52 protein-coding genes (2 of these 52 cut by a window edge) are annotated in these 55,708 nt (G+C 68.4%); 37 read left to right on the forward strand and 15 right to left on the reverse strand.

Annotated features, from left to right (window positions below):
• The 15 genes from AC07V5_RS16485 to AC07V5_RS16555 all read left to right on the forward strand — a co-directional run.
• Nucleotides 1–587, forward strand: partial view of a cyanophycinase gene (locus AC07V5_RS16485; protein WP_495116755.1) — the 3' end only. The gene continues 883 nt to the left of window position 1, outside the view; only the last 587 of its 1,470 coding nucleotides appear in the window; the start codon falls outside the window, past its left edge; it ends in the stop codon at nt 585–587.
• Between the two features lie 141 nt (nt 588–728).
• Nucleotides 729–1,964, forward strand: coding sequence for a cyanophycinase (locus AC07V5_RS16490; RefSeq protein WP_495116756.1), 1,236 nt, complete (start codon nt 729–731; stop codon nt 1,962–1,964).
• A complete protein-coding gene (locus AC07V5_RS16495; protein ID WP_495116757.1) occupies nt 1,961–2,359 on the forward strand; it encodes a DUF3224 domain-containing protein in 399 nt (132 codons plus the stop codon). The genes AC07V5_RS16490 and AC07V5_RS16495 overlap by 4 nt, the downstream gene beginning before the upstream one ends.
• 16 nt (nt 2,360–2,375) lie before the next feature.
• Nucleotides 2,376–2,777 (forward strand): hypothetical protein, encoded by a 402-nt coding sequence (locus tag AC07V5_RS16500; RefSeq protein WP_495116758.1) that lies wholly within the window; start codon nt 2,376–2,378, stop codon nt 2,775–2,777.
• Nucleotides 2,778–2,814: 37 nt separating this feature from the next.
• Nucleotides 2,815–3,318 carry a YbaK/EbsC family protein gene (locus tag AC07V5_RS16505; protein ID WP_495116759.1) on the forward strand — a complete coding sequence of 168 codons (504 nt, stop codon included), beginning with the start codon at nt 2,815–2,817 and terminating at the stop codon, nt 3,316–3,318.
• Nucleotides 3,315–3,542 carry a DUF1289 domain-containing protein gene (locus tag AC07V5_RS16510; RefSeq protein WP_495116760.1) on the forward strand — a complete coding sequence of 76 codons (228 nt, stop codon included), beginning with the start codon at nt 3,315–3,317 and terminating at the stop codon, nt 3,540–3,542. Before AC07V5_RS16505 ends, AC07V5_RS16510 begins: the two co-directional genes overlap by 4 nt.
• Complete coding sequence (locus tag AC07V5_RS16515; protein WP_495116761.1) at nt 3,539–4,198, forward strand: 2-hydroxychromene-2-carboxylate isomerase; 660 nt, start codon at nt 3,539–3,541, stop codon at nt 4,196–4,198. Before AC07V5_RS16510 ends, AC07V5_RS16515 begins: the two co-directional genes overlap by 4 nt.
• A gap of 202 nt (nt 4,199–4,400) precedes the next feature.
• Nucleotides 4,401–6,080 (forward strand): MFS transporter, encoded by a 1,680-nt coding sequence (locus AC07V5_RS16520; RefSeq protein WP_495116762.1) that lies wholly within the window; start codon nt 4,401–4,403, stop codon nt 6,078–6,080.
• A 167-nt stretch (nt 6,081–6,247) separates the two neighbouring features.
• Entirely contained in the window at nt 6,248–7,315 is a 1,068-nt protein-coding gene (locus tag AC07V5_RS16525) for a LacI family DNA-binding transcriptional regulator (RefSeq protein WP_495116763.1), read from the forward strand.
• 245 nt (nt 7,316–7,560) lie between these two features.
• A complete protein-coding gene (locus tag AC07V5_RS16530; RefSeq protein WP_495116764.1) occupies nt 7,561–9,876 on the forward strand; it encodes a TonB-dependent receptor in 2,316 nt (771 codons plus the stop codon).
• A gap of 5 nt (nt 9,877–9,881) precedes the next feature.
• Complete coding sequence (locus AC07V5_RS16535; protein ID WP_495116765.1) at nt 9,882–10,775, forward strand: PfkB family carbohydrate kinase; 894 nt, start codon at nt 9,882–9,884, stop codon at nt 10,773–10,775.
• Nucleotides 10,772–12,079 (forward strand): MFS transporter, encoded by a 1,308-nt coding sequence (locus AC07V5_RS16540; RefSeq protein ID WP_495116766.1) that lies wholly within the window; start codon nt 10,772–10,774, stop codon nt 12,077–12,079. The genes AC07V5_RS16535 and AC07V5_RS16540 overlap by 4 nt, the downstream gene beginning before the upstream one ends.
• 68 nt (nt 12,080–12,147) lie before the next feature.
• Nucleotides 12,148–12,294 (forward strand): hypothetical protein, encoded by a 147-nt coding sequence (locus AC07V5_RS16545; RefSeq protein ID WP_495116767.1) that lies wholly within the window; start codon nt 12,148–12,150, stop codon nt 12,292–12,294.
• Between the two features lie 13 nt (nt 12,295–12,307).
• Entirely contained in the window at nt 12,308–13,804 is a 1,497-nt protein-coding gene (gene gtfA / locus AC07V5_RS16550) for a sucrose phosphorylase (protein ID WP_495116768.1), read from the forward strand.
• Between the two features lie 55 nt (nt 13,805–13,859).
• Nucleotides 13,860–14,066, forward strand: a complete 207-nt coding sequence (locus AC07V5_RS16555) for a hypothetical protein (RefSeq protein ID WP_495116769.1) — start codon at nt 13,860–13,862, stop codon at nt 14,064–14,066.
• Between the two features lie 133 nt (nt 14,067–14,199).
• On the opposite strand, the gene AC07V5_RS16560 is transcribed toward AC07V5_RS16555, so the two are convergent.
• Nucleotides 14,200–15,831 carry a sensor histidine kinase gene (locus AC07V5_RS16560; RefSeq protein WP_495116770.1) on the reverse strand — a complete coding sequence of 544 codons (1,632 nt, stop codon included), beginning with the start codon at nt 15,829–15,831 and terminating at the stop codon, nt 14,200–14,202.
• Nucleotides 15,832–16,064: 233 nt separating this feature from the next.
• On the opposite strand from AC07V5_RS16560, the gene AC07V5_RS16565 reads away from it, so the two are divergent.
• From AC07V5_RS16565 to AC07V5_RS16595, 7 genes are all read left to right on the forward strand, one after another.
• Nucleotides 16,065–17,177 carry an ABC transporter substrate-binding protein gene (locus tag AC07V5_RS16565; RefSeq protein WP_495116771.1) on the forward strand — a complete coding sequence of 371 codons (1,113 nt, stop codon included), beginning with the start codon at nt 16,065–16,067 and terminating at the stop codon, nt 17,175–17,177.
• Nucleotides 17,178–17,241: 64 nt separating this feature from the next.
• A complete protein-coding gene (locus AC07V5_RS16570; RefSeq protein ID WP_495116772.1) occupies nt 17,242–18,030 on the forward strand; it encodes an SDR family oxidoreductase in 789 nt (262 codons plus the stop codon).
• Nucleotides 18,030–20,399 (forward strand): penicillin acylase family protein, encoded by a 2,370-nt coding sequence (locus AC07V5_RS16575; protein WP_495116773.1) that lies wholly within the window; start codon nt 18,030–18,032, stop codon nt 20,397–20,399. Before AC07V5_RS16570 ends, AC07V5_RS16575 begins: the two co-directional genes overlap by 1 nt.
• A 97-nt stretch (nt 20,400–20,496) precedes the next feature.
• Entirely contained in the window at nt 20,497–21,441 is a 945-nt protein-coding gene (locus AC07V5_RS16580) for a CsgG/HfaB family protein (protein ID WP_495116774.1), read from the forward strand.
• A 7-nt stretch (nt 21,442–21,448) separates the two neighbouring features.
• The gene (locus tag AC07V5_RS16585; protein WP_495116775.1) at nt 21,449–22,180 is read left to right on the forward strand and encodes an SDR family oxidoreductase; all 732 of its coding nucleotides are present in this window, start codon (nt 21,449–21,451) and stop codon (nt 22,178–22,180) included.
• 10 nt (nt 22,181–22,190) lie between these two features.
• Nucleotides 22,191–22,883 (forward strand): alpha/beta fold hydrolase, encoded by a 693-nt coding sequence (locus AC07V5_RS16590; RefSeq protein WP_495116776.1) that lies wholly within the window; start codon nt 22,191–22,193, stop codon nt 22,881–22,883.
• Between the two features lie 61 nt (nt 22,884–22,944).
• Nucleotides 22,945–23,220 carry a hypothetical protein gene (locus AC07V5_RS16595; RefSeq protein ID WP_495116777.1) on the forward strand — a complete coding sequence of 92 codons (276 nt, stop codon included), beginning with the start codon at nt 22,945–22,947 and terminating at the stop codon, nt 23,218–23,220.
• 3 nt (nt 23,221–23,223) lie between these two features.
• On the opposite strand, the gene AC07V5_RS16600 is transcribed toward AC07V5_RS16595, so the two are convergent.
• From AC07V5_RS16600 to AC07V5_RS16615, 4 genes are read right to left on the reverse strand one after another with little or no spacing between them, the layout of a single operon-like run.
• A complete protein-coding gene (locus tag AC07V5_RS16600; protein ID WP_495116778.1) occupies nt 23,224–23,901 on the reverse strand; it encodes a DUF3047 domain-containing protein in 678 nt (225 codons plus the stop codon).
• The gene (gene rsgA, locus AC07V5_RS16605) at nt 23,901–24,803 is read right to left on the reverse strand and encodes a ribosome small subunit-dependent GTPase A (RefSeq protein WP_495116779.1); all 903 of its coding nucleotides are present in this window, start codon (nt 24,801–24,803) and stop codon (nt 23,901–23,903) included. Before rsgA ends, AC07V5_RS16600 begins: the two co-directional genes overlap by 1 nt.
• A complete protein-coding gene (locus AC07V5_RS16610; protein WP_495116780.1) occupies nt 24,800–25,135 on the reverse strand; it encodes a 4a-hydroxytetrahydrobiopterin dehydratase in 336 nt (111 codons plus the stop codon). The genes rsgA and AC07V5_RS16610 overlap by 4 nt, the downstream gene beginning before the upstream one ends.
• On the reverse strand, nt 25,132–26,391 hold the full coding sequence (locus AC07V5_RS16615) for a M48 family metallopeptidase (RefSeq protein ID WP_495116781.1): 1,260 nt from the start codon (nt 26,389–26,391) through the stop codon (nt 25,132–25,134). Before AC07V5_RS16615 ends, AC07V5_RS16610 begins: the two co-directional genes overlap by 4 nt.
• Before the next feature lie 61 nt (nt 26,392–26,452).
• On the opposite strand from AC07V5_RS16615, the gene orn reads away from it, so the two are divergent.
• Nucleotides 26,453–27,010, forward strand: coding sequence for an oligoribonuclease (orn, locus tag AC07V5_RS16620; RefSeq protein WP_495116782.1), 558 nt, complete (start codon nt 26,453–26,455; stop codon nt 27,008–27,010).
• A 129-nt stretch (nt 27,011–27,139) separates the two neighbouring features.
• Nucleotides 27,140–28,771 (forward strand): chorismate-binding protein, encoded by a 1,632-nt coding sequence (locus AC07V5_RS16625; RefSeq protein WP_495116783.1) that lies wholly within the window; start codon nt 27,140–27,142, stop codon nt 28,769–28,771.
• On the opposite strand, the gene AC07V5_RS16630 is transcribed toward AC07V5_RS16625, so the two are convergent.
• The gene (locus AC07V5_RS16630) at nt 28,756–29,643 is read right to left on the reverse strand and encodes an SDR family oxidoreductase (RefSeq protein ID WP_495116784.1); all 888 of its coding nucleotides are present in this window, start codon (nt 29,641–29,643) and stop codon (nt 28,756–28,758) included. The two genes, AC07V5_RS16625 and AC07V5_RS16630, sit on opposite strands and share 16 nt — an antisense overlap.
• A gap of 102 nt (nt 29,644–29,745) precedes the next feature.
• On the opposite strand from AC07V5_RS16630, the gene AC07V5_RS16635 reads away from it, so the two are divergent.
• A complete protein-coding gene (locus AC07V5_RS16635) occupies nt 29,746–30,570 on the forward strand; it encodes a helix-turn-helix transcriptional regulator (RefSeq protein ID WP_495116785.1) in 825 nt (274 codons plus the stop codon).
• Here AC07V5_RS16635 and AC07V5_RS16640 read toward each other — a convergent pair.
• Nucleotides 30,564–31,106: a DUF2087 domain-containing protein gene (locus tag AC07V5_RS16640; protein ID WP_495116786.1), complete on the reverse strand. Its 543-nt coding sequence runs from the start codon at nt 31,104–31,106 to the stop codon at nt 30,564–30,566. The genes AC07V5_RS16635 and AC07V5_RS16640 overlap by 7 nt on opposite strands.
• Nucleotides 31,107–31,628: 522 nt before the next feature.
• Between AC07V5_RS16640 and AC07V5_RS16645 the strand changes: the two genes are divergently transcribed.
• On the forward strand, nt 31,629–33,263 hold the full coding sequence (locus tag AC07V5_RS16645) for a DEAD/DEAH box helicase (RefSeq protein WP_495116787.1): 1,635 nt from the start codon (nt 31,629–31,631) through the stop codon (nt 33,261–33,263).
• Nucleotides 33,264–33,350: 87 nt separating this feature from the next.
• Here AC07V5_RS16645 and AC07V5_RS16650 read toward each other — a convergent pair whose 3' ends face one another.
• Entirely contained in the window at nt 33,351–33,992 is a 642-nt protein-coding gene (locus AC07V5_RS16650) for an NAD(P)-dependent oxidoreductase (protein WP_495116788.1), read from the reverse strand.
• A 99-nt stretch (nt 33,993–34,091) separates the two neighbouring features.
• Between AC07V5_RS16650 and AC07V5_RS16655 the strand changes: the two genes are divergently transcribed.
• Together AC07V5_RS16655 and AC07V5_RS16660 are read left to right on the forward strand one after the other, a co-directional pair.
• The gene (locus AC07V5_RS16655) at nt 34,092–34,970 is read left to right on the forward strand and encodes a LysR family transcriptional regulator (protein ID WP_495116789.1); all 879 of its coding nucleotides are present in this window, start codon (nt 34,092–34,094) and stop codon (nt 34,968–34,970) included.
• Complete coding sequence (locus tag AC07V5_RS16660; RefSeq protein WP_495116790.1) at nt 34,967–35,569, forward strand: DUF1294 domain-containing protein; 603 nt, start codon at nt 34,967–34,969, stop codon at nt 35,567–35,569. Before AC07V5_RS16655 ends, AC07V5_RS16660 begins: the two co-directional genes overlap by 4 nt.
• Here AC07V5_RS16660 and AC07V5_RS16665 read toward each other — a convergent pair.
• Entirely contained in the window at nt 35,566–36,228 is a 663-nt protein-coding gene (locus AC07V5_RS16665) for a 2-keto-4-pentenoate hydratase (RefSeq protein ID WP_495116791.1), read from the reverse strand. The genes AC07V5_RS16660 and AC07V5_RS16665 overlap by 4 nt on opposite strands.
• 570 nt (nt 36,229–36,798) lie before the next feature.
• Between AC07V5_RS16665 and AC07V5_RS16670 the strand changes: the two genes are divergently transcribed.
• From AC07V5_RS16670 to AC07V5_RS16680, 3 genes are all read left to right on the forward strand, one after another.
• Nucleotides 36,799–37,737 (forward strand): toll/interleukin-1 receptor domain-containing protein, encoded by a 939-nt coding sequence (locus AC07V5_RS16670; protein WP_495116792.1) that lies wholly within the window; start codon nt 36,799–36,801, stop codon nt 37,735–37,737.
• 265 nt (nt 37,738–38,002) lie between these two features.
• Nucleotides 38,003–40,075 (forward strand): M13 family metallopeptidase, encoded by a 2,073-nt coding sequence (locus AC07V5_RS16675; protein WP_495116793.1) that lies wholly within the window; start codon nt 38,003–38,005, stop codon nt 40,073–40,075.
• A gap of 133 nt (nt 40,076–40,208) precedes the next feature.
• On the forward strand, nt 40,209–40,424 hold the full coding sequence (locus tag AC07V5_RS16680) for a hypothetical protein (protein WP_495116794.1): 216 nt from the start codon (nt 40,209–40,211) through the stop codon (nt 40,422–40,424).
• A gap of 161 nt (nt 40,425–40,585) precedes the next feature.
• Here AC07V5_RS16680 and AC07V5_RS16685 read toward each other — a convergent pair whose 3' ends face one another.
• A complete protein-coding gene (locus tag AC07V5_RS16685) occupies nt 40,586–43,465 on the reverse strand; it encodes a tetratricopeptide repeat protein (protein ID WP_495116795.1) in 2,880 nt (959 codons plus the stop codon).
• A 136-nt stretch (nt 43,466–43,601) separates the two neighbouring features.
• Here AC07V5_RS16685 and AC07V5_RS16690 point away from each other — a divergent pair, with 136 nt between their 5' ends.
• On the forward strand, nt 43,602–43,844 hold the full coding sequence (locus AC07V5_RS16690) for a M13-type metalloendopeptidase (RefSeq protein WP_495116796.1): 243 nt from the start codon (nt 43,602–43,604) through the stop codon (nt 43,842–43,844).
• Between the two features lie 101 nt (nt 43,845–43,945).
• Here AC07V5_RS16690 and AC07V5_RS16695 read toward each other — a convergent pair whose 3' ends face one another.
• Genes AC07V5_RS16695 through AC07V5_RS16710 form a run of 4 tightly spaced genes read right to left on the reverse strand, consistent with a single transcriptional unit; the run spans nt 43,946 to nt 49,710 of the window.
• Nucleotides 43,946–44,716: an IclR family transcriptional regulator gene (locus AC07V5_RS16695; protein WP_495116797.1), complete on the reverse strand. Its 771-nt coding sequence runs from the start codon at nt 44,714–44,716 to the stop codon at nt 43,946–43,948.
• Nucleotides 44,697–45,455 (reverse strand): 2-dehydro-3-deoxy-D-gluconate 5-dehydrogenase KduD, encoded by a 759-nt coding sequence (gene kduD / locus AC07V5_RS16700; protein ID WP_495116798.1) that lies wholly within the window; start codon nt 45,453–45,455, stop codon nt 44,697–44,699. The genes AC07V5_RS16695 and kduD overlap by 20 nt, the downstream gene beginning before the upstream one ends.
• Nucleotides 45,456–45,457: 2 nt before the next feature.
• Complete coding sequence (locus AC07V5_RS16705) at nt 45,458–47,875, reverse strand: TonB-dependent receptor (protein WP_495116799.1); 2,418 nt, start codon at nt 47,873–47,875, stop codon at nt 45,458–45,460.
• Nucleotides 47,876–47,907: 32 nt separating this feature from the next.
• Nucleotides 47,908–49,710 (reverse strand): hypothetical protein, encoded by a 1,803-nt coding sequence (locus AC07V5_RS16710; RefSeq protein WP_495116800.1) that lies wholly within the window; start codon nt 49,708–49,710, stop codon nt 47,908–47,910.
• A 67-nt stretch (nt 49,711–49,777) separates the two neighbouring features.
• Between AC07V5_RS16710 and AC07V5_RS16715 the strand changes: the two genes are divergently transcribed.
• Complete coding sequence (locus AC07V5_RS16715) at nt 49,778–50,773, forward strand: LacI family DNA-binding transcriptional regulator (RefSeq protein ID WP_495116801.1); 996 nt, start codon at nt 49,778–49,780, stop codon at nt 50,771–50,773.
• Nucleotides 50,774–50,787: 14 nt separating this feature from the next.
• Here AC07V5_RS16715 and AC07V5_RS16720 read toward each other — a convergent pair whose 3' ends face one another.
• The gene (locus AC07V5_RS16720; protein WP_495116802.1) at nt 50,788–51,756 is read right to left on the reverse strand and encodes a LacI family DNA-binding transcriptional regulator; all 969 of its coding nucleotides are present in this window, start codon (nt 51,754–51,756) and stop codon (nt 50,788–50,790) included.
• Between the two features lie 164 nt (nt 51,757–51,920).
• Here AC07V5_RS16720 and AC07V5_RS16725 point away from each other — a divergent pair, with 164 nt between their 5' ends.
• The 4 genes in view from AC07V5_RS16725 to AC07V5_RS16740 are tightly spaced (at most 5 nt apart) and all read left to right on the forward strand, a layout consistent with a single transcriptional unit that may run on beyond the window.
• Nucleotides 51,921–53,216 carry an ABC transporter substrate-binding protein gene (locus tag AC07V5_RS16725; protein WP_495116803.1) on the forward strand — a complete coding sequence of 432 codons (1,296 nt, stop codon included), beginning with the start codon at nt 51,921–51,923 and terminating at the stop codon, nt 53,214–53,216.
• Nucleotides 53,213–54,082 carry a carbohydrate ABC transporter permease gene (locus AC07V5_RS16730; RefSeq protein ID WP_495116804.1) on the forward strand — a complete coding sequence of 290 codons (870 nt, stop codon included), beginning with the start codon at nt 53,213–53,215 and terminating at the stop codon, nt 54,080–54,082. The genes AC07V5_RS16725 and AC07V5_RS16730 overlap by 4 nt, the downstream gene beginning before the upstream one ends.
• Nucleotides 54,079–54,915, forward strand: coding sequence for a carbohydrate ABC transporter permease (locus tag AC07V5_RS16735; RefSeq protein ID WP_495116805.1), 837 nt, complete (start codon nt 54,079–54,081; stop codon nt 54,913–54,915). Before AC07V5_RS16730 ends, AC07V5_RS16735 begins: the two co-directional genes overlap by 4 nt.
• Before the next feature lie 5 nt (nt 54,916–54,920).
• A protein-coding gene (locus tag AC07V5_RS16740; RefSeq protein ID WP_495116806.1) for an ABC transporter ATP-binding protein crosses the window boundary here: on the forward strand, nt 54,921–55,708 show its 5' portion. It continues 241 nt past the right edge of the window; only the first 788 of its 1,029 coding nucleotides appear in the window; the start codon lies at nt 54,921–54,923; its stop codon lies beyond the right edge, outside the window.

A 55,708-nucleotide genomic window follows, 5' to 3' on the forward strand; every position in this document is an offset into this window, starting at 1 on the left:
GCGGCGACGAGATCGAGGTCATCGGCGACCGCGGCTGCATGGTCGTGGACCTGACCGAAGCCAAGACCGACGCCACGCTGGGCGCCTTCAACGTGCAGGGCGCGCGCCTGTCCTATCTGGAGCACGGCGACCGTTATCACATGCGCGCCCGCTCGACGACGCCCTCGGCGCCCAAGCTGCGCGGCGACTTGCACGACGCCGAGTCACCCAACTTCAAGCCCTACTACACCGACGACGTCTTCCACCTCGACATGCTGGGCGACTCGACCATCTCCAGCGCGATGAGCCGCCTCATCGACAGCGTGCGCAAGGAGGTCAAGGGCCTGGCCTTCGACGTGCTGCCGCGCACCAACGACCCGCTGGCCGAACTGGGCTTCCTGTTCCGCCTCTACAAGGGCTCGGACTCGCTGGGCTGGAGCACCGAAGAGTTTGGCGGCGAGCAATTCACGGTGACCAACCTCTACATGGACATCAGCCCGGTGCGGCTGCCAATGCCGCTGTATGGCGGCTGGGCCGGGCCGGCCAAGCCGGGGCCCGAGTTGCCCGCCACGGCGGCGCCGTCGGCGTCGGCGCCTTCGGGCCAGTAGCGAGAGTAGCGAGCGAGTCCGCGCAGCGCCTGGTCACAAGCGTTGCTCTTCTTCGACCTTCCTCGGGCCTGACCCGCTGTTGATTTGCTCGCGGGCCTGCCAAGATGGCGGGCACGTGACTTCTGCCACCCGGCACCCATCTTGCACAGTTCCTCCCAAGCCGGCACCGTCATCGTCATCGGCGGCGCACTGAAGGCCGACAGCGAGGCTGTCTGGCAGCGCATCGTCGACGAGGCCGGCGGCGCCGGCGCGCCCATCGTCGTCTTCCCGACAGCTGCCTACGAGCCGGAGCGCATTGCCGCCCAGATCGTTGCAGCACTGAACCGCTGCGGCGCGCGCGCCGAGACCATCCCGGTTGCGCCTCATCTCGACGGCGTCGACCTGCAGGCCGTGTTGAACGACACAGCCCTGATCGCCCGCGTTGCTTCGTCCAAGGCCGTGTTCTTCTCGGGCGGTGCCCAGGAGTACCTGGTCGACACCCTGCAGCCCGATGGTCAGCCCACGGCCATGCTGGGCGCCATCCGCGCCGTGTTCCAGGCTGGTGGGGTCATCGCCGGCACCAGCGCCGGCGCGGCCGTCATGAGCCGGCTGATGTTCCGCGACGCGATGGACAACCTGGCCGTGCTGCGGGGCCAGTGGCGGGCGGGCCACGAGTACGACCGCGGCTTCGGCTTCGTCGCCCCCGAGCTTCTTGTGGACCAGCATTTCCTCAAGCGCGGCCGCATCGGTCGCATGTTGCCGGCGCTGCAGGCCCTGGGCTACCGGGTCGGGCTCGGCGTCGACGAGAACGCGGCCGTCGTCATCAAGGGTACCCAGCTCGAAGTGATCGGCGGCAGCGGCGCCGTTCTTGTCGACCTCGGCGAGGCGACTCACGACGTCCGCTTGCCCGCCTTCAACCTGCGCGGCGCGCGGCTGGCCTATCTCGACCACGGCGACCGCCATGACCTCGCCAGCGGCGAGACGGTGCCTGCCGCACGCAAGCTGCTTGAGCCGCGCATCGATCCGGTCGCGCCCGGTTTCGAGCCCGGCCTGCAGTCCAACCGCTACTTTCTCGACATCCTCGGCGACGGCTGCATCCTCGACGCGCTGACCCAGCTCCTCGACGGCCCTGCACCCGAAGTGCGCGGCCTGGCCTATCGTGCCAACCCAAAGCCCGGCGACCCGATGCCGGACGTGGGCTTCGAGTTCCGCCTTTACCGCGGCCCGGGCCTGGTCGGCTGGTGCAGCGCCGCGTTGGGCAGCGAGGACTACACGGTGCTGGGCGCCCGGCTGGACGTGGTGCCGGTGCGGGTGGCCAACCCGTTGTTCACGCCGCTGGCCGCGGAGCCGCAGCGCGTGGTCGAATCGGAGCCGAGTCTTCAAGGAGAACGGTCATGACGGAACCGGTGATGATCAGCGGTGAGTTCAGCGTCGGCATGACAGCCCAGGACGCGCAGGCCGAGAGCCCGGCCATAGGCCGCATGCTGCTCGACAAGCAGTACCACGGTGCGCTGCAGGCCCGTGGTGCCGGCCAGATGTTGGCCACGCACGGCAGCGTTGCTGGATCGGCGGCCTATGTGGCGCTGGAGACGGTGACCGGCTCGTTGCAGGGCCGAGAAGGTAGCTTCTCCCTCGTGCACCACGGCGAGATGGACCGCGGCCAGCCCACGCTGGTCATCGGTGTCGTGCCCGATTCCGGCACCGGTGCGCTCGCCGGCCTGACCGGCAGCATGCGCATCCGCGTCGAGGGCCACAAGCATTTCTATGATTTCGAGTTCACACTGGCCGCCTGATGGCGAAGGAGTTGTCATGAAGAAGATCTTCATTGCCCTGACCACGCTGCTGCTCGGTGCAGCCGCCCAGGCCACCGACGTTGGCGTGTCCGTCCAGGTCGGCCAGCCCGGCTTCTACGGCCGCATCGACATCGGCAATGCGCCGCCCCCCGTCATGATGGCCGAGCCCGTCTGGGTGCAGCGCCGCCCCGTGCGTGTCGAGCCCGTCTACATGCGCATTCCGCCCGGCCACCAGAAGAACTGGGCCAAGCACTGCGCCCGCTACAACGCCTGCGGCACGCCGGTCTACTTCGTCAAGGAAGACTGGTACCAGCAGCGCTACGCCCGGCCGCAGAGCGACAACGACCAGGGTGACGACCGCGGCAAGGGCAAGCATGGCAAGGGCCATGGCCACGGCAAGGGCAAAGACCGCGACTGAACGCAAGCCGGGCCAGGGTCGCGACACAATCCTGACCATGGCAGATACCGACACCCGCCCCGAAGGTTTTCAACGCGTCAGCGCCGCGCTGACGGCGCTCGCCCATCCGCACCGCCCGCTGTGGCTGGACGTTGCTGCCCGCACGGCCCAGGAGGCAGCCGACGCCCTCGGCGTCACGCTTGGGCAGATCGCCAAGTCGGTCGTCTTTCGCCGCAAGGCCGATGACTCGGCCGTGCTGGTCATCACGTCGGGCGACAAGCGCGTCGATGAGGCCAAGCTCAAGCCACACACCGGCGCGCTGGGCCGCGCCGACGCCGACTTCGTCAAGGCCCGCACGGGCTTCTCCATTGGCGGCGTGTCGCCCGCAGGGTTTGCGCCCAGCGATGGCGCCGCACCACCCCAGCTCTTCATCGACCGCGAGCTGTTCCGCTTCGACATCATCTGGGCCGCAGCCGGGCACCCGAACGGCGTGTTCAAGCTGACACCGGGGGAGCTGGAGAAGCTGACGGGCGCGCCGGTCATCGACGTGGTGCAGGCATGAGGCCTGCCGTTGTGTCCCCCTGCGTGAATGTCTGCCAGATGGACGCGGCCAGCGGCTGGTGCCGGGGCTGCGCGCGCAGCATCAACGAGATCGCGGGCTGGGGCGGGGCGCCCGAGACCGTGCAGCGCCACATCCTCGACCAGTTGCCGGAGCGCCGTGTCGAACTGCACCACCACGGCCTATGGCTCGGCCCTTGGCCGCACAGCGAAGGACAGGATCGATGAAGCAGCTGACCTTCTACTTCGACCCGATCTCTCCCTACGCGGCGCTGGGCTTCGAGGCGTTGCCCGAGGCACTTGCGGGGCACAACGTCGAGGTCATCTACCGGCCCATCCTGTTTGCCGCGCTGCTGCAGGCGCTGGGGCAAAAAGGGCCGGCCGAGATCGAGGCCAAGCGGCGCTGGACTTTCCGCCAGGTGGCCTGGCTGGCCCACAGCCAAGGCGTCGTGCTGGACCCGCCGGCCCAGCACCCCTTCAACCCGCTCCCGTTGCTGCGCCTGGCCTGGGCCTGCGCGGCGGCGCCAGGGCAGCCAGGCGATACGCCCAGCCGCTGGGTTGCCGAGCAGCTGTTCCATCACGTGTGGCGCGGCGCCGGTGCCGATGCGAACGACGCGGCACGCCTGGCCGCGCTGACGCAGCGGCTGGCGCCCGCGCAAGACCCGGCGGGCGAAGCCGTCAAGCAGCGCTTGCGCAGCGAGACCGAGGCCGCGCTGGCGCTGGGTGTCTTCGGCGTGCCCACCGTCGAGCTGGACGGGCGCCTGTTCTGGGGCCAGGACGCGCTGCCCATGCTGCGCGCCGCACTGGACGGTGACCCCTGGTTTCTCACCGGCATCTGGGAAGAAGCCGGCCGCCCTCGGCCAGGCGTAACGCGCCGGCACTAGTCAACTTGCCCTCACATCCAGACTCGGGACTTACCCGCGACGACGCCTGAATCCCGCATTGAGAAAAGCTGACCGCGGGTTCCTGTGGAGTTTGTCAGCCTCGATTCAGACTGGCGTCAGAACACGGTCAGAGGCAGTGTGAATAGTCGCGACGCAAGGGATGTCTCAATGTGGGACGGCCCGACAACAGACGGAGACTTTCATGGCAACTGCGACTTCGACGGCCGCCACGCCGATGACCAAAGAGGAGAAGAAGGTCATCTTCGCCTCCTCGCTGGGCACGGTGTTCGAGTGGTACGACTTCTATCTCTACGGTTCGCTGGCGCCGATCATTGCCAAGCAGTTCTTCTCGGGCCTGGACCCACAAGCCGCGTTCATCGCGTCGCTGATGGCCTTCGCCGCCGGCTTCATCGTGCGCCCCTTCGGCGCACTGGTGTTCGGTCGCCTGGGCGACATGATCGGCCGCAAGTACACCTTCCTGGTCACCATCTTGATCATGGGCCTGTCGACGTTCATCGTCGGCGTGCTGCCCACCTACGCCACCATCGGTGCTGCGGCTCCGGTCATCCTGATCGGCCTGCGGCTGCTGCAGGGCCTGGCCCTCGGCGGTGAGTACGGCGGCGCGGCCACCTACGTGGCCGAGCATGCGCCGCACGGCAAGCGCGGCGCCTACACGTCGTGGATCCAGACGACCGCGACGCTGGGCCTGTTCCTGTCGCTGATGATCATTCTCGGCACCCGCACGGCGCTGGGCGAGAAGGACTTCGGCGACTGGGGCTGGCGCATTCCGTTCATCGTCTCCATCCTGCTGCTGGGCATCTCGGTCTGGATTCGTCTGTCCATGAACGAGTCGCCTGCCTTCCAGAAGATGAAGGCCGAGGGCAAGACCTCCAAGGCCCCGCTGTCCGAATCCTTCGGCCAGTGGAAGAACCTGAAGATCGTGCTGCTGGCCCTCTTCGGCCTGGTGGCCGGCCAGGGCGTGGTCTGGTATTCGGGCCAGTTCTATGCGCTGTTCTTCCTGACGTCGGTGCTCAAGGTCGAGGCCTCCAGCGCCAACATCTGGATCGCGATCTCGCTGATCCTGGGCACGCCCTTCTTCGTCATCTTCGGCACGCTGTCGGACAAGATCGGCCGCAAGCCGATCATCATGGCCGGCCTGCTGCTCGCGGCGCTGACGTACTTCCCGCTGTTCAAGGCGCTCACCGAGGCGGCCAACCCCGACCTCGCCAAGGCCCAGGCCACGTCCAAGGTCACGCTGACCACGAGCATGGCCAGCTGCTCCTTCCAGGGCAGCCCGCTGGCACGTGAGGTGGACTTCACGAGCGCCTGCGACATCGCCAAGCGTGCACTGGCTCAGTCTTCGGCCAGCTCCGAGACGATCGAGGCCGCCGCCGGTGCGCCGACCATCGTGCGCGTCGGCGAGAAGGAAATCGCCGTGCCCACGGCCACCAAGCTGACCGAGCACAAGTTCGACGAAGCCAGCGCCAAGGCAATCGCCGGCTTCAAGAAGGAACTGGGCGACGCGATGAAGGCTGCCGGCTACCCGGCCAAGGCTGACATGGCCAAGGCCAATGTGCCGCTGGTCATCGGCATCCTGTTCGTGCTGGTGCTGTACGTGACCATGGTCTATGGCCCGATCGCGGCCATGTTGGTGGAAATGTTCCCGACCCGCATCCGCTACACCTCGATGAGCCTGCCGTACCACATCGGCAACGGCTGGTTCGGCGGCATGCTGCCCTCCATCACGTTCGCGATGGTGGCGCAGAACGGCAACATCTATCACGGCCTGTGGTACCCCATCATCATTGCGGCGATCACGTTCGTCATCGGCGTGCTGTTCGTGCGCGAAACCAAGGACGTGGACATCTACGCGAAGGACTGAGTGAGGACCGAGGACAGGCCCAGCGGCCTGTCCGACGCCTCACGAAGGCCATGCGGCATACAGGCCGCATGGCATGAGATGAGACCAAAGGCCGGCTTTCGCCGGCCTTTTTTCGTCGTGGCTAGCCCTGCTTGTCTGCCGCCGCCAGCCCTGCGACGATGCGGCGGATGCCTAAGTCCAAAGACTCCCTTGAACAGGCTGTCGGCAGCGCCAGCGAGCAGCGGCGGCTGCAGATGGTCGACATCGCGCGCCTGGCCGGCGTGTCGGTGTCCACCGTGTCGCGCGCGTTGAACGGCAGCGAGCTCGTCAATGCCGAGACCCGTCAGCGCGTGGCCGACCTGGCCCGCTCCCTGAACTACTCGATCAATTTCGGTGCCCGCAACCTGCGCCTGCAGGAGAACAAGACGGTGGCCGTCGTCGTGCCCTACGACGCCAAATCGCGCCAGCACATCTCCGATCCCTTCTTCCTGTCCATCGTCGGCTCCATTGCCGACGCGCTGACCGACCGAGGCTACGACATGCTGCTGTCGCGTGTGGATGCCGAGCACCTGGACCTGGCATCGCACTGGTTCGACTCCGGCAAGGCCATCGGCGTCGTGCTCATCGGCCAGTGGCGCCACCACGACCAGCTCAACGAGATGGCGGCGCGCAAGCTGCCGCTGGTCGTCTGGGGCGGCGAGATGCCCCAGCAGCTCTACTGCAGCGTGGGCGGCGACAACGTGCTCGGCGGCACGCTGGCCACGCGCCACCTGCTGCAGCTCGGCCGCAAACGCATTGCTTTCGTTGGCGACGCGAACCTGCCCGAGGTCTGGCTGCGCCGCCAAGGCCATGCCCAGGCCCTGCGCGAGGCCGGCCTGGAGCCCGACCCGGCGCTGGAGCTGCCCGCGCCCTTCGAGCCCAGCGTGGCCACTGGCATCCTGCGCCAGTTCTGCGCGTCGCAGCGCGACTTTGACGCCGTCGTCTGCTGCAGCGATGTGCTGGCGTTGCTGACCATCCAGGCGCTGCGCGCCGTTGGCCGCAGCGTGCCGGGCGACGTGGCCGTCATCGGCTACGACGACATGCCGCTGGCCGCCTACTGCGACCCGCCGCTGACGACGGTGCACCAGCCGGTGGCCGAAGCGGGTGCCGAGCTCGTCGAGGCCTTGCTGGGCCAACTGCGCGGGGAGCGCGCCGGGCCGCGCACCATGCCCGTCTACCTGAAGCTGCGCGACAGCGCCTCCGAAGCCGCTCGCTGAGCGGAGGAGCCGCCACTCAGAGTGGCCCTTCACCAGGCCGGTGGTCAGCCTGCCTATCGTTATCAAAGACTTTGCGGCGTAGAGCTTGGATGTTCAGTTAATAGGCATTTCTACTGATTTGCAATCGATTGCAAAAAAACGCGAAGCGAGCACAGAATGACGGCACGGACGCGGGCCTGCCGCCTCGGCACTGCGCCCGCCCCGCCTCGAAGAAGGCGTCCGGATACCGACAACCAGGAGACACCATGCCCACGCCCCACCCGCACCTCGCGCACTCGCGCCGCCGCCATCCACTGGCTATCGCCGCAGCCCTCGCGCTGCTGAGCGCCGCTGCCCAATCCCAGCAAGCCCAGCCCGGCGCTGCCGAGCCAGCCGACGGCCTCAAGCTCGACGCCGTCGTCGTCACCGGCACCTCGTCGGCCAAGTCCAAGATGCGCTCCAGCGTCGCCATCTCCACCATCGAGAGCGAGGGCGTCGCCACCATCACGGCCGCCAGCGCGACCGACGTGCTGCGTGCCGTGCCCGGCATCCGCGCCGAGGCCAGCGGCGGTGAGTCCAATGCCAACGTCGCCGTGCGTGGCATCCCGGTCTCGGCCGGCGGTGCGCGCTACATCCAGTTCCAGGAAGACGGCCTGCCGGTGCTGCAGTTCGGCGACATCGCCTTCGCCACGCCCGACACCTGGCTGCGTGCCGACGCCGCCTTCGAGCGGCTGGAGGTCGTGCGCGGCGGCTCTGCCGCGGTGCTGGCCACCGGTGCGCCGGGCGGCATCATCAACTTCATCAGCAAGACCGGCCTGGAGCAGGGCGGCAGCATCCAGCTGACCAAGGGCCTGGACTTCGACCAGACCCGTGTGGACTACGGCTACGGCGGCCGCCTTGCGCCCAAGACACGCTTTTTCGTCGGGGGCTTCTACCGCATGGGCGACGGCGGCCGCAAGGGTGCTGACGGCGCCGAGAACGGCGGCCAGGTGCGCGGCAACGTGACCTTCGAGTTGGAAGGCAAGAGCTTCGTGCGCTTCAGCTTCAAGCACCTGGACGACCACACGCCCACCTTCATGCCCACGCCGGTCAAGTACGTCGGTAGCAGCATCCAGGAGATTCCCGGCCTCGATCCGCGTCGCACGGCCTTCTACGACGCCGGCTGGCCGATGGACAACACGCTCACCAACACCAACGGCCGCGCCACCAGCAACATCCGCGACGGCCTGAAGGCCAAGAGCAACGCCTTCGGCGCCGAGTTCGACCTCGATGCCGGCGGTGGCTTCCGGCTGCAGGACAAGTTCTCCTGGAGCCGCAACTCGGGCCGCTTCATCGGCATCTTCCCGGGCGACGACGTGGCCGCGGCGCCGGCCGGCACCACCATCGCCACCGGCCCCGACGCCGGCAAGACCTACACCGGCAGCAAATTCACCGCCGTGGTCTTCAACACCCAGGTCGACGACGCCGGCCTGGTGGCCAACGACCTGAAGTTCTCGCGCGATTTCAACCTCGGCGGTGGCAGCCGCGTCAGCGCCGTGGCCGGCCTCTACACCTCGGTGCAGAAGCTGGACCTGACGTGGAACTTCAACCAGTACTCGCTCTCTGCCGACGAGAGCGGCGCCCGCCTGCTCAACGTGCCGGGCGTCACCAACGGCGCACCCGGTTTCGGCGGCTGCTGCAGCAACACGCAGGACAGCAAGTACACGACCAGCTCGCCCTACCTCGTGCTGAACTTCGAGTCCGGCCCGCTGTCGGCCGACTTCGGCCTGCGCCACGATCGCCAGAAGGCCAGCGGCGCCTACTACCAGTCCAACGCCGGCCTGGCCTACGACCTGACCAAGCCCAACGTCATCGACTATGACTTCGGCCGCACGTCCTACTCGCTGGGTGGCAACTACGCGCTCAACAAGGACCTGTCGGTGTTTGCCCGCTACGCCGACGGCGCCGCCTACAACGCCGACCGCATCACCTTCTTCAACAACCCCAACCTCGTCAACGGCAAGAGCCCGACCATCCCGACGAACAAGGTCAAGCAGCTCGAAGCCGGCGTGAAGGTGCGCGGCAACGGCATGAGCCTGTTCGCTACGCTCTTCCATGCCAAGACCGACGAGGTCAACGTCGACGTGACGACCAATCCCATCGTCGCCAAGGCCAACAGCTACCGCAGCAACGGCCTGGAGCTGGAGGCGTCGGCCAGGTTCGGCGTCGTCGGGCTGCTCGGTGGGCTGACCTACACCGATGCCAAGCAGGCCGACGGCCGTGCGCCCAAGCGCCAGGCCAAGGTGGTCTATCAGCTCACGCCGACGGTCAATTTCAGCGACGAGCTGACCTTTGGCGTCGGCATCATCGGCACGACCAAGAGCCTGGACGACGGTCCGACCGGACCGCTGACCATCACGCTGCCGGCCTACACCGTCGTCAACGCTTTCGCGAGCTATGCGATCACCGACCGCGCGACGCTTTCGCTGGCGGCCAACAACCTCTTCAACGAGCTGGCCTACACCGAGAGCAACGATGGCCGCGGCGCTGCCCGCGCCTACACCGGCCGCACGGTGAAGGCCTCGCTGCGCTACACCTTCTGAGCACGATGCCCGCCACGCCCATCCTCGTGCTCGGAGAAGCCCTCGTGGACGAGTTCCACGACGGCCCAGTCGCCGGCGGCGCGCCCTTCAACGTGGCGCGCTCGCTCGCGGCGCTAGGTGCGCCGGTGCGCTTCGTCAGCCGTATCGGCGCCGACGACGCCGCCGGCCGCCTGGTGCTGGACAGCGCCGCGCGCTTCGGCCTGGCCGCGGCCGGCATCCAGCGCGATGCGGCGCATGCCACCGGGCGGGTCAGCGTGCACGAGGAGGGCGGCGGCCACCGCTTCGAGATCCATGCCGATGCGGCCTGGGACCACCTCGAGCACCCCGGTGACGTGGGCCCCGGCATCATCTACTTCGGCAGCCTCGCGCAGCGCCACGCGGTGTCTCGCGAGGCGATCCGGGCCGTTGTCAAACGTGCCGCGGGGCCGCGCCTGCTGGACCTCAACCTGCGGCCCGGCACCGACGCGCCGGCACTGGCAGCGGAGTCGCTGATGCTGGCCGATTGGGTCAAGATCAACGAGGACGAACTCGACCGTCTGCTCGGTTGGTTCGAGCCCGGGCTGCCGGACCTGATGGCTCGCTTCGCGCTGCAGGGCCTGCTGGTCACACGCGGTGCGGCGGGGTATGCCCTGTACGGCGAGCACGGCAGCCTGCTGGCCCGCGGGGAGGGCGTGGCGCAGCCCGACTTCGTCGACAGCGTCGGCGCGGGGGACGGCTTCACGGCCATGCTGCTGGCCGGGCTGTCGCTGGGCCGTGAGCTAGGCGCAACCCTGCATCTGGCGAATCGCTACGCCGCGATGATCTGTGGCGTGCGCGGACCGCTGCCGGATGACGCGGACCTGTTGGCCTCCTGGCGCGAGGCCTTGAACGCGCTGCCCGTAGAGGATGCGCAGCCATGAACAAACCCCACCTGTCGTTCTCGCAGATCGTGAACATGAATGTCGGCTTCCTCGGCATCCAGTTCAGCTTCGGCCTGCAGCAGGCCAACATGAGCCCGATCTACCAGATGCTGGGCGCCGAGGGCAAGGACCTGCCCTACCTCTGGCTGGCCGGCCCTATCACCGGCCTGCTGGTGCAGCCCGTCATCGGCGCCATGAGCGACCGCACGACGCACCGCCTCGGCCGGCGCACGCCTTACTTCCTGATCGGCGCGCTGCTCTGCTCGCTGGGCCTGCTGGCCATGCCGTTCAGCCCGGCGCTGTGGTTCGCGGCCGGCCTGCTGTGGATCCTGGATGCCGCCAACAACGTGACGATGGAGCCCTACCGCGCCTACGTCAGCGACCGGCTGCGCGAGGAGCAGCACGCCAGCGGCTTCCTCACGCAGGCCTCGTTCACGGGCCTGGCGCAGACGCTGGCCTACCTCACGCCCAGCCTGCTCGTCGCCTTCGGCATGAACAAGGACGCGCTGGGCGCCAACGGCATCCCGGTCGTCACGACGCTGGCCTTCATCGTCGGCGCGCTGCTGTCGTTCACGACGGTGTGGTGGTCGGTGCGCAAGGTGCCCGAGCTGCCGCTGCCGGCCGAAGAGATCGCCCGCCTGCGCGCGCTGCCGCGCGGCATGGCCCCGGCGCTGGCGGAGATCTGGTCTGCCCTGCGCGAGATGCCTTCGACGATGCGGCGGCTGTGGTGGATGGCGCTGTTTCAGTGGTACGGAATGATGTGCTACTGGATCTACGTCGTGCCCACGCTGGCCGCCACGGTCTTCGGCACCGATGACCCGCACAGCCCGGGCTTTCGCGACGCGGCGCTGCTGAACGGCCAGGTCGGCGGCTTCTACAACGCCGTCGCCTTCGTCGCCGCCTTCGCGATGGTGCCGTTCACGAAGCGCCTGGGCGCGAAATGGGTGCATGCGTTCGCGCTCGCTTGCGCGGCCGCCGGCATGTGGGCACTGCCCGGTATCCACGACAAGGCCTGGCTCTTCCTGCCCATGGTGGGCATCGGCCTGGCCTGGGGTTCGATCATGGGCAACCCCTACGTGCTGCTGGCCGGCAGCATCCCGCCCGAGCGGGCTGGGGTCTACATGGGCATCTTCAACATGTTCATCGTCATACCGATGCTGATCCAGGCGGTGACGCTGCCGCTGTTCTACGACAGCCTGCTCGGCAGCCGCCCCGAGAACGTCATCCGCCTCGCTGGCGTGCTGCTGGCCATCGCCGCGCTGTGTGTGCTGGCCGTCAAGACTGAGCCTAGATCCGGCAGTTGACCGCTCGCCATTCCTCGAAAGCTTCGATGCCTCAACACCTTGCCCATTTGGCCGTGCTCACCACTTCGATGAACAGCGCTGCACGCCCGCTGGTCTGGCGCTTCGACCCGCTGGCGGCGTTGCTTCTCCTCGTGGGCAGCGGCCCACTTCGTCGTCGCGCCTTGCCAACGGTCCGCCTCGCCAGCCCCTCGGGCGTGCCCAACTGCCGTATCTAGGCTAGTCCTCCTCATGAAAAACCAAGTCCAGCTCATCACCTACGTCGACCGCCTCGGGGGGCGGCTCGACGGCGCCGACCTGGTGCGGCTGAAGAACCTCCTCTCGCAGCCCGACTCGCCGCTACAGGGCGTGTTCGGCGGTGTGCATCTGCTGCCCTTTTTCCATGCCATCGACGGTGCCGATGCGGGCTTCGACCCCATCGACCACACGCAAGTCGACCCGCGCCTGGGTGCCTGGGGCGACGTGAAGTCGCTGACCGAGAGCCTGGACGTGATGGCCGATGTCATCGTCAACCACATGTCCGGCGAGTCGCCGCAGTTCCTCGACTACTCCGAGAAGGGCGAGGCTTCGGCCTACGCCGGCCTGTTCCTGACGCTGGACGCCGTCTTCCCCGAGGGTGCCCGCGAGCGGGACCTGCTGGCCGTCTATCGCCCCCGCCCCGGCCTGCCGCTGACGCCGGTGACGCTGAAGACCGGCGAGCGGCGCATGCTGTGGACGACCTTCACCGCCGCGCAGATCGACATCGCCGTGCGCCACCCGCAAGGCCGGGCCTATCTGACCAGCATCCTGCGCACCTTCGCCGACAACGGCATCCGCATGGTGCGTCTGGACGCGGTGGGCTACGCCATCAAGAAGGCCGGTGCGAGCTGCTTCATGATGCCGGAGACCTTCGAGTTCATCGGCGAGTTCGCGCAGGAGGCGAGGGCGCTGGGCATCGAGGTGCTGGTCGAGATCCACGCCTACCACCAGCGCCAGATCGAGATCGCGTCCAGGGTCGACTGGGTCTACGACTTCGCGTTGCCGCCGCTGGTGCTGCATGCCTTTGCCTTCGGCACGGCCACGGCTTTGAAGCGCTGGATCGCCATCCGCCCGACGAACGCGCTGACCGTGCTCGACACCCACGACGGCATCGGCATCATCGACATCGGTGCCGACGCGAGCGACCGCGCGGCTCATCCGGGCCTTGTGCCGCCCGAGGAGCTGGACGCCCTCGTCGAACGCATCCACGCCGCCAGCAACGGCGAGAGCCGGCGCGCCACCGGTGCTGCGGCCAGCAACCTCGACCTCTACCAGGTCAACTGCACCTTCTTCGATGCGATGGGCCGCGATGAAACCGCCTATCTGCTGGCGCGCGCCGTCCAGTTCTTCCTGCCCGGCGTGCCCCAGGTCTACTACGTCGGCCTGCTGGCCGGCCACAACGACATGGACCTGCTCGCACGCAGCCAGGTCGGCCGCGACATCAACCGGCACCACTACAGCGAGGCCGAGATCGCGAGCGACTGCGAGCGGCCCGTGGTGCGCCGCCTCATCGACCTGATCCGCCTGCGCAACAGCCACCCGGCCTTCGGTGGGAAGTTCGAGCTGCTGGGCAGTGGCGACGACACGCTGCACCTGCGCTGGCAGCACGCCGGCGCTTGGGCCGAGCTGCGCGTGGACTTCGCAAGCCGAGCCCACGCGCTGAACTACAGCACCGACGAGGGCGGCCGCGCGAGCATGGCCTTCAGTTGAGCGTCAGCCTCGGGCACCAGAATGCGCCGCAGTTCAAACCTGTGGAGATCCGAGCATGTGGAAGTTGATCGTGGGCTTTATCGCCTTTGCCGCACTGGCGCTGTACATCCTGACCAAGAGCGGCGGCAACATCGACCTGAGCGGCGAGAAGCACGACGTGGCGGCCGGCAGCCATGAGCCTGCGGCTTCCGAGGCGGCTTCGGCAGCCGTCACGGCGGCGGTGAACGCCGCCTCGGTGCCTGCTTCCGCAGCGTCTAACTGACTTTGCGGGCCAAGCGCTGGGCCGCTCCCGAGCAGGCCCGCACTAGCGATGTGATTGCGGCTCGATGCCGCAAGCATCGCCGTCCCCTAGGGGGACCGGCCAAGGTACTCCTTGGACGAGGGGCGCCGTGATTTCAATGAACGTCTGAGCCCTCGCCGCTGGCGCGCAAAGGTGCGATCAGCGGCAGGCGCATCAGCATCTGCGTGCCCTGGCCGGGCGTCGAGCGCACGTCGATCTGGCCACCCAGCACGTTGATCACGATGCTGTGCACGATGTGCATGCCCAGGCCCGAGCCGCCGGTGCCGAGCTTGGTGGTGAAGAAGGGGTCGAAGATGCGTCGCCGCACCGACTCGTCCATGCCGAGCCCGTCGTCGCTGACGCTGAGCTCCACCTCGTTCGCGTCGAGCCGCGCGCAATGCACCTTCACGTGGCCCTGCTCCAGGCCGTCGAAGCCGTGCAGCAGCGCATTCATCAGCAGATTGGTCAGCACCTGGCCCAGCGCGCCGGGGTAGCTGTTCATCGTCAGCCCGCGGCAGAGATCGGTGCCGATGACGAAGGGCGTGTGCTTGAAGCTGGGCTCGACCATGACGAGCACGTCCTCGACGACCTTGGCGAGATCGAAGTCGCGCCGCAGGTCGGCCGTCTGGTCGATGGCGACCTGCTTGAAGTCGCGCACCAGGTCGGCGGCCTTCTGCACATTGCGCTGCAGGATGTCCTGGCCGCGCCGCGTGTCGCGTGCCAGTTCTTCCAGCGTGCTGCGCCGCATCTGCACGCCGCCCGACAGCATGATTTCGAGTTGCTTGTAGCGGTCGTCCAGGGCCGAGACGACGGTCAGCGCGTTGCCCAACGGCGTGTTCAGCTCGTGCGCCACGCCCGCCACCAGCCGGCCCAGTGAGGCCAGCTTTTCCGATTCGACCAGCTCGCGCTGGGCCTTCTGCAGCGTGTCGAGCGCGTCGTGCAGCTCGGCGTTGCTGGTCGTTAGCTCGGCCGTGCGCTGGGCCACGGTCTCTTCCAGGTTGAGGTTGTGCTGGCGCAGCGCCTCGAAAGCCGACAGCAGGGCCTGGCGCATGCGCTCCATCGCAACGCCCACGCGTGCAATCTCGTCCGCACCGCCGACGTGCAGGGGCTGCTCCAGCCGGCCCGCGGCCAGCGCCTCGGCCGCACCGGTCAGCTCGGTCATCGGGCGCAGCACGAAGCGCTGCAGCACCCACAGCATCAGCACGAGGGACAGCGTCAGCGTGAGGCCGCTGCGCCAGACGGTGCGCCAGACCTCAGCCTGCTTGGCCTGCAGCAGCGGCGCCGCGCTCATGCGCACCGTCAGCTTGGCAATCTCGCGGCCATCGCGCTGGATGGGGCGGGTCTGGCTCAGCACCAGGTCGGCGTCGCCCTGATCACCGGGGCGCTGCTGCGACAGAAAGGGCGCCGATGAAGCCGGCTCCACGACCTGCACGGACACGAAGCGCGGGTCGTCCATCTGAGCCTTGACCATCGGGTCGGCCAGGTCGGGCGACACCTGCCAGACCGGCTCGGCCAGCGACAGGGCCATCACCTCGGTGGCGCGGGCCAGGTCGCGCTTGAGGTCCTCCATTGCTGTCGCGCGGGTCTTTTGCCCGTCGTACAGCAGCACACCCGTCGTGGGCATCAGCAGGCCCAGCAGCAGGGCCAGCACGACGGCGAAGGTCAGCGAATTGCGCTGCCAGCCGAACAGATGCGCGGGTGGCTGGGGCGGGCGGGCGGCAGGCGGTGGCAAAGGGCTTTCCGGCATGGATGGGCGCGGAGGTGGGTGCCAGGTGGGCGCCGAGGTGGCGCTGCGTTAGGCGCAGGGGGCGGTGCAAAGGCGGCCAGAGTGTAGGCCCGCCAAAAGCGGTCGAAATGCGCATTTGGACCCGGTGAAGCCCGGGTTTTTCCTGGGGCGTGGGGCCTGCTGGCAGCGGGGGGGCTGGCCTCACAATCCGCCGCCAGAACGCGCCCCTCTGGCGCTTGGCCTGGAGAAAAACAGTGAAGCGTTGGGTTGGCTTGGCGGTCTTGTTCGCCGCCTGTATCGGTACGGGTGCTGCGTTCGCGCAGAGCACGCTGCGCATCGGCATGGTGGCCGGTTTCTCCGGGCCGGTGGCCGGCATCGTGCAGGAGAGCGCCGAGGGCGCGCGCCTGTACTTCGACGCCATCAACGCCCAGGGCGGCATCAAGGGCCAGAACATCGAGCTCATCACCCAGGACGACAAATACGACCCGGCCACTGCCGTGGCCGCTGCGAAGTCCCTGGCCAGCCAGGGCGTGCTCGGCCTGATGCTGAGCCGCGGCACCGGCCCGACCGAGGCCATGCTGCCGGTCCTGAAGGAAAACAAGCTGCCGCTGATCGCGCCGGCCACCGGCGCCATCAGCCTGCGCGAGCCCGTGCAGCCCTGGGTCTACCACCTGCGCGCCAGCTACCAGAAGGAGGCCGAGCGTGCTGTGAAGCATCTGGCCGGCATCGGCGTCAAGCGCATCACCATCGTGCAGGTCAACGACCCCTTCGGCAACGACGCCGGCAAGGGCGCCATCAAGGGCCTGGACGACATGAAGCTGCGCGCGCTGTCGCATCTGCGCTTCGACCGCAACAAGCCCGACCTCGCGCCGACGATGGAGGCCATCACCAAGGCTGGCATCGAGGCCATCGTCTTCATCGGCCCGGCCTACGCCGTCGTCGAAGGCGTCAACGCACTGCGTGCGGCCGGCTCCACCGCCCACGTCGCAACGCTGTCCAACAACGCCTCGAGCGACTTCGTGAAGGCCCTGGGCGAGAACGCCCGCGGCATCGTCGTGACCCAGCTCTTCCCGTACGAGCGCTCCACGTCCAACCCGCTGGTGCGCGAGGCCCTGGGCCTGGCCAAGTCCGCCGGCCGCAGCGAGCTGACGCCGGCCCAGCTGGAAGGCTTTGCGGCCGCCAAGCTGGTGGTCGAGGCCCTGAAGAAGGCCGGCAAGGATGCCAGCCGCGAGAACTTCGTCAAGGCGCTCGACGGTGCGCGCATCGACCTTGGCGGCCTGCAGGTGCACTACACCGACAAGGATCACAACGGGCTGGAGTTCACCGACGTTTCCATCGTCGGGCCTGACGGCAAGTTCTGGCGGTGACGTCGGCGCCAGCCGGTCGCGGCCGGGCGATGATGCGCGCTGCATCAACACGCCGGGGGCTGACATGGATCTGGGATTGAAGGGCCGCTGGGCGCTGGTCTGCGCAGCGAGCAAGGGTCTCGGGCGCGGCTGCGCTGAAGCGCTGGTGGGCGAGGGCGTCAACGTCGTCATCACGGCGCGGGGCGAGGCCGATCTGCTGGCGACGGCCGCGGCGCTGCGAGTGCTGAACCCGGATGTCGAAGTGCGTGCCGTGGCGGGCGACATCGCAACGCCTGAAGGCCGCGCGGCGGCGCTGGCCGCCTGCCCGCAGGTCGACATCCTCGTCAACAACGCCGGCGGCCCGCCGCCCGGCGACTTTCGCGACTGGGGCCGGGAGCAGTGGATTGCGGCGCTGGACGCCAACATGCTGGCGCCCATCGAGCTCATCAAGGCCACCGTCGACGCGATGGCGGCCCGCGGCTTCGGCCGCATCGTCAACATCACCTCGGGTGCCGTGAAGGCACCCATCGACGTGCTGGGCCTGTCCAACGGCGCACGCTCGGGCCTGACGGGTTTCGTGGCCGGCGTGGCCCGCCAGCCGCGCCTGGCCGGCGCCAACGTGACGATCAACAACCTGCTGCCCGGCGCCTTCGACACCGACCGCCTGAAAAAGACCATGGCGGCCGGCGCGGCAAAGACCGGCGCCAGCGTCGACGAGGTTGCCGCCAAGCGCCGTTCTGCCATTCCTGCCCAGCGCTTTGGCACCGCGGCGGAATTCGGCGCCATTTGCGCCATGCTGTGCAGCGCCCATGCCGGCTACCTGACCGGACAGAACATCCTGCTGGACGGCGGCAGCTATCCAGGGGCATTCTGATGAGGTGGCTCAAGCGCATCCTGGGTGGCCTGCTGCTGGTCATCCTCTTGCTCGCCCTGGCGCTCTGGCTGGCCCTGCGCAGCAGCCTGGCCCAGCTGGATGGTGAGCGCACCGTGGCGGCCTTGGGCGCCCCGGCCGAGGCGCAGCGCGATGCGCGTGGCTACCTGACCCTCACCGCCGAGAGCCGCCTCGACGTGGCGCGCGGGCTGGGCTTCGTGCATGCCCAGGAGCGCTTCTTCCAGATGGACCTGATGCGCCGCAACGCGGCCGGCGAGCTGTCGGCCCTGGTTGGCGCCAAGGCCTTGCCGCTGGACAAGGCGCGCCGCATGCACCGCTTCCGCCACCGCGCCGAAGCCGGCATCGCGGCCCTGCCGGCCGACGAGCGTGCGCTGCTGGATGCCTACGTCACTGGCGTCAACGCCGGCCTCGCGGCCCTGGGCGGCCGCCCCCCCGAATACCTGTTGCTGCGCCAGCAGCCCAAGCCCTGGGTCGCCGCGGACACTGTTCTCGTCGCCTACGGCATGTACCTCGACCTGCAGGGCTCCCAGGGCCGCGACGACGTCGCCACGGGCCTGCTGCACGACGCCGTGCCGGCCGACTGGTACGCCTTCCTGACCCAGCACAGCGCCGACTGGCAGGCCGCGATGGATGACAGCCGCGTGGCCGCCGTGCCCCTGCCGGCCGGGCCTTTGCCCGATGTGCTGCGCGCGGCCAAGGTGGCCTGCAGCGACTGCAGCCTGCGCGACGCGCGCGACCTGGGCAGCAACAACTTTGCCGTTGCCGCCGCGCACGGCGCCGAGGGCCGGGCCATCGTCGCGGACGACATGCACCTCGGCCTGCGCACGCCGGGCACCTGGTTCAAGGCACGCATGAGATGGAAAGACACCGCCGGCAGCCACGACGTGGCCGGCGCGACCCTGCCCGGCGCGCCGCTGCTCGTCGTCGGCAGCAACGGCCGCGTGGCCTGGGGTTTCACGAACACGACCTCGGACTGGGCCGATGTCGTCACGCTCAAGCTCAACGCGGCGGGCACGCACTACCTGGCCGGCGGCGTGGAGAGGCCGCTGTTGCGCGCCGTCGAGCGAATCGAGGTGGCAGGCGAAGCCGCTGTCGACCATGTGGTGCTCGAAAGCGAGTGGGGTCCCGTCATGTCGCAGAAGGCGCCCAGCGGCCAGGCCTACGCGCTGCGTTGGGTGGCGCACGACCGCGAAGGCATGAACCTGGGCCTGATGCACATGGAGACCGCCGGCAATGTCGACGAGGCCGTGCAGCTCGCCGCGGGCGCCGGCCTGCCGGCGCAGAACCTCGTCGTGGCCGACGCCAGCGGGCGCATCGCCTGGACCGTCATCGGCGCCATGCCGCGGCGCACGGGCCTGAGCGATGCCAGCGACATGGACCGCCCGCAGGACTGGAGCGATGGCCGCTCGCGCTGGCAGGGTTATCTGCCGGCAGCCGAGCAGCCGCGCATCGTCGACCCGGCCGATGGCCGGCTGTGGACGGCCAACTCGCGCATGGTGGGCGGCGACGCACTGAAGACGCTGGGCAACGGCGGCTACGACCTCGGCGCCCGCGGCCAGCAAATCCGCGACGGCCTGCGCGCCCAGGACAAGCTGGACGAAGCCGGCCTGCACGCCATCCAGCTCGATCACCGCGCGCTCTTCCATCAACGCTGGCGCAAGCTGCTGCTGGAGCAGGTGCTGACGCCTGATTTCGTCGCCGCCAACGGCCTGGCCGACTACCGCGCCGAGGTTGAGAAGAGCGCCGACGCCGCCCGGCCCGATGCCGTCGGCTATCTGCTCGTGCGGTCCTTCCGCCTGCAGGCGCTCAAGAGCCTGTTCGCGCCGCTGGCCGGCATGCTCGAGGCCCAGGGGCTCAAGCTCAGTGACCTGAAGCTGGTGCCCGAGACCCCCGGCTGGGCGTTGATCCAGGCCGGCCGGCCGGACACGCTGCCGGCCGCGTTCAAGAGCTGGCCTGAACTGCTGCAGCGCGCCGTGCTGGACAGCCGCAAGGAGCTTGTCGACAAATACGGCAGCCTGGCCGCCGCAACCTGGGGCGCCGACAACACCACCAGCATGCGCCACCCGCTGAGCGCCGCCGTGCCGCCGCTGGCCGGCTGGCTGGACCAGGCCTCCCAGGGCATGGCCGGCGACAGCCACATGCCGCGCGTGCACAACCACGGCCATGGCCAGAGCGAGCGCATGGTCGTCTCGCCCGGCCACGAGGAACGCGGCATCCTCGTCATCCCCGGTGGCCAGAGCGGCCACCCAATGTCACCCTTCTACCGTGGCGACCATGCGGCCTGGCTGGCGGGCGAGGCGCTGCCCTTCCTGCCCGGCGAGACGGCGCACCGCCTGATTTTGAAACCTTGAGTTTTAAGGATGGCCGTCGTCTTTGGGCCGCTTTATCATCAATCCGCTGCAATGCCTCATTCCAGAGGTAACTTACATGCTCAAGGAGGGCCAGCACATGAAAAAATCTGCAATTTCGTCACATCTTTTGCCCCTGGCTTTTGCCACGCCGCTGCTGCTGAGCGGCTGCCTTGCAACGGCGCCCACGCTGGGCGAGAACAAGGGCACGGTGTCCGGAGCTGCTGGCGGCGAGACCGCACAAGGCGAGAACACCAAGCTCGAAACCTGTGCCGAGTCCCTTGGGACGCTCTCCATTCATGAAGACACCGCTGCGCCCTGGTACCTGCAGCTGAGCAGCCGCCAGCTGGGGTCCACGGTGCCGGTCATCCGCTTGATGGTCCAGCAGAGCAACTGCTTTGTGGTCGTCGAACGCGGCAAGGCGATGCAGGACATGATGCGCGAACGCGCGCTGATGCAGAGCGGCGAATCCCGTGCAGGCTCGAACATGGGCCAGGGCCAGATGGTGGCCGCGGACTACACGCTGAGCCCTGAAATCCAGTTCTCCGGCAAGACCGGCGGCGGTGGCGGTTTCGGCGGCGGCGGTGTCGTCGGCCTGGCCTTGCTGGCAGCCGGCAGCGTCAGCAAGAACGAGGCGTCCACGACGCTGTTGCTGATCGACAACCGTTCCGGCGTGCAGATTTCCGCGTCCGAAGGCACGGCCAAGAACTTCGATTTCGGCATCTTTGGCGCGGCCTTCGGCGGCGGCGGTGTCGGCGGTGGCGGTGCCTATGCCAAGACGCCCCAGGGCAAGATCATCGTGGCGGCGTTTGCCGACTCCTACAACCAGATGGTCAAGGCGCTGCGCAACTACAAGGCGCAGACCGTCAAGGGCGGCCTGGGTACGGGCGGTCGCCTCGGTGTGGACGGTGGCAGCACGCCAGCCTCCAAGGAGCTGAACCAGCCGGCCGCCGCGCCCGCGAATGTGGCGCCGAAGGCGACCCAGCAGAAACCTGCACCCAAGGCAGCACCCAAGCCGTCGGCGGCAGCGTCGTCGACCAAGTAAGGCGCGCGTGAGGAACGCTGTGGCGCTGGTTACCGGCGCGGGTGCCGGTATCGGCCGCGCGGTAGCTCGCGCCCTGGCGCGTGACGGCTGGACGCTCGCGCTGCTGGGGCGCCGCGAGGCGCTCCTGCGCGAGACGCTTCCCGACGCCTTGATCCTGCCGGCCGACGTGACCGACGAAGCCCAGGTGGACGCCGCCTTCGCGGCGCTCCGCCAACACTTCGGCCGGCTGGACCTGCTCTTCAACAACGCCGGCATCTCCGCGCCGCCGGTGCCCATCGACGAGCTGACGGTGGCGCAATGGCGCGCCGTCGTCGATACCAATCTGACCGGCAGTTTCCTGTGCGCCCGCGCGGCCTTCGCGCTGATGAAGGCGCAAGACCCGCGCGGTGGCCGGATCATCAACAACGGCTCCATTTCGGCTCACGCGCCGCGGCCGTTCTCGGTGCCTTACACGTCCACCAAGCACGCCATCACGGGCCTGACCAAGACCTTGAGCCTGGACGGCCGTGCCTTCGACATTGCGGCTGGCCAGATCGACATCGGCAACGCCGCGACCGAGATGACCGAGAAGATGACTCGCGGCGTGCCCCAGGCCAACGGCCAGATGGCCGTCGAGCCGCGCATGGATGTCGAGGACGTCGCCCGCGCCGTCGTCTACATGGCCTCGCTGCCGCTGTCGGCCAATGTGCAGACGATGACGGTCATGGCCACCAACATGCCTTTCGTCGGGCGGGGCTGATGCGTCAGCGATGACGACGCTGGTGCTGCTTCCTGGACTGGACGGCACCGGCAACCTGTTTCAGCCCTTCATCCGCGAGCTGCCTGCCGACTGGCGGATGGTTGTGGTGAGCTATCCGATGGATGCCCGGCAGGGTTATGCGGAGCTGGCGTCGATGGCGCTCGCCGCGGTACCGGCTGAGGGGCCATTGCTGCTGCTGGGGGAGTCGTTCTCGGGGCCGATTGCCATCCAGTTGGCGAGCGCGTTGGGTTCGCGGGTTCAGGCCTTGATCCTGTGCTGCACCTTTGCTCGCAACCCTCGTCCTGGGCTTTCCTGGCTCGGGGCTTTTGTTGGCGGCTTGCCCTCGCCTGCGGCCCTGCCGGCGGTGCTGTCTGTGCGTGCGTTGCTGGGCGTGCACGCGTCCGTCGAGTCGCGCACTTTGCTCGGGCAGGCGCTTGAGAGGCTGCCCGCCAGCGTGGTTCGCGCGCGGCTCAAGGCGATCATGGCGGTGAACGTCCTCCCGCTCCTCAGCCGGCTGCGGGTGCCCGTGCTCTATCTGCAGGCAAGCCAGGACCTGCTCGTTCCACCGCGAGCGGCGGCGGATCTGCTGCTGGCATTGCCCGGGCTCCAGGTGGTTGCCCTGGCGGGGCCACATGGGCTGCTGCAAGCCGCGCCGAAGGCGGCGGCTGACGCGGTGCTGTCCTTTCTGGCGCGGGAGCGATGAACCCGCGGGACGGTGACGATCGTCACGGTGCGGGTGGCGGCGCTGCGTTCAGAATGCAGGCATGTCGTTGTTCCGCCCCCTGCTTCGCATCCTGGTCCTGATCGCCGGTGCCTTCATCGGCCTGGGCCTCTTCCTGATCGCCGTGCTGGCCTTCGTGGCCTTCCTGCTCGTGCGCCTGCTGACGGGCCGCAAGCCCAACCTGAGCTTTCGCGTCAACAAGAACCCCTGGGCTGGCCGCCGGCCGCCGGGTGGTGATGTCGTGGATGTCGAGGCGCGCGAGGTCAAGGACGCGGCGCCGCTGTCGTTGCGCCAGCCCGAGCAGGGCTCGCCCCGCTAAGCCTCACTTCAGCTCGACCGGCCCGTACCAGGTGTGGGCTGAGCCGCGGCTGTTGTCGCTGTCGGTCATGACGGCCATCGAGATCAGCGGGCCTGGGGCCTCACCGAAGGCCAGCCGGAAGTCCGCGGCCAGGTTGCGGCGGTGGTCGCGCCAGCGGCGCAGTTCTGCCGGGCCGGAGTCGACGACGATCTTGCGGATGCGGTCGCTGCGCGGGTTGACGACGACGGTGCCGATCGGCAGCTTGCTGTCCCAGACATACATCAGCGTCGCGTAGGGCGGCGCTTCGCCGGTCAGGGCCTGGGCGAGTTCGAACTTCATGCGCGTGCGCAGCGGCAGCGCGTCGATGTCGCCACCGAAGCCGAAGATGACGCGCGCGACGGCGTCCTCGTGGTCGATGTCGGAGACATTGGCGCCGGGAATGAGGCCTTGCACCCACCACGAGAAGCCGACCTCGCCGACGCTCACCAGCGCCGGGTCCAGCCGCTTGCGCCAGATGCTGGCGGAGCGCTCGGAAGCGGCCTCCAGCGCCGGGCGGCCGTCCTTCTCGGTCCAGCTGTAGCGCGTGGGCGTCTTGCCGGGCAGGCTCAGCGGCTGCCAGCCCTGGGCCGTGGGCGGGGGCGAGACGGTGGTGGCGCAGCCGGCAAGGATGACCAGCGCGAAGGCGGTGAGTGCTGGGCGCATCACCAGTTCTTGCGCTGCAGTTCTTCGAGGATCTCGCCGTAGATGCGGTAGCGGCCTGCGCTGATCTGCCCGGCCTGTACGGCCGCACGCACGCCGCAGTCGGGCTCGTGGATGTGGCTGCAGTTGGCGAAGCGGCAGTTGGCGTGCTCGCGCAGGTCGGGCATCCAGCGCCACAGATCGGAGGCAAGGATCTGGCGCAGGCCGAATTCCTGGAAGCCGGGCGAGTCGATCAGCGCCGTCTTGCGGGTTTCGTCGGTCCAGTACCACTGGGTCGTCGTCGTGGTGTGCCGCCCCGAGTTGAGCGCCTGCGAGATCTCGCCGATCTGGGCCTTGGCGTCTTTCACGAGCAGGTTGATCAGCGTGCTCTTGCCCGTGCCGCTGGGGCCGAGGACGAAGGTGCGCTGGCCGGTCAGCCACGGATCCAGCGTCGCGCGCGAGCCCTCCGGGTCAGCCTTCAGCGCGACCTCGAACATCTTCAAACCCATGGCGCGATAGGGTGCCAGGCGCTCGCGGGCTGAATCGGTGCCCGGCAGGTCGGTCTTGTTCAACGCGATGGCCATGCTGATGCCGGCGGACTCGGCCGCGATCAGCGAACGCGTGAGCTGGCTCTCGCTGAACACCGGCTCGACGGCGACCAGCACCAGCAGCTGGTCCAGGTTGGCGGCGAAGCTCTTGGTCTTCCACTCGTCCTGGCGGAACAGCAGGTTGCGCCTCGGCTCGACGGCTTCGATGACGCCTTCGTCGCCGGAATCGGCAAAGCGCACCTGGTCGCCAACGACGGCTTCGCTCTTCTTGCCGCGTGGGTGGCAGACGAAGCGCTTGCCTTCAGAGTCCTCGACGATGTAGTGCCGGCCATGGCCGCGCACGACAAGTCCCAGGTCCAGCGCCTGGAATTTGCTCATGCACCGGTCGCTTCGGGAAGGGCGCTCACTTGTGCTGCGCAGATGGCATCGTTCAACGTCAGGCCACCGCGGTCATGCGTCGTGTAGCTGACGGTGCAGACGTTGTAGCCAACGAGCATCTCGGGGTGATGGTCCTGCGCATGCGCAATCTCGGCGACCGCGTCGACGAAGGCCATGGTCTGGTAGAAATTTGCGAAGCCGAAGCGCCGGCCGATCAGCTTGGCCTCGGGGTCGGGCAGCCAGCCGGGCAGGGCGGCAAGCACGCGAGCACGCGTGTCGGCGTCCAGCAGCGGGGCCTTGGGGTCACATCGGGCGAGCAGCAAGTCGTTCATGAGGCGAGCGCTGCCAGACGTTCAGCAGCAGGTGGGTGTGAGTAATAGAAGCGAGCGTAGACCGGATCGGGCGTCAGCGTGCCGGCGTTGTCTTCGTGCAGTTTCAGCAACGCGGATGACAGGTCGGCACCGCTGGCCTGGGCGCGCGCGTACGCGTCGGCCTGGAACTCGTCGCGGCGCGAGAAGTGGCTGGCCAGCGGCGTGACGAAGAAGCCGAACACCGGGCCGGCGAGCAGGAAGAGCATCAGCGCGAGGGCGTCGTTGGGCGCGCCCAGATTGGGCACCGCGCCCAGGCCCAGGTAGAAGGCCGGTTGCTGCGCCAGCCAGCCCAGCAGCGCAAAGCCGGCCAGGCTCATGGCGAACATCAGCACGATGCGCTTGGTGATGTGCTTGTGCTTGAAGTGGCCCAGCTCGTGGGCCAGCACCGCCTCCACCTCGCCACCGTCGAGCTTGGCCAGCAGTGTGTCGAAGAAGACGACGCGCTTGGCCGGGCCGAAGCCGCTGAAATAGGCATTGCCGTGCGCCGAGCGGCGGCTGCCGTCCATGACGAAGAGGCCCTTGGCCGCGAAGCCGCAGCGCGCCATCAGGCGCTCGACGCGCTCCTTCAGCGCCGCATCGGTCAGCGGCTCGAACTTGTTGAACAGCGGCGCGATGACGGTCGGGTAGATGACCATGACGAGCAGGTTGAAGCCCATCCATGCGCCCCAGGCCCACAGCCACCAGCGTGGCCCCATGGCGCCCATCAGCCACAGGATCAGCGCGACGATGGGCAGGCCCAGCAGCACGCCCAGCGCCAGGCCCTTGAGCATGTCGGCGAAGTAAAGGCGCAGCGTTGTACGGTTGAAGCCAAAGGCCTGCTCGATCTTGAAGGTGGACCACAGCTCCCAGGGTAGGTCCAGCAGCGAGCCGATCAGCACGAAGACGGCGACGAGGCCGAGCTGGTAGCCCATGCCTTGCCAACCCTCGGGCAGGGCGCGGCTGGCCTCCAGCACCCAGCCGTTCAACGCGTTCAGGCCGCCCAGTAGCGTCCAGCCCAGCAGCACTGCCGCGTTGAAGGCCAGGGCTAGCAGGCCGAAACGGCTGCGGGCGACGGTGTAGTCGGCCGCCTTTTGGTGGGCCGCCAGCGTGACGCTGCCGGCAAAGGCCGCCGGTACCTGGCCGCGGTGGGCGGCGACATGGCGGATCTGGCGCGTGGACAGCCAAAACTTGACGAGCAGAGAGGCAGCGAGCGCCACGGCGAACGCGAGGGACAACATCAACGGAGACATAGCCGAAGTTTAGGCTGCGAGAATTCCGCCTCTTCTGAGTGAGCCCACCATGTCCGACACCCTTGCCATCAGCGACAGCAACCTGATTTGGATCGACCTCGAAATGACGGGTCTGTATCCCGACAAGGACCGCATCATCGAAATTGCTGTCGTCGTCACCGACCCCCTGCTGGAAAAGCGCGTCGAAGGCCCCGTCTTCGCCGTGCACCAGAGCGACGCGACGCTGGACGCGATGGACGCCTGGAACAAGGGCACCCATGGCCGCAGCGGTCTCATCGACCGCGTGAAGGCCTCCACCACCAGCGAAGCCGATGCCGTTGCGCAAACCATCGCCTTCCTGAAGCAGTACGTGCCCAAGGGCAAGAGCCCGATGTGCGGCAACAGCATCTGCCAAGACCGCCGCTTCCTCGCCAACTACATGCCGGAGCTGGAAGACTTCTTCCACTACCGCAACCTCGACGTGTCGACGCTGAAGGAACTGGCCAAGCGCTGGAAGCCTGCCGCGCTGGAAGGCTTCAAGAAGGCCCAGGCCCACACGGCGATGGCGGACATCCACGAGTCCATCGACGAACTCGTCCACTACCGGACGAATTTCCTGGCGCTTTGATTGATCCAGGCGGCCTTCGACTTTCCGAGCCATCCCCTCGCTCGAGAGGATGGCGAGCGGGTTCGCGGCGTCTGGTCTGAGGCGCCGACTCGCTGGCTAAGGGCTGCGCGGCTGGAGGAGGTGGGGGCAGTGATCGCCCAAGCCGAGGCGGCGGCCCGTGCCGGTGCGTGGGTGTTGGGTGGCCTGCGCTACGAGGCGGCCGCCGCCTTTGACAAGGCCCTGGCGACGCATGCGACCGCGGCGCCACTGGCCGAGTTCGCCGTCTACGAGACGGCGCCCGAGCCCTGGCCGGAGCTGCCGCCTGCCTTCACCGGCTTTCTTGGCTGGCGAGATTCGGAGGCTGACGCCACGAGCGCCATCGAGCGCATCCGCGACTACATCCGCGACGGCGACTGCTACCAGGTCAACCTGACCACACGGCTGCGCGCCGCGGCGGCTGGGCTGGACCCCGAGCAACTCTTCCTCGCGCTGCACGCCAGCCAGCCCGGGGGCTTCAGCCTGTTCCTGCGGGGGGCGGGCGCGGCCAGCGTGTCGCCCGAACTCTTCTTCGACTGGCGGCCCGTGCCCGGCGCCAAGGCGAGCTGGCTGCTGGCTGCCCAGCCGATGAAGGGCACCGCACCACGCGGCCGCGATCGCGTCGACGACGAGGCCGCTCAAGCGCATCTGCGCACCAGCGACAAGGAGCGCGCCGAGAACCTGATGATCGTGGACCTGCTGCGCAACGACCTGAGCCGCGTGGCCCAGTTGGGCACCGTGCGCGTGCCGCGCCTGTTCGAACTGCATGCGCTGCCCACCGTGTGGCAGATGACGTCCACCGTGACGGCCGTCAGCCGCGCCGGGTTGACGCTGGCCGACGCCTTCGCGGCGCTCTTCCCCTGCGGGTCGGTGACGGGCGCGCCCAAGATCCGCGCGATGCAGATCATTCGCGAACTGGAGCCGGCCGCCCGTGGCTGGTACTGCGGCGCGCTGGGGCTGATCCAGCCCGGCGGCGTCGCGACCTTCAATGTGCCGATCCGCACCGTCGAGTTCGGTGGCGAAAGCCTGACCTGCGGCATCGGCAGTGCGATCACGCTGGACAGCGAGCCCGCCGCCGAGATCGCCGAATGGCGTGCGAAGTCGCGCTTCCTGGCACGCGCCGAGGCCGCGATCGAGGCGCTGGAGACATTGCGGCTTGAGACCGGCGTCGTGCTGCGCGCTGACGCGCACCTGGCACGCATGCAGCGCACGGCGCGTCACTTCGGCCTGCGCTTCTCGCTGGGCGAGGCGCGGGCGCATCTGAAGGTCGTTGCTGCCGAGCACGCGCAAGGCAGCTGGCGGCTGCGGCTGACCTGTGATGCCGAGGGCGGTTTCGCGCACACGTTGAGCGCTTTCACGCCCATGGCAGAGCCGGTTCGCCTTGCTCTGGCCGACCGCCCGATACCAACGCGCGGCCCGCACGCCGAGTTCCTCGTGCACAAGACGACGCGCCGCGAGCTGTACGCCTTCGACAAGCCTGTCGAGGCCTTCGACGTCATCCTCTGGAACGAGGCCGGTGAGCTGACGGAGTGCAGCTTCGGGAACCTTGCCGTGCAGCTGGACGGCCAATGGCTGACACCGCCGTTGAGTGCCGGCCTGCTGCCCGGCGTGTTGCGGGCCGAACTGCTGGCCCAAGCGCGCATCAAGGAGGCACGGCTCACGCGCGAGGATCTGGCCCGCGCGTCAGGGTTGGCCTTCTTCAACAGCCTGCGCGGCTGGCTGCGGGCCGTTCAGCTGGCGAAGTAGCCCGGCTGGTCCACGTCGGCCAGCAGGCCCGGCCGCTGCGGCTGCCAGCCCAGCTCGCGCTGCGTCCCCTCGCTGCTGGACGGATTGTCCAGGCCGGCAAAGTGCTGGAACCAGCCAAAGTGCGCCGCCGCCGCCTCGCCCGTCAGGCCCTGCACCGGCAGGCCCAGGCGGCGGCCGATGACGGCGGTGATGTCCGCGAAGGGCACGCCCGTCTCGGCGGCGCCGTGGTAGCTCACGCCGGCCCGTCCCTGCTCGGCCACTCGGCGGAACAGCTCGGCTGCATCCAGCCGGTGCACGGCTGGCCAGCGGTTGCTGCCGTCGCCGATGAAAGCGGCCAGACCTTTCTGGCGCGCGAGGTCGATGAGCAGCGGCACAAAGCCATGGTCACCTGCGCCATGGACCGAGGGCGGCAGCCGCACGACGTTGACGTGCACGCCGCGCTCGACCAGCGCCGCAGCGGCCTGCTCGGACGCGGCGCGCGGATGCTTGCTCGATGGCGCATCCGTCTCTAGGGCGAGCGGCCCGCCGGCCACCATGGCCGTGCCCGACGTGACGACCAACCGGCGCGCGCTGCCCGCCAGCGCGTCGCCCAGCGCGGTGACGATGCGGCGGTCGTCTTCGCAACTGGCGGCGAAGCGGGAGAAGTCGTGGTTGAACGCGGTGTGGATGACGGCATCGGCCACCGCTGCGCCGCGACGCAGGCTGTCGAGATCAGTCAGGTCGCCGCGGTGTGCCGTGGCACCTGCAGCGGCCAGCGCTTCGACAGACGCATCCGAGCGCGCCAGGCCGGTCACGCGGTGACCGTGGGAAAGCAGTTCTTGCACAATGGCCGAGCCGATGAAACCGGTCGCGCCCGTCACGAACACATGCATGGAGAGTCCTTGCGAAAGAGGTGGAGTGGCGCCACTTTGGCGACTTCACCCGCATGCGTGAAGCCGTGAGCGCATACCGGTACCGCCACTAACAGGATCACGATGTCCGTCGTCGAAGACAACCCGCTGGGCCGCTACCTGAAGGAGCGTCGCGCCCGCCTGGACCCGGCCGCCCTGGGCCTGCCGCTGGCGCGCCGGCGCACGCCGGGCCTGCGCCGGGAGGAGGTCGCGCAGCGCGCCCACGTGAGCCCGACTTGGTACACCTGGCTGGAGCAGGGCCGCGGCGGTGCGCCGTCCACCGAGGTGCTGGAGCGCTTGGCGGGGGCGCTGCAGTTGAGCGACGTGGAGCGCGAGCACCTCTTCTTGCTCGCGCAGAACCGCCCGCCCGAAGTGCGCTACCCGGCCGCAGCCGACGTGCCGCCACGCCTGCAGCGCGTGCTGGACGCGCTGGAGCATTGCCCGGCCATGATTCGCACGCCGACCTGGGACGTGGTGGCCTGGAACCGCGCCTGCGCCGCCGTGCTGAACGACTACGCGGCCATGCCGCCGGGGCAGCGCAACATCCTGCGCCACATCTTTGCCAACCCCGCTGCGCGTGGACGCATGCCGAACTGGGCGCAAGACGCGCGCTTCGTCGTCGCGGCCTTCCGCGCCGATGCTGCGCGGGCCGGCGCGACGGCGGTCGTGCAGGCGCTGGTGAGCGAACTGAGCGCCGTCAATGCCGAGTTCGCCGCGATGTGGGCCGAGTTGGACGTGCGCGGCAACTACGGCGACGTGGCCAAGCAGATCAACCACCCGGTGGCCGGGCCGATCTCGCTGGAGTACACGGGCCTGGCCGTTGAAGGCCGGCCGGACCTGACGTTGATCGTCTACCACCCGGCAGCAAGCATCGACGAGGCGCGCGTGCGCCAGTTGATGGCTCAGTGATGTCGCTGGCGCAGTGAGCGCATCAGCGCCATCGCGTCTTCGCCCGGTCGGGCCGGTAGCTTGGTGTAGACCGAGCTGTCCGCCGTGCGGGCCATCAGGCCTTGCGTGACGAGGTCTCGGCGCAAGGTGCAGTAGTCGCCGAAGCTGTGCCAGGCGGTCAGGATCTGGTTGACCTCACGTTCGCGGTAGGGCCGCTTGGCATCGAAATGCATCCACAGGCCCCACAGCGCCATCAGCTGCAACGAGCGCTTGACGGGTAGCCGCGTCAGCCGGCCCTGGTCGTCGAAGAGCCGGAGCGTGCGGCGCACGATGTCGCTGTGCTCGGGGCTTATCGGCACAACTGCTTTGGGGGGAGGTGTTGGCGGCCGCGCCTGCAACGTCTGCAGATTGCGATGCCCGGCCGCGCGGGCCAGCATGTTCAGCAGCGTCTGGTGGCCAGGCGGTTGCGGCGACTCGTGCTGGAGCAACTGGGTGCGCAGCGACTTGGCGAACGTGGACAGGTCGTCCACGACGAGGGGCAGGGATTCACGGGGCACGGTAGGACTCCATGCGCGCGCCAACGATGAAGAGGCTGGGCTTGCCGGCTTGCAGCCAGGGCGCACGCGGGAGGTCCGAACGTGAACGAAGGCGATTGCGTGGCAGGTTCAGCTCACGGCATGCGCCGCGCGGCAAGGCCTGGGTGTTCTGCCGACCCGGGGAGGCGGCAGTGTGCCAGAGTACCGCCCCGCATCCGTGGGTTTTGGTGAAAACCCTGATTCATGCTACAGTCACATCTTCGCTCGGTTCCAACCGAGCTTCGTACGTCTCCTCTGACCTCGTTCGGCCCGTAGTTCATACGGCTTCTCGAACACCCCTCGTGGATCGGTCGGCGGCGATGAAGCCGTCGCTTTGACTGTTCCTCCGTGCCGCACCCGACTGCAAACAGCAGCCCGAGCCGCCCGACACGAGCTTTCTCCCAGCGACTTTGACTGCTGAACGGCTTGAGCTGTTCAGCGCCCGCGTGTCCGCCTTCACTGATTTTCGGGCGGCATGGATGGGCTTTTGACTGAAAGAACGACATGAGTTTCGAGAACCTTGGCCTGAGCGAAGTCACCCTGAAGGCCGTGAAAGATTCCGGCTACGAGACGGCCACCGACGTCCAGACGCTTGCCATCCCCGCCGCCATCGCGAACAAGGACCTGATGGTCTCGGCTCGCACCGGCTCCGGCAAGACGGCCGCGTTCATCCTGCCGGCCCTGGAGAAGATCCTGGCTGCGCGTGGTGATGACAGCAGGAAGCGCGAAAAGGGCAAGATCTACGGCCCCAAGATCCTGGTGCTGGCCCCCACCCGTGAGCTGGCCATGCAGGTCGCCAAGGCCGCGCAGACCTACGGCCGCTTCATCCCGGGCCTGAAGGTCGCGACCGTGCTGGGCGGCATGCCCTACCCGCTGCAGATTCGCCAGCTGATGGGCCCGCTGGACATCCTGATCGCGACCCCCGGCCGCCTGATCGACCACATCAACTCCGGCAAGTGCGTGCTGGGCAATGTCGAGATGCTGGTGCTGGACGAAGCCGACCGCATGCTGGACATGGGCTTCATCGACGACATCACCATGATTGCCAGCAACACGCCGGCCGAGCGTCAGACCGTGATGTTCAGCGCCACGTTCGCCGGCCACGTGGGCCGCCTGGCGCAGAACCTGCTGAAGGACCCGGAGCGCATCGAGGTGGCCAACCACACCGACACGCACGAGAACATCGAGCAGCGCCTGCACTGGGCCGACAACCCCCACCACAAGGACCAACTGCTGGAAGCCATCCTGGCCCTGCCGGAGATGGAGCAGGCCGTCGTCTTCACCAGCACACAGCGTGACGCTGACTGGCTGGCCGAGCGCCTGGCTGAAATCGGCCACTCGGTCGCCCCGCTGCACGGCGCCATGCCCCAAGGCAAGCGCAACCGCGTGCTGCAGGCCCTGCGCAGCAAGCAAGTGCGCGTGCTGGTGGCTACCGACGTCGCCGCCCGCGGCATCGACGTGCCCACCATCAGCCACGTCATCAACTACGGTCTGCCGATGAAGGCCGAGGACTACGTGCACCGCATCGGCCGCACGGGCCGTGCCGGCCGCCAAGGCCTCGCGATCACGCTGGGCCAGCGTGAAGACGTGTCCATGATCCGCCGCATCCAGCAGTTCACGACGCAGACGATTCCGGTGAGCCACATCGAAGGCCTTGAGCCCAAGACGCAAGAGCCGCGCATCTTCCCGCCGCGCCCGGCAGGTTCGTTCGACGACCGCGGCCCGCGTGGCCACTTCGGTGGCGGCCGTCCTGGCTTCGGCAACAAGCCTTTCCGTCGTGAAGACGGCGGCCGCCCGCAGCATGGCGGTGGCAAGCCCTTCGGCCAGCCGGACCGTGGCTTTGCGCCGCGTGGCCCGGGCGCCGATACGCGTTTCGCGCCCCGTGACGACCGTGGCTTCCAGCCGCGTCCTGAAGGCTTCCAGCCGCGTGGTGACGAGCGTGGCTTTGCCCCGCGCAACGACGAACGCAACTTTGCGCCGCGTGACGATCGTGGCTTCCAGCCGCGTGGTGATCGCCCCTTCAACGCCGGCGCCAAGCCCGCGTTCGGCGGCAAGCCCAGCTTCGGCGGTGACCGTCCGTCCTTCGGCGGCGACCGTCGCCCGCCGAGCGGCCCGCGCAAGGGTGGCTTCGGCCGCTGATGCCTTCGGCTCAATAGAGCCGATCTGAAGCGAACAAAAAGCCCTGCAGGGATGACCTGCAGGGCTTTTCTTATGGGTGCGCCGCGCTCAGTACCCGGCGGTGAAGCGGGCGCGGCGGTACTGCGGCGCCTCCAGCTCATTCACGATCGCTGCCGCCAAGTCGGCCACGCTGATGCGGCACTCGCCCTTGGCGTCGAACACCGGCTCCTCGCCACCGAGGCGGAAGTTGCCCGTGCGCTCGCCGGGCTCCAGATGCATGGCGGGCGACACGAAGGTCCAGTCCAGGCCGGTCTTGTCGGCGCGCAGCCGGTTCAGGGCTTCGCGGGCGGCCAGCGCACCCGATTTCCACTCGGCCGGGAAGGCCGGCGAATCGACCAACTGCTGGCCCGGCGCAATCAAGAGGCTGCCCGCACCACCCACGACGATGAGGCGCACGCCGGCCGCGCGCGCGGCGTTGGCGATGGCATCACTGCCGCGCAGGAAGTCGTCGTGCAGATTGGGGTTGGCCCAGCCGGCGTTGAAGGCGCTGACGACGGCGTCCACACCGGTCAGCTCGGCCGCGAGGTTGTCGCCGGCCAGCACGTCCACCGAGCGCACTTCCAGCCCGGGGCGCGCCGCCAGCTTGGCGGCGTCGCGTTGCAGCGCGCGCACCTGGTGGTCGCGGTTCAGCAGTTCTTCCAGCAGGGCCTTGCCGACAAAGCCGGTGGCACCGATCAGGGTAATGTTCATCGTGTTCTCCAGAACAGGTTTGGTGATGAGTCATTGTTTCGGCATTCACAATGCGCCGATAAGCCGCCTCAGATCGCCGGCACTGTTTAGAAAATCTTCATGCTCGACCAGCTCAAACGCATGGCCGTCCTCGCCTCGGTGGTGCGCCACGGCAGCTTTGCCGCCGCCGCGCGGCAACTGCGCACCAGCACCTCGGCCGTCAGCCAACAGGTAAGGGCGCTGGAGAAGGACATGGGCGTCACGCTGCTGCACCGCTCCACGCGCAAGCTCAGCCTGACGCCGGCGGGCGAGCGTTTCCACGCCGGTTGTGCTGCCATGGTGGCTGCGGCTGAAGCCGCACAAGCCCAGCTCCAGCAGCTGCGCGACGCCCCCGAGGGCGAGCTGCGCATCGCGATGACGGTCGGCTTCGGCCGCCGCCTCGGGCCCGCGTTGGCGCCGCTGTTGGCGGCCCACCCCAAGCTGCAACTGCACCTTCAGGTCGAAGACGGCTTCACCGACCTCGTCGCCCACCGCATCGACCTCGCCATCCGCTTCGGCCGCCTGCCCGACAGCCAGTGGGTGGCGCAGCGCATCGGCACCGTGCACACCAGCCTCTACGCCGCCCCCGGCTACCTCGCCCAGCGCGGCGTGCCGGCCACGCCCGAGGCGCTGCAAGCCGCCGACTGGCTGATGCTGCAGGACGGCACCGACCAACCGCGCCGCCTGCCCGGCAGCGAGCTGAACGTTCGCCCGCGCTACACCAGCAACAACCAGCTGACGCTGCAGCAGCTGTGCGAAGCCGGCCTGGGCGTGGCGGGGCTGGGCGATGGGGACGTGGCCGAAGCCGTTGCCGCTGGCCGGCTGCTGCGGCTGGACACCGAACTCGTGCTACCCGAGCTGCCCGTCTGGGCGATGACGCCTCAACGCGATGCCCAGCCGGCCAAGGTCCGCCACGCCATCGAGGCGTTGAAAGCACACTTGGCGGAGGCGGCGCGATGAAAGGCACGCTGACGCAGTGGGAAGACGCCAAGGGCTACGGCTTCATCACGCCAGACGGGGGCGGTGCCAAGGTCTTCGTCCACGTCAAGGCCTTCGGCTTGCGGCCGCACCGGCCCTTCACGGGTGAGCGCCTGAGCTACCGCGAAGCCCAGGACGAGCAGGGTAAGCGCCGCGCCGTTGACGTGCAAAGCCTGGCGCCGCGCCCCATGCCGCCCATCCCGAAGGCGAGCGACCGCGGCCGCGTGGTGCTGCTGATCCCGGGCTTTGCGGTCTTCGTGCTGGGTTGCCACCTGCTGTGGGGCGTGCCGAACGCGGCCTGGGGTGCCTACTCCGCAATGAGCATGGCGACCTTCATCGTCTACGCGCTGGACAAGCGCGCCGCGCTGCGAGGCGGCTGGCGCGTGGCCGAGAACACGCTGCACGGCCTGTCGCTGCTGTGCGGCTGGCCGGGCGCGTTGCTCGCGCAGGAGCTGCTGCGCCACAAAAGCGCCAAGCCCGCCTTCCGCCGTCTGTTCTGGCTGATGGTGGCGCTGAACGTGCTGGGCTTTGCGCTGCTGTTCACGCCGCTGCGCGAGTGGGCGACGCAGCGGGTGTTCTAGAAGGCGAACTCGCCCAGACCCTCGATGCTGAGCGTGCCATGCACCGCGCCGGTGGTTGGGTGCAGGCCGCCCCAGGCGCCCGTCGTCACGACGGTGCCGGGCGCGACCTGGCGGCCATTGCGGGTCACGTGCTGCAGCCACGCGGGCAGCACGCCGGCCGGGTTGGCCAGCGAATGGCCACCACGGCGCACGATGTCGGGCTGGCCGGCAATGGCCAGGCGCCATTCGAGCTGGCCCCAATCCAGCGGCTGGAACGGCTGCCAGGCGCCCAGCAGCAGGCCGGCGTTGGATTGGTGGTCGGCCATGCGCAGCAGCGCGGGTGCATCTAGGCCTTCGGCCCAGCGCGATGCAACCAGCTCGACGGCGATGCACATCGCCTCGGGCGATCCGTCCGCACCGACGCGCAGCGCGACCTCGGCTTCAATGCCCAGCAGCGCCGTCCCAGTAACCGGGTTCACTGGTGAATGGCTGAACGGCCCCTGCGCGCTGGCGCCGCCGGACTTCCAGCGGTCGAACTGCCAGCCCAACGCGGCGGCCACGCCCTCCTGCACGGCATAGGCATCGGCTTCGTCGCTCACGGCATCCACCCAATCGGCGGCGTTCAGCCGGGTGCCGTTGCGATGGCAGGCGGCGAGTTGTTCGATGAGGGCTTGGGTCATGTCGGCTTGAAAGGGGAACGCGAGTGCCAGTGTCATGGACGTTGCGGCGTCGATTCACGCAGGCGTGTGACGATTCGCGCACTGACTGCATGCAGCCGGTCGCGTGTTTGAGCTGAACTCCATCATGTGCTCAGCAGCGTGGGCAAACCTTAGTGAAAGGCTGCTTCGCAGCGATTGCGGGCTTCCGCGGCTAATAGCCGGTTTCACGCTCGGGGCCATGAAGCCGTCATCGGCTCGCCTGGCGGCGTGCCAGCAGCGATGACCGCTGTCGGAGGTGAAGCAGCCGGCCAACCGGTCTGGCTGCCGCTTACTGCGTCTTCCCGCCACGAATGTCTGCTGCTCAACGGGTCGATGGGGTGACCTCGACCGTGAGGCGTCAGCCGCATGTCCGGATCGAGCGGACGGAATCGGTCGCCGCAGAACAGCGTCACGGCCGTGCCGGTCGACCGTGGCACCCCCACCGCCACCCCGGTGCGCTAGGCCGAAGCTGCGCCACACTGGTCGGAGCGGCGGCCTGGCTGACAATGGCGCCACGCTGCGCTTCCCACGCGGCTTCAACCGCAACCTCCCATGGACCGCTGCGCGAACCGGGTCTTCATCTCGTATCGGCGTGACGACGCCGCCGGCTACGCCGGCCGCCTGGAAGAGGCGCTGGAACAGCGCCTGGGCCGCGGCAGCGTCTTCAGGGACGTGCTTGATATCGCGCCCGGCGAAGACTTCGTCCAGGCCATCCGCACCCGACTGGCCGATGCGCAGACGGTGCTCGTGCTGATGGGCCCGCGGTGGGTCGGCGAGGAAGCGTCGGGGGCGCGGCGCATCGACGACGAGGGCGACTTCGTGCGCCTGGAAGTGGCTGTGGCGCTGGAGAGCGGCGCGCGCGTGGTGCCCGTGTTGTTGCCCGGTGCCCGCATGCCGTCCGAGGCCGATCTCCCCGAATCCCTGAAGCCACTGGCACGCCGCAATGCGCTGAGCCTGAGCGACGAACACTGGGACGCCGACGTGGGCCGCCTGTGCGATGCCGTGGGCGTGGCACCGCGGCGCCGCGTGTGGCCCTGGGTCCTGGGCGGCGCGGTGGTGGCCGCTGGGACCGTGGCGTCGCTGTGCTGGCTGAAGCCCTGGGTGCCGGCTGACCCTTCAGCGCGGCTGCTGGACACCTGGCAGGGCACGGTGTCGTACGGCAGCGCGGGGAAGTACGACGAGCGCTTCGAGTTCAAGCGCCACGCCGGCGAACTTACCGGCACGGCCAGCTACCTGAAGTACCCGCGCGCCATCGAAAAGCTGGAGTTCGACGGCACCAACCTGCGCTTCGAGACGCGCACTCAGCAGTCGATGGGCGCCGAGACGCGCGAGCTGACGCACCGCTACAGCGCCGAACTGCGCGGCCAGCCACCCGACGAACGGTTGGCGCTTCGCCTTCAGACCAGCGGCGCCTTCTTCGGAACCCCGCCGTTGGAGTTCGAGGCGCGGCGGGTGGCGGCGGACCGCGCAGCGTCTGCCGCCGCACGCTGAGGCTAGTGGCGGCAAAGCCGCGACACCGTCGACGCCATGTGCACCGCCGCCAACTGCGGCGGTAGGACGCTGCCGCAGGACGAGACAACCCGCATGGCGCCGCGCCAAGCGATGCCCGCGCCGTCCGCGAAGCTCACTGACTTGTTGCCAGCGCTTGCGCCGCCTGCCGACTGATGTAGCAGGTCTGTCCATGTCCTCGACCCGCACGCCGCTCGCGTGACGTCTGCAAGAATGACCGGAACCCAAGGCGCCACCAAGGACCGTCATGAAGTCGATCTGCATCAGTTTCCTGCTTATGGCGGCGTCGGGCCTCGGCGCGCCTGCGCTCGCGGCCGATGCGCCAGCGCAGGCGGGCACGCCCTTGATCTCGGGCGTCGACGTCAAGTCCTTCGATCCGGCCGTGCGGCTGCAGGACGACTTCTACGCCTACATCAACGGCCGCTGGGCGCGCGGCACCAAGATCCCCGCCAGCAAGGCGCGCTGGGGCACCTACGACGAACTGCGAGAGACGGCAGCCTTGCAGGTGCGGGCGATCCTGGAAGACGTGCTGAAGAACCCGGGCGCGGCCGGCAGCGAGACCCGAAAGATCGCCGACCTGTACACCACCTTCACCGACGATGCGGCGCGCAAAGAGCGCGGCTTCGCGCCGCTGGCGCCCGAGTTCATGCGCATCGACGCCGTCACCCGCCACCAGGATCTGGCCGCTTTGATGGCCGAGCTGGAGCACCAGGGCGTGACCGTGCCCTTCGGTGTCTTCGTCGGGCAGGACGCCCAGAACGCCGAACGTTACGTTGTCTATGCGGCCCAGTCCGGGTTGGGCCTGCCCGACCGCGACTACTACCTCAACGACACGGACAAGAAGCTGACGGCCGTGCGGCAGGCTTATGTGCAGCACATCACCCGGCTGTTCACGATGCAGGGCAATGTGCAGGGCGATGTGCAGGCCGAACGCCATGCGGCCAACGTGCTGGCCCTGGAGACCCGGCTGGCGCAGTTGCAATGGACCCGCGTGGAGAGCCGCGAGGCCCTGAAGACCTACAACCCCCGCACCTTCGCACAACTGGCCGAAGAAGCGCCCGGACTGGACTGGTCGGCGTACCTGCGGACCGCAGGCATCGCGGGCAAGGCCAACTCGCCCACCGCGCTGGTGGTGCGCCAGCCCAGCTACTTCACGGGCCTGGCCAAGCTGGTGGCCGAGGTGCCGCTGGAGCAATGGCACAGCTATTTCAAGTGGCACGTGCTGGAGGCCTACGCCCCCTACCTCGCGCCCGCGGTGGCCGATGAGCGCTTCGCGTTCACCGGCACGGTGCTGCGCGGCGTGCCCGAGAACGAACCGCCCTGGCGCCAAGCCCAGCAGTTCGTCGACTCCATCATGGGCGAGGCGGTGGGCAAGCTCTACGTGGCCCGGCACTTCCCGCCCGAGAACAAGGCGCGCGTGCTGGCCATGGTGAACAATTTCCTCGCCACGTTCCGCGAAGGCATCGATGAACTGGCGTGGATGAGCCCGGCGACGAAGAAGGAGGCACAGGCCAAGCTGGCGCTGTTCACCCCCAAGATCGGCTACCCCGATGTCTGGCGCGACTACTCAGCCCTGACCACCAGCAGCACCGACCTGATCGCCAATGTGCGCGCTGGCCGCCGTTTCGCTTTTGAGCGCGGCATCGCCAAGCTGGGCAAGCCGGTGGACCGTGGCGAATGGGGCTTCACCCCGCAGACCGTCAACGCCAGCTACAGCCCGCTGCAGAACGCCATCACCTTTCCGGCGGCGCTGCTGCAGCCGCCCTTCTTCGACGTGAGGGCCGAAGACGCCATCAACTACGGCACCGTCGGCACCAGCATCGGCCACGAGATCAGCCATGGCTTCGACGACCAGGGCAGCCGCTACGACGGCCATGGCAACCTGCGCAACTGGTGGACGGAGGAGGACCGCGCCGCCTTCACCGCGCGCGCCAACGGCCTGGTGCAGCAGTACAGCGCCTTCAGCCCGGTGCCGGGCTACCACGTCAACGGCCAGTTCACGCTGGGCGAGAACATCGGCGACAACTCCGGCGTCACCATCGCCTACAAGGCCTACCGCAAGTCCTTGGGCGGCAAACCTTCGCCCGTGATCGACGGCCTGACCGGCGAGCAGCGGCTGTACATCGGCTGGGCCGTCAAGTTCCGCACGCTGCAGCGCGAAGAGGCCGCCATCGTCCAGATCAAGAGCGACCCGCATTCACCGGGCGAATTCCGCGTCAAGGGCACGCTGGCCAACCAGGCCGGCTTCTACGAGGCCTTCGACATCAAGCCGGGCGACAAGATGTACCGGTCACCCGAGCAGCGCGTGAAGCTGTGGTGAGCGGCCGCAATTCATGAGTTCCACGGGTGCATTAGTCCTTGTAGTTCTGGTTGCCATGTACGCGGCATACGCCGTTCCAGTGATGCTTCAGTTCCGCTCCTACTGCAGGCACGTTGCGACTGCAACGGGCCGCATGAGTGAGCTCAATGACCCGCGGAGCAGGGATGACGCTGGCACCACCGCGTTCGAGCATGAACAATGGTGGAACCTGGCGGCTGGTGATTTCAAAGAGCTCACCGATCCGAACCTGGCAGCAAAGGCAGCAAAGCTGTCCAAAAAGGTTCGGCTCACGATGCTTCTCGCCGTCGGTTTGGTTGTTGCGTCCCCATTTGTCGCCGGCCTGCAATGAAGCTTGGCCCGTCGTTTGAGCCGCTGCTCGCGGTTCTGCTTCAACGTTGAACGGCTGCTTTGCGGAGCCTGAGTAGGCCCGCTAGAACTTCTGCCCTGGGGCGGCCGCTGCCCTGTCCAGCCCAACACCCGTCGCCGCCACGTCTGCCTTCCGGCACCGTTCTATTCAGTAGCGTCACGTATTTGCGTCAACGTCAGCGCGGCCTGCTGGGTATTCGGATGCGTCGGCCCCAGCGTGCGTGTGCAGCCAGCGACGCAGTTCTCTTGCAGCTGTCGCGCCCTGGCGAACTCCCCCTGCTGCCAAAGCGTAAATGCGAGGTTGTTCATCGCCCTCAATGTGGCCGGGTGCTCCTCGCCCAATACGCGCTTGCTGACCTCCAGCACCGATTCTTCCAGCCGCCTCGCACCGGACAGGTCGCCCTGCTTCCACAGCGTGGCCGCCAAGTTGATCATCGCCATCAACGTATCCGGATGCTCCTCGCCCAGCACGCGCTTCCTGGCCTCCAGCACCAACTCTTGCAACTGCCTCGCGCCGGGCAGGTCGCCCTGACGCTTCAGCGCGATCGCCAGGTTGTTCATAGCCGTCAACGTGTCTGGGTGTTCATCGCCCAGCACGCGCTTCCTGGCCTCCAACACCGACTCTTGCAGCCGCCTCGCGCCGGGCTGGTCGTCTTGGTCCCAAAGCATGCACGCCAGGTTGTTCATCAAGCTCAACGTGTCCGGGTGTTCCTCGCCCAACACATGCCTGCTGGCTTCCAGCACCGCCTCTTGCAGCCGCCTTGCGCCGGGCAGGTCGCCTTGTTTCCGCAGCGTCTCCGCAAGGTTGTTCATCGCCGTCAACGTGGCTGGGTGCTCTTCGCCCAGCACGCGTTTCCTGGCTTCCAGCACCGACTCTTCCAGCCGCTTTGCGCCGGACGGGTCGTCCTGGCTCTTCAGCGTGCCCGCCAGGTTGCCCATAGCCGTCAACGTGTCCGGGTGCTCTTCGCCCAGCACGCGCTTCCTGGCCTCGAGCACCGACTCTTGCAGCCGCCTCGCGCCAAGCAGGTCACCCTGGCTCCGTAGCGTCTCAGCCAGGTTGTTCATTGCCATCAACGTGTCCGGGTGCTCCTCGCCCAGCACGCGCTTCCTTGCCTCCAGCACCAACTCGTGCAGCCGCCTCGCGCCGGGCAGGTCGCCCTGACGCCTCAGCGTGATCGCCAGGTTGTTCATGGCCGTCATCGTGCCCGGGTGCTCCTCGCCCAACACGCGCCTGCAAACGTCCTGTTGCTGGTGGAAGCCGTCGCGGGCCAGCGAGTACGCCGCGCGCTCGAAGTCGTATCGGGCCACCCATCTCAGGAGGTCGATGGTCGCCAGGTCATCAGCCGAGCCACTCAACTCGCGCGCGTGTGGGACCCACGGCTCAAGCTGGGCGTGGTTGCGGATGTCATCGGCCTGGGTCATTTGCTCTGCCAATACTTGGACCGCGTGCCCGCGCCATGTCTCGAGCGCGTCGGGTGATCCATCGGCAAACCGCATGGTGCGGGACACCAGCGTGTGGACTGTGATGGCACCTTGGCCCGCATCGTCGGCCAGGCTGCTGGACAGCAGGCGGTCCACGGCGAGGTCGGCGCGGTCCCTGGCCTCGTCTTCGCCCAGGCCAGCCGCCTCGGCGACGCCGTGCACCAGCAGCAGCCTCGGGATGGGCGCGGCGGCGAGCACGGCAGCCAGGCGCAGCAGGTCGCGCGGCGCCTCATCCAGTTGCCGGATGCTGGCGAGGAAGGTAGCGGCGATGTGGCGCTGGTGGCCGTTGGGTAATGCTTCCTCGAACTGCGCGGCCAGGTCCAGCACGTCTTGATCGGTGCGCTCGAGCGCCTTCAGCGTGTCGTGCAGGCCACGCCGCTTCACCAGCGCGGCGGTGACGTCGACGGCCAGCGCGTGATGGCCCAGCGCGGCGCAGATGGCGTCGGCGGTCGCGGGGTCATCGACGGCCCTTGGGTCCTGGCGCGTCAGCAGGCCACGGGCTTCCAGGGGGTCGAGCTGCGGCAGCTCGAGCGTCTCCACGTGCGTGAAGCGCCGCGTGCGCGACGTGAAGAGCGTGCGGCCCAGCGGGTGCGGTGCGAGCCAGTCGGCCAGCGCTTCGGTGCCCAGGTCGGGCGGCAGGTCGTCGATGACCCACAGGAAGGGCAGCGCCGCTTGATCGAAGTGTTGCGCCATCACGGCACGCAGCTGCGCCGGCTCCAGGCCACGCGTATCTAGCCCCAAGCCCATGGCCAGGTCCAGCACCTGGGCGTGGCGCAGGTCTGCACGCTGCGCGGGCGTGAGGGCCGTGCCGCCATCGGGGTGACCGTAGGCGCGAATCCAGAACACGCCGCCGGGATACGCCGCGCCGAAGCGCAGCGCGTACTCCTCGGCCATCAGGCTCTTGCCGATGCCGCCGGCACCGCGCACCAGCGCCACGCCGGGCTTGCCGCCGGTGCCGGTGAGCATGGCGGCCTGGCCCGCCAGCAGCTTGCCGTGCAGCGCCCACATCTGGCCCAGGCGGCCCACGAAGCGCGTGGAGCCGGTGCCCATGGCCGGCAGCCAGCGAGGCGGCGTCAGGGCGCGCAGCTCGCCCAGCGGCTTAGGCGGCACGGTGTCGCGCAACGCAGCGGCGATGCGGTCGGCCAGTTCGTTCACGGCCTGCTCATCGTCAGGCGCGTGCTGCGCGCTCAGGTGAAGCTGGTCGAACAACTCGGGCAGGTGCACGTGCGCGTTGCCGGGTTCGGGGTTCACCACCAGGATGCGCCGTCGCGGGTCACCTTCGGCCTGCGCGGCACAGTACGCAGCGGTCAGTTCCCATTGGCACGCGCGCGACTCGTTGTAGCGGCCCGAATACCACGCCAGAAGCGCACGCGCGCCGGACAGTCCGGTGCCGACCGCCTGCTGGATGCTGGCGAAGCTCTCCACTTCGCGCGCGTCCTGCCACACGCGCACGCCGCGTGCTTGCAGCGCTGCGAGCAGCGGCGCAACGCTGGGCTTGTCGGCCCAGCGGTAGCTGAGGAACAAATCGTTCGATGCGGCCAAGGCTCCTCCCAAGCACAACCCTGGGGACGAGAACCGACGGGGCTGGCGTCGCGCGTGCAGTGGCGACACGCCGATTATTGGCCGTGGATAGTCGCGCCAACGTCGAGGCGCGTGGCGCATCCATCGGGTTGAGGGCGTGCTGAAGCCGGCGACGGCTGACGAGCGGTGGCTTGCGTGGCCGCCATGCATGACCGGCGCGTTCCGCACGCTGCAGCGCGACGAGGCCGCCATCGTCCAGATCAAGAGCGACCCGCATTCGCCGGGCGAATTCCGCGTCAAGGGCACGCTGGCCAACCAGGTCGGCTTCTACCAGGCCTTCGGCATCAAGCCGGGCGACAAGATGTATCGGCCCCCTGAGCAGCGCGTGAAACTGTGGTGAGCGGCCGCAGGCACCGCTGTGAGTCCGCACGGTCTCCATCCGTGCTCCGTGCCTGAATCGCCTTGACTGCTCGTGGTATTCGGATTGCGCTGAAGAGCCGGCTAATCAGGGGCGCTGACCTGCCCCATCCGGAACCGAATGCTGCAGCCCAGCCCCGCCGAGATCGCGTTCACGGCCTCGCGCAGCCGTGGTACCAGCGCGGCCATGCTGTCGCCCTGCAGCCGGCTCACCGGCACGTGCACCGCCAGGCCGGCGATGGCTTCGTCGTGCTGGTCGAACACGGGCATGGCGACGCTGCACAGGTGCGGCAGGCGCAAAACGCTGTAACCCTGCTCGCGGATGGCTTCCAGTTCGGCATCGGGGCCGGGCGCGGCGTCCCAGGCCAGCACGGCCAAGCCCAGCGCGCAGTGCCGCAGCGGCTCGCGGTGTCCGACCGGTGTGGACAAACCGCGTGCGTCGCGGGACTCGGCGCGGTGCAGGTGGACGATGTTCCCGCCGTCGCGCAGGCCCAGCTGCACCAGCTCGCCCGTGGCCTCGGCCAGCGCGCGCATGGCGGGCTGGGCGACGCCCAGCAGGTCGGGGCTGCGCAGCGCCTGCGCGCCGAGCTCGAAGACGCGCGTCGTCAGCGTCCAGGCGTCGCCGTCGGCGTGCAGATAGCCCAGGCTCGCGGCCGTGCGCAACATGCGTTCGGCCAAGCGGGGTGTCAGGTCGGCCTCGGCGGCCAGCTGCCAGGTGGGGGCGCCGTTGTGGTCGGCCACGGCGTGCAGCAGCGCGAAGACCTGGTGGACGGCCGCGACGGTGTTCTTGTCCGCCAGGCCCGACCAGCGCGGGCCGGGCGCGGGCAGCTCGCGGTCAGCGCGCCAGCCAGCCACCGTCGACGGCCAGCGTGTGGCCGTGCACGTAGTCGGACGCGCGCGAGGCCAGGAAGACGATGGCGCCCGACAGGTCTGCCGGCGCACCCCAGCGGCCGGCGGGGATGCGCGCCAGGATGGCGTCGTTGCGCTCCACGTCTGCGCGCAGCTCGGCCGTGTTGTGCGTGCTCATGTAGCCCGGCGCGATGGCGTTGACGTTGATGCCCAGCCCCGCCCACTCGTTGGCCAGCGCGCGCGTGAGGCCCAGCACGCCGCTCTTGCTGGCCGTGTACGACGGCACGCGGATGCCGCCCTGGAACGACAGCATGGACGCGACGTTGACGATCTTGCCGCCGCCGCCCTGGGCCACGAAGCGCCGCGCCGCGGCCTGCGAGAGCTTGAAGACGGCGCCGAGGTTGACCGCCATCACGTCGTCCCAGTCGCGCTCGCTGAAGTCCAGCGCGGCCTGGCGGCGGATGATGCCGGCGTTGTTGACGAGGATGTCGATGCGGCCGTTCAAGCCGGCGGCCTCGTCGATCAACCCTTGAGCATCACGCAGTTCGCCGAGGTCGGCGCGCAGGTCGACGTAGCGCTGGCCCAGCACCGCCACCTCGCCGCCCAAACCCTCGGGGTCGGAGCGGTTGATGCCGACGATGTCGGCCCCGGCCTGGGCCAGCCCCAAGGCCATGGCACGGCCCAGGCCGGTGTTGCAGCCGGTGACGACGGCCGTGCGGCCGGACAGATCAAAGAGGCCGGCCATGCTCAGAACTTCACGTCCAGGCGCAGCGCCATGTAGCTGAACGCGTCGCGGGCCGGCGTCCAGGTCGTGTGCGCGTACGAGGAGCCGCTGTTGACGGGGTTGACGCGCCAGGTGCCCAAGCCGCTGAAGCCGGTATTGGCATAGTGGCGGTCGAACAGGTTGTTGACGTAGAAGCCCAGCTGGTATTTACCGGCCTTGTCCTTCAAGCCGAAGCCGACGTTGACGATGGTGATGGCCGGTGCGGCCAGCGTCGGGTCCTGGTTGATGTTGGTCAGCACCGAGGTACGGCGGCGCAGGTTGCCGCTGAAGAAGAGGTTGAAAGGTCCGTCGGGCAGCGCGACGTCGTAGCGGCCGGACAGGCCCAGCTTCAGCTTCGGTGCGTTGGGCATGACGCCGCCCGTCACGTCCTGCGTGTTCTGGCCACCGTAGGCGGGGTTGTTGCGCACGCACTCCAGGTTGAAGCCGCCGTTGGGCGAGCCCGCCACGTTGTAGCAAGGCGCGTTGGGCCAGTCGGACACGGTGGCCTTGGTGTAGGCGATGTCGGCGTTGACGATGAAGTTGGGCGTGACGAGGGCCGCCACGTCCAGCTCCACGCCGCGCGTCTGCACGCCGCCGATGCTGCTCAGCCGCGTCACATAGGTTGTCGTGCCGGGCAGGTAGCCGCCGGAGTTCTGCTGGTAGTCCTTGAACTTGGTGTTGAACGCGGCGACGTTGACCGTCAGGCGGTTGTTGAAGAAGTTGCCCTTCAGGCCCAGCTCGTAGTGCTTGGCCGATTCGGACGGCACCGGCTGCTGCGCGGCCGTGGCGGCGGTCAGGCCGCTGGTGATGTCGTAGGCCTTGCCCTTGTAGCCGGTCGACGTCATCACATACCCCATCAAGCTGGGCGTGAACTGGCGCTGCAGGCTGAGCTTGCCGGTCGTCGAGTCCTCCTTGTTGTCGCGGCTGGAGTACACGGCCGTGGGCGTGAAGACGGCGGGCAGTGGGTTGCTCAGCGTCAGCGAGTAGCCCGAGACCTGGCGGTTCTGGCGCAGGCCGGCCACCAGCGTCGTGCCGGGCATGAACTCCCACGTGGCCTGGCCGAAGATGGCGGTGTTGCGGTTGGACGTGTCGCCAACGTAGGCGATGGGCGTGGACAGCGCGATGCCGTCGAAGCCGCGATTGAAGAAGCGGTCGATGGCGTTGCTGGCCCACCAGAGGCCGGCCACGTAGCGGAAGTTGCCTTCGTCCGCCGACGTGAGGCGCAGCTCCTGGGTCTTGGAGTCGATCAGGTAGGTGCCGTACTGCACGTAGCCCGCGTCGCGGCCGGTGGTGGGCTTGCCGGCGGTGATCGGGTAGGACAGCAGCGTGTGGACGTCGGTGAAGTCCTGGTCGCGGTAGTCGTTGGCCGTGTAGCGCTGGGCGGACGTGATGGAGGTCAGCGTCATGCCGTTGGGCATGGCCCAGTTGATGCGCAGCGCCGCGCCCTTGATCTCGGACTCGATGCCGGTCGGCGAGTCCATGCGGATGTCGCGATTGGTGGGGCCGGGCGTGATGCCGGCCAGCAGCGTCGTGGCCGGCAGCGCCGCGACGCCGTTCTGGTAGCCGGCCAGCTGGTTGTTGGTGCCGAAGCTGGTCAGCGCATAGGTGCAGCAGTCGTTGCGGGTCTTGTTGTAGGTGGGCGTGAACTCGACGTCGATCTCCTCGGTCGGGTGCCAGGCCAGCTTCATCATCAGGCTGCGGTCGCGGCTGCCGTTGACCTTCTTGCCGGTGGTGAGGTTGTTCAGGTTGCCGTCGAACTCGCTGGCGGCGGCCGCGATGCGCATACCCAGCTTGGGCGCGATCTCGCCGCCCACCGAGAAGCGCAGGCGCTTTTCGCCGTCGTTGGTGATGAGGGCGCTGGCGTCGCCGCGGATGGCGCTGCCGATGGGCTTGGTGGTGATGAGCATGGCGCCGGCGATGGCGCTCTTGCCGAACAGCGTGCTCTGCGGGCCCTTCAGCACCTCGACGCGCTGCACGTCGGCCAGGTCCTTGAAGGCCATGAACTGCGCGCCCATGGGGATGTCGTCAATGATGACCGACACGTCGGACTCGACGCCGATGCCGATGGACGAGGTGCCGATGCCGCGCATGTTCAAGCCGTTGTTGGCCGGCGTCGAACCGTAGGTGACGCTCAGTGCCGGCGTCAGCTCGATGACGTCTTCCATCGAGCGCACGTTGCTGCGCTCCAGCCTTTCGCTGGTGAAGACCGAGATGGCGAGCGGCACGTTCTCCAGCTTCTCCACGCGCTTGTTGGCCGTGACCTCGACGCGCTCCAGCTGGTTCTTCTCCGGCGCCGCGTCGGCCTTGGGCTTGGCGGCCTCCTGTGCCAGCGTGGCTTGGGCGGCCAGCAGCAGCATGGCGGCGGCGATGGGCGTCATGCGCCTGGTGGTGAACTCCTTCATCGTCTGTCTCCGTCTTTATGTTTGGGGTGTTGTCACCGGTAGCTCAGCGTCCACCGGAGGGAAAGCGGGGCAGCCATCTGTGTGGCCGTTCCTGAGAAATGCAGATGCGCGTGCGCCGGGCCGCTGGTCAGCGGGCGCAGCGTGGTGGCAGGGGGCTCGCGCAGGCTCAGTTGTGTGAAGCCCTCGGCCTCGAAGCGTCGGATCACGCCGTGGTCAAAGTCCACGGCCATGCCTGTGGCGTGCGCGCCGAAGGAGATGCAGGCGAAGTCCAGGCTCAGCGACGCCAGCTGGAGCGGCGAGGCAGGCTGGAGCCGGTCGCTGCGTCGGATGTAGCCGGGGCCGAAGCGGTACTCCGTGAGCAGCGTGACGCGCGCGTCCAGGCGGGGCTGCTTGGCGCCGACGAGGTTGAGCCCTGGCTGGCGGTAGCTGAGCATCTGCTCCTCGCCGTCCTGCCAGGTGCGCAAATCCTGGATGAAGGACGTCGGCAGCAGCACGCTGCCATCGGCGAGCACGAGCTTGAACAAGAGCTGCGGGTGGGCCGCGCCGCTCTCGGCCCGGCCTTCGATGAGGCGCGGCGAGAAGGGAATGGGGTAGTAGGGCGCGTTGTCGTGCTGGCCCGTGCCGCCGTTGATCAGCGGCAGCGTGAAGACGAGGCCGCGGTCGCGGCGCACGGCCAACGCGCGGTCGTGGGTGCCGCGGGCGAACCAGTTCAGCGCGAAGCTCGGTTGCGTCTTGTCGAGCCAGCTGGCGAGCTCTGCGGGCGGCGCTGTATCGGCCAGGCCGGCCGCGTCCCACAGCTCGCAGGTGGACAGCAGCTGGTGAATGATGGAGAAGTTCTCGCCCAGCATGCGGTGCGGGCCGCGGTAGCCATCGGTGCTGCGGCCGTTGCGCCAGAGATCGACGGAGTGCAGGGCCGGGTCGAACCAGAAGTCGACGTATTTGGCTGCCGCGCGCACGCTGTAGGCGTAGGCATGGCGGCGCGTGTCGTCATCGAGCAGGCCGAGGTAGGCGGCCGTGGAGAGGATCTCGACGATGGCGGTGTCGCCATAGGGCCCGATGCTGCGGCCGAAGCCGAAGCCGTCACCGCTGGCTGTCGCGCATTGCAGGGCCAGCTTGGCGGACTGCGCCAGCAGGGTCTTCAGCCGCGGCGTGACTTCGAGCCCGGTCTCGATGAAGCGCTCGCAGAACTCCGCCGCCAGCAGGATGCTGTAGCGGTCGAACCGGCCTTCACCCTCGGTCTCGTCGGAGTAGCCGAACTCGCCCGAGTAGCGCTCGTAGTGGTCCAGCGTCTTGGCCAACAAGGCCTCGCTGGCGCTGGCGTCCTCCCACCCCATCAGCATGCGCAGCCGCGCGATGCCGAAGGCGACGCCGTAGTAGTTGGTCGGCAGTGCCTTCAGGCGCAGCGTCTTCGCATCGACGAAAACGCGCCAGTCCAGCCGCTCGCGCAGCCGCGCCTGGCTGTCGGCGTCGACGGCCTCGCTCAGCAGCCCGGCCTTGCGCAGCCGGTTCAGCGCCATCAGGGCGTAGTAGATGCCCCAGCTCTCGACTGGCATCTGGCTGATGAGGGCCATCAGCCGCCGGCTGCCGGCGAGATAGCCCGCAAAGGCCGCGTCGTCGCGCGGTGTCAGCGTCAGCAAGTGGGCCAGCGCAATGGCCACCTTGCCGGGCAGGAAGACATCGCCCTGGCCGAACACCGGCGCGCCGTTGAAGCGCGTGTCCAGGCCGTCGGCGTCGAGCAGCTTGAAGTAGTGCGCCAGCTGCGGCAGCAGTTGCTCGCGCACCAGCATGTTCAGCGGCAGCGCCTTGAGCGGCGGCTCGTAGCGATCAGCTTGCATCGCGGCTCCGATCGCTGTGGCCTTGGTAGAGAATCCGCGCCAATCCAGCGCCGCCCACCAGCCCATCGTGTCCTCCACCAAATCCCCAGCCACCCTGCGCGATGTCGCCGAGCTGGCCGGGGTGTCGACGGCGGCGGTGTCCAAGTTCGTCAATGGCAAGCAGCGCTTCACGGCGGCCGTCGAGACCCGCATCGCCGCAGCCATCGAGCAGGTGGGCTACCGCTCCAACCTGGCGGCACGCAGCATGGTCACGGGCCGCTCGGGTGCCATCGCGGCACTCGTCTACGGCGTCGAGAACCCCTACACCGCGGCCGTCATCAAGGGCGCCAGCCGCGCGGCCACGGCACTGGGCTATGACCTGCTGTTCGTCGACCTGCTGCAGAGCGAATCGCCCGAGCGCGAGCTGGCCCGCGTGACCGGCATGCAGGTCGATGGCATCGTGCTGGCCGCTGCGTTGCCGGTTGCGGCGCGCAAGCTGCTGGCCAGCTACGGTCGGCCGTTCGTGGACCTGGGCCGCGCGAGCGAGCCCACCGAGGCGCCCAGCGGCGACGAGCAGGCCGCAGCGATGCTGGGCCGCTACCTGCTGAGCCTGGGCCACCGCGACATCGCCTACGTCGCCTGCGACGCGCAACCCGGCAATGCCGAGCGGCTGCTGGGCATGAGGCGTTCGCTGCAGTCGGCCGGCGTCGAGTTGGCCGTGCACCAGGTGACGAACCCGACCGCCGAGGACGGCGCGCGGCTGGCGTCCAGCCTGCTGCTGGGCCAGAAGCGCCCGCAGGCGATTGCCACCTGCAACGACCTCATCGCCATGGGCCTGATCTCCGAGGCCCGCCACCTGGGCCTGACGGTGCCGCAGGACGTGTCGGTTGCCGGCATCGAGAACATGCCCTTCGGCCGCTTCCTGAGCCCGCCGCTGACGAGCGTGGAGCTGCATGCCGACCTGCTGGGTGAGTGGGCGATGCGCAACCTCGTGGCCACCATCGACGGCGAGGAAGCGCCTGCCAAGGCTCACGACCTGACGCCGCGGCTCGTCGTGCGGGGCTCGACCAAAGCCGCCGCCTGATTGACGCCGCGCCGTCATGGCGCGCGCCTGCAGGTGGATTCGCGCACGACCAGGCGCGGTGCAAGCACCTCGTCGAACGGGTGTTCCAACTCGTCGTTGATGAGCTGCAGCAGGCGCTGCATGGCCACCTCGCCCATCTGCTCGCTGTTCATCGCCACCGACGTCAACGACGGGCTGGTGTAGCGGCCGTAGGCGATGTCGTCGAAGCTCGCGATGGACACGTCGCGCGGGATCTCTACGCCCAGCGCGCGTGCCTCGTTCATCAGGCCTAGAGCGATCAAGTCGTTGTAGGTGACGATGGCGTCGGGCCGCTCGCCGCCCAGCAGCAGGCGGGAGGCCGCGGCCTCGCCGGCCTCGGGGGAGGGCGCGTCCACGTCCAGCATCTCCAGCTTGCGGCCGGCCTCGGCAAGCGCGTCGCTCAGGCCGCGGATGCGCTCCGCATTCCAGCGCGACGACGGGAAGCCCACGTAGGCCACGCGCCGGTGCTGCAGCGTCATCAGGTGGCGGCCGATCATCAGCCCGGCCAGGTAGCCGTCGGCGCCCACGCTGTGCACGCCCGGGTGCCCGTAGCGGCCGAAGAAGACGACCGGCTTGCCCAGCGCGTTCAGCCACTCGATGGATTCATCGGCCAGCCGTGAGCTGACGACCAGGCCGTCAACGCGTCGCGACAGCGTCTCCACCAGATGGCGCTCGGGCGCCTTGCTCTCGGCCGTGTCGACGAAGGCCATGCTGTAGTCGTTGGCCTGGGCCACGCGGCTGGCGCCTTTGACGATGCCCGTGAAGTGCGGGTTGCCGAGGTCCAGCACCACCAGGCCGACCGCGCCGCTGCGCCCGGTCGCGATGGAGCGGGCCATGTGGTTGGTGCGATAGCCGAGGCTGTCGATGGCCGCCTGGATGCTGGCCTCGACACCCGGCGAGAAGCGCTGGCCGCCACTGCAGAACTTGGAGACGGCGGCGGTCGAGACACCTGCGGCAGCAGCCACATCGCGGAGGGTTGGGAGTCGTTTTTTAGTCATTTGGTAAAGCGTTTAACTGAATGATAGTGAGGTGTTTTGAAAATGGAAGGTCGTTTCATGCCTTTGTTGTCAGGGTTTTCGCCAGACGCATGCCTGTTTACTCGGCTGACTTCTGCCGCAACAATGATTGGATGGTTAACCGCTTTACCTTGATTGCGCTGTCATTGGCGCTGCTGCCACTGGCGGCGCAGTCCGCCTCGCCCGACGAGCCCTTGCGTGTGTGGACGCGTTCGTCCAAGGACGGTCGCAAGACCTACGACGCCATCGCCGCCGCCTTCACGAAAAAGACCGGCATCCGCGTCGAGTTCTTCAATGCGCTGAACGATTTCGAGCAGCGCCTGGCGCGCGCCGCCGTGGGTGGCCGCATGCCCGATGTCATCGTCAACGAGCTGGGCACGGCGGGTCAGCTCGTCAACATGGGCGTGGCCGCGGAGATCGACCGCAGCCGCATCGCAGGCAGCCAAGACCTGCTGGACAGCGCCTGGCGCGCTGCCACGCTGCCCGACGGCAAGACCTACGGCGTGCCGATCTCGGTGCAGGCGCACGTGCTCTTCATCCGCAAGGATTGGCGCGAGAAGCTGGGCCTGCCGGTGCCGCGCACGTGGGAGGAGCTGGCCCAGCTGTCGCGTGCCTTCACTGAGCGCGACCCCGACGGCAACGGCCGCCGCGACACCTATGGCCTGGCCTTCCCCGGCGGCACGGCGCGCGGCTACGCGGCCTGGTACCTGAGCAGCTTCCTCTTCCAGGCCGGCGGCGAGTTCCTGCGCCCCGGTGCGGACGGCAAGCTACGCGGCGCTCTGGACGAGCCCGCGGCCGTGGCCACGCTGGCCCTGTTCCGCCGCCTCGTCTGCGAGGACCGCAGTGTGCAGCCCAATGCCATCAACGCGACGACGCAGGACACCAACAAGGTCTTCAGCTCGGGGCAGGCGGGGCTCTACCTGTCGGGCCCGTATCACATCGCGCTGTTCGACAAGGAGCCGGGCAAGGACCGCTACGAGGTCGTGCCCGTGCCCGCCGGCCCCACCGGCCAGCGCGCCAGCCTGACCGCCGGCGAGCTGGCTTTCATCGCGAGCAACACCCGCCAGCCCGAGCGCGCGAGGCAGTTCATCGAGTTCCTGATCTCGCCCGAAGGCCAGACGTTGGGCACGCAGCCGCCCAGTGGCGGCCTGCCCGTGGTGCGCCTGCCCGTCAACCGCAAGGTGGACGCTGCGCAGGCCCACGGCGACGAACGCTGGGCCATGGTGGCGCAGGAGTACACGCAGCATGGCCACGCGTTGCCGCAAGCACGCAACTGGTCGCGCCTGCAGCAGCTCACGGCGGATGGCTTCAACGCCATCCTGGCCCACTGCAGCAAGGACATCCCCGGCGAGCTGCGCGCGCTCAACGCCCGCTTCAACGCCGAACTCGCCCGCCAGGAGGCGCAATGACGCCGCGCCGCAACTTCTCTCGCCTGACGCCGTGGCTGTTCCTCGCGCCGGCGTTGCTGGTCTTCACCTGGTTCAAGTTCATCCCCATGGCCAAGGGCCTGGTGATGAGCTTCCACAAGGTGGGCTTCGGCGGCTCGGACACGTATGTGGGCTGGCACAACTTCGAGCGCGCGCTGACCGACGCGGCGTTGCGCGACGCCGCCGGCCGTACGCTGCTCTACGTCTTCTTCACCGTGCTGTTGTCGGCCTCCATCGCGCTGCTGCTGGCGCAGGCGCTGCAGGGCACGGCGCGGCACATGCGCTTCATCCGCACGGCGATGTTCCTGCCCGCCGTGACCAGCGCGGCCGTCGCGGCCGAGGTCTGGCGCATCCTCTACGCGCCCACGCCCGATGGCGTCATCAACGCGATGCTGGGCCTCATCGGCATCGGCCCGCAGGGCTTCTGGGCTGACCCGTCGCAGGCGCTGGCCGCGTTGATCGGCATGCACGTCTGGAAGCATGTGCCCTACGACACCGTCATCTTCGTGGCGGGCCTGGCGGGCATCAACAGCGAGCTGTACGACGCGGCCGCTGTTGATGGCGCCAACGCCTGGCAGCGCTTCAAGGCCGTGACGCTGCCGGGCCTGGCACCGGCAATCACCGTCATCTGCACGCTGGGTTTCATCCGCGGCTTTCGCGTCTTCACCGAGGTCTACGCGACGACCGGCGGCGGCCCGGCCGGCAGCACCGAGGTCGTCATGACGCAGATCTACAAGCAGGGCTTCCAGGAGCTGGACTACGGCTTCGCCGCCGCCGCCTCGACGCTGCTGTTCCTCTTCACCGCGGCCCTCACCGCCGTCTACCTCGCCTGGCGCCGCAGCCGATGAAACATCCCCTGCTGTCCCTCGCACCGCGCGTGCTGCTCTACGGCCTTGTGCTCATCGTCTTCGCCGGGCCGTTCTGGGCCTTCCTGATGACGGCCTTCTCCGGCGTCACCATCGCGCCCGGCCGGCTGCTGTGGTGGCCCGAGCAGCCCACGCTGGAGAACTTACGCTACGCGTGGGTGGAGGCCAAGGTCTGGCGCTATCTGCTGAACTCCCTCGTCGTTGTGCTGTTCGGCACCGTGCTGCAGCTGTCGGTCAGCGCCTTCGCCGCCTATGCGCTGGCACGCAAGCGCTTCCGGGGCCTGGCGGCGGTCAGCTTCCTGATCCTGTCGACCATGATGCTGCCCGACGAGGTCATCGCCATCCCGCTGTTCATCGTGCTCGGCAAGCTGCCCCTCATCGGCGCCAGCCTGCACGATACGCACCTGGGCATGATCCTGCCGGTGGTCGGCTGGGGCTTCTCCATCTTCATGCTCAGCGAGTTCATGCGCGCCATTCCGGCGGACTTGGAAGAAGCCGCGCGGGTGGACGGCGCCAGCGACTGGCAGATCTTCTGGCACGTCATCCTGCCGCTGTGCAAGCCGGCGCTGGGCAGCGCCGCGGTCTTCGGTTTCATCATGATCTGGGACCAGTACCTGCTGCCCCTGCTCGTCACCAACGACGAGAGTCTCTACACGCTGCCCGTCGCGCTGGCCACCGTGCGCGCCGACGAGACGATGAAGCCCGCTGTCTTCATCGCCATCAGCGTCATCGCCATGCTGCCCAGCATCCTCGTCTACCTGGGCCTGCAGAAATCCTTCAACCGCGGCCTGCTGGCCGGTGCCGTGAAAGGCTGAGTTACGTGGCTGCCATTGAATTGAAGGGCGTCGGCAAACGCTTCGCCCAGACCGACGTCATCCGTGACGTGTCGCTGTCCATCGCCGACGGCGAGTTCTGCGTGCTCGTCGGCCCCAGCGGCTCGGGCAAGTCCACGCTGCTGCGCATGATCGCGGGGTTGGAGGACGTGACGAGCGGCCAGTTGCACATCGGCGGCCGCGACGTGACCCACGAGCCACCCAAGGCGCGCGACATCGCCATGGTCTTCCAGAGCTATGCGCTGTACCCGCAGATGACGGTGCGCGAGAACATGGGCTTTGGCTTGAAGCTGATGAAGCGTCCTGCTGAGGAGATCCGCCGCCGCGTCGATGAGGTCGCGCGCATGCTGAGCCTGGAGCCGCTGATGGAGCGCAAGCCCGCGGCGCTGTCCGGCGGCCAGCGCCAGCGCGTGGCCATGGGCCGGGCCATGGTGCGCGAGCCCGCGGCCTTCCTGTTCGACGAGCCACTCTCGAACCTGGATGCCGCGCTGCGCAGCGCCGTGCGTCAGGAGATCCGCGCGCTGCATGCGCGGCTGCGCACGACGTCGGTCTACGTGACCCACGACCAGGTCGAGGCCATGACGATGGGCGACACCATCGTCGTGCTGCGCGATGGCCGCGTGGAGCAAAGCGGAAGCCCGGCCGAGTTGTACGACCGGCCGGCGAATCGCTTCGTGGCCGGCTTCATCGGTTCGCCGGCGATGAATTTCTGCGCGCTGCCGGCGGGCTTCGCGCCGTCACTCGATGCGACGCGCTTGCAGCTTGGCGTGCGCCC

Source organism: Roseateles sp. GW821-FHT02E12 (assembly GCF_059421665.1).

Excerpts from the sequence above, each read along its gene's own strand:
- AC07V5_RS16495 (WP_495116757.1), top strand. The coding sequence starts at position 1,961 with ATGACGGAACCGGTGATGATCAGCGGTGAGTTCAGCGTCGGCATGACA.
- AC07V5_RS16500 (WP_495116758.1), top strand. The coding sequence starts at position 2,376 with ATGAAGAAGATCTTCATTGCCCTGACCACGCTGCTGCTCGGTGCAGCC.
- AC07V5_RS16505 (WP_495116759.1), top strand. The coding sequence starts at position 2,815 with ATGGCAGATACCGACACCCGCCCCGAAGGTTTTCAACGCGTCAGCGCC.
- AC07V5_RS16510 (WP_495116760.1), top strand. The coding sequence starts at position 3,315 with ATGAGGCCTGCCGTTGTGTCCCCCTGCGTGAATGTCTGCCAGATGGAC.
- AC07V5_RS16515 (WP_495116761.1), top strand. The coding sequence starts at position 3,539 with ATGAAGCAGCTGACCTTCTACTTCGACCCGATCTCTCCCTACGCGGCG.
- AC07V5_RS16520 (WP_495116762.1), top strand. The coding sequence starts at position 4,401 with ATGGCAACTGCGACTTCGACGGCCGCCACGCCGATGACCAAAGAGGAG.
- AC07V5_RS16525 (WP_495116763.1), top strand. The coding sequence starts at position 6,248 with ATGCCTAAGTCCAAAGACTCCCTTGAACAGGCTGTCGGCAGCGCCAGC.
- AC07V5_RS16530 (WP_495116764.1), top strand. The coding sequence starts at position 7,561 with ATGCCCACGCCCCACCCGCACCTCGCGCACTCGCGCCGCCGCCATCCA.
- AC07V5_RS16535 (WP_495116765.1), top strand. The coding sequence starts at position 9,882 with ATGCCCGCCACGCCCATCCTCGTGCTCGGAGAAGCCCTCGTGGACGAG.
- AC07V5_RS16540 (WP_495116766.1), top strand. The coding sequence starts at position 10,772 with ATGAACAAACCCCACCTGTCGTTCTCGCAGATCGTGAACATGAATGTC.
- AC07V5_RS16545 (WP_495116767.1), top strand. The coding sequence starts at position 12,148 with ATGAACAGCGCTGCACGCCCGCTGGTCTGGCGCTTCGACCCGCTGGCG.
- gtfA (WP_495116768.1), top strand. The coding sequence starts at position 12,308 with ATGAAAAACCAAGTCCAGCTCATCACCTACGTCGACCGCCTCGGGGGG.
- AC07V5_RS16555 (WP_495116769.1), top strand. The coding sequence starts at position 13,860 with ATGTGGAAGTTGATCGTGGGCTTTATCGCCTTTGCCGCACTGGCGCTG.
- AC07V5_RS16560 (WP_495116770.1), bottom strand. The coding sequence starts at position 15,831 with ATGCCGGAAAGCCCTTTGCCACCGCCTGCCGCCCGCCCGCCCCAGCCA.
- AC07V5_RS16570 (WP_495116772.1), top strand. The coding sequence starts at position 17,242 with ATGGATCTGGGATTGAAGGGCCGCTGGGCGCTGGTCTGCGCAGCGAGC.
- AC07V5_RS16575 (WP_495116773.1), top strand. The coding sequence starts at position 18,030 with ATGAGGTGGCTCAAGCGCATCCTGGGTGGCCTGCTGCTGGTCATCCTC.
- AC07V5_RS16580 (WP_495116774.1), top strand. The coding sequence starts at position 20,497 with ATGAAAAAATCTGCAATTTCGTCACATCTTTTGCCCCTGGCTTTTGCC.
- AC07V5_RS16590 (WP_495116776.1), top strand. The coding sequence starts at position 22,191 with ATGACGACGCTGGTGCTGCTTCCTGGACTGGACGGCACCGGCAACCTG.
- AC07V5_RS16595 (WP_495116777.1), top strand. The coding sequence starts at position 22,945 with ATGTCGTTGTTCCGCCCCCTGCTTCGCATCCTGGTCCTGATCGCCGGT.
- AC07V5_RS16600 (WP_495116778.1), bottom strand. The coding sequence starts at position 23,901 with ATGCGCCCAGCACTCACCGCCTTCGCGCTGGTCATCCTTGCCGGCTGC.
- rsgA (WP_495116779.1), bottom strand. The coding sequence starts at position 24,803 with ATGAGCAAATTCCAGGCGCTGGACCTGGGACTTGTCGTGCGCGGCCAT.
- AC07V5_RS16610 (WP_495116780.1), bottom strand. The coding sequence starts at position 25,135 with ATGAACGACTTGCTGCTCGCCCGATGTGACCCCAAGGCCCCGCTGCTG.
- AC07V5_RS16615 (WP_495116781.1), bottom strand. The coding sequence starts at position 26,391 with ATGTTGTCCCTCGCGTTCGCCGTGGCGCTCGCTGCCTCTCTGCTCGTC.
- orn (WP_495116782.1), top strand. The coding sequence starts at position 26,453 with ATGTCCGACACCCTTGCCATCAGCGACAGCAACCTGATTTGGATCGAC.
- AC07V5_RS16630 (WP_495116784.1), bottom strand. The coding sequence starts at position 29,643 with ATGCATGTGTTCGTGACGGGCGCGACCGGTTTCATCGGCTCGGCCATT.
- AC07V5_RS16635 (WP_495116785.1), top strand. The coding sequence starts at position 29,746 with ATGTCCGTCGTCGAAGACAACCCGCTGGGCCGCTACCTGAAGGAGCGT.
- AC07V5_RS16645 (WP_495116787.1), top strand. The coding sequence starts at position 31,629 with ATGAGTTTCGAGAACCTTGGCCTGAGCGAAGTCACCCTGAAGGCCGTG.
- AC07V5_RS16650 (WP_495116788.1), bottom strand. The coding sequence starts at position 33,992 with ATGAACATTACCCTGATCGGTGCCACCGGCTTTGTCGGCAAGGCCCTG.
- AC07V5_RS16655 (WP_495116789.1), top strand. The coding sequence starts at position 34,092 with ATGCTCGACCAGCTCAAACGCATGGCCGTCCTCGCCTCGGTGGTGCGC.
- AC07V5_RS16660 (WP_495116790.1), top strand. The coding sequence starts at position 34,967 with ATGAAAGGCACGCTGACGCAGTGGGAAGACGCCAAGGGCTACGGCTTC.
- AC07V5_RS16665 (WP_495116791.1), bottom strand. The coding sequence starts at position 36,228 with ATGACCCAAGCCCTCATCGAACAACTCGCCGCCTGCCATCGCAACGGC.
- AC07V5_RS16670 (WP_495116792.1), top strand. The coding sequence starts at position 36,799 with ATGGACCGCTGCGCGAACCGGGTCTTCATCTCGTATCGGCGTGACGAC.
- AC07V5_RS16675 (WP_495116793.1), top strand. The coding sequence starts at position 38,003 with ATGAAGTCGATCTGCATCAGTTTCCTGCTTATGGCGGCGTCGGGCCTC.
- AC07V5_RS16680 (WP_495116794.1), top strand. The coding sequence starts at position 40,209 with ATGAGTGAGCTCAATGACCCGCGGAGCAGGGATGACGCTGGCACCACC.
- kduD (WP_495116798.1), bottom strand. The coding sequence starts at position 45,455 with ATGGCCGGCCTCTTTGATCTGTCCGGCCGCACGGCCGTCGTCACCGGC.
- AC07V5_RS16705 (WP_495116799.1), bottom strand. The coding sequence starts at position 47,875 with ATGAAGGAGTTCACCACCAGGCGCATGACGCCCATCGCCGCCGCCATG.
- AC07V5_RS16710 (WP_495116800.1), bottom strand. The coding sequence starts at position 49,710 with ATGCAAGCTGATCGCTACGAGCCGCCGCTCAAGGCGCTGCCGCTGAAC.
- AC07V5_RS16725 (WP_495116803.1), top strand. The coding sequence starts at position 51,921 with ATGGTTAACCGCTTTACCTTGATTGCGCTGTCATTGGCGCTGCTGCCA.
- AC07V5_RS16730 (WP_495116804.1), top strand. The coding sequence starts at position 53,213 with ATGACGCCGCGCCGCAACTTCTCTCGCCTGACGCCGTGGCTGTTCCTC.
- AC07V5_RS16735 (WP_495116805.1), top strand. The coding sequence starts at position 54,079 with ATGAAACATCCCCTGCTGTCCCTCGCACCGCGCGTGCTGCTCTACGGC.